The 42,571-nt window shown below is 67.6% G+C and carries 35 protein-coding genes and 1 tRNA gene; 20 read left to right on the top strand and 16 right to left on the bottom strand.

The genetic code is table 11. The features are described from left to right. Positions 1-64: 64 nt before the first annotated feature. Entirely contained in the window at positions 65-700 is a 636-nt protein-coding gene (locus ASC93_RS26265) for a DUF4136 domain-containing protein (RefSeq protein ID WP_056449891.1), read from the bottom strand. Between the two features lie 219 nt (positions 701-919). Here ASC93_RS26265 and pepN point away from each other — a divergent pair, with 219 nt between their 5' ends. The 3 genes from pepN (at position 920) to ASC93_RS26250 (ending at position 4,867) form a co-directional block, all read left to right on the top strand. Beyond that, entirely contained in the window at positions 920-3,583 is a 2,664-nt protein-coding gene (gene pepN / locus ASC93_RS26260) for an aminopeptidase N (RefSeq protein ID WP_056449757.1), read from the top strand. A 25-nt stretch (positions 3,584-3,608) separates the two neighbouring features. Continuing rightward, entirely contained in the window at positions 3,609-4,610 is a 1,002-nt protein-coding gene (locus tag ASC93_RS26255) for a class 1 fructose-bisphosphatase (RefSeq protein WP_056449755.1), read from the top strand. 181 nt (positions 4,611-4,791) lie between these two features. Further along, a tRNA-Thr gene (locus ASC93_RS26250) sits at positions 4,792-4,867 on the top strand. 56 nt (positions 4,868-4,923) lie between these two features. Here ASC93_RS26250 and ASC93_RS26245 read toward each other — a convergent pair. Then, positions 4,924-5,817 carry a LysR family transcriptional regulator gene (locus tag ASC93_RS26245; RefSeq protein WP_082548356.1) on the bottom strand — a complete coding sequence of 298 codons (894 nt, stop codon included), beginning with the start codon at positions 5,815-5,817 and terminating at the stop codon, positions 4,924-4,926. A gap of 100 nt (positions 5,818-5,917) precedes the next feature. On the opposite strand from ASC93_RS26245, the gene ASC93_RS26240 reads away from it, so the two are divergent. The 5 genes from ASC93_RS26240 to ASC93_RS26220 all read left to right on the top strand — a co-directional run bounded on the left by ASC93_RS26240 (position 5,918) and on the right by ASC93_RS26220 (position 10,745). After that, the gene (locus ASC93_RS26240; protein WP_056449751.1) at positions 5,918-6,895 is read left to right on the top strand and encodes an aldo/keto reductase; all 978 of its coding nucleotides are present in this window, start codon (positions 5,918-5,920) and stop codon (positions 6,893-6,895) included. Positions 6,896-6,930: 35 nt separating this feature from the next. Next, complete coding sequence (locus ASC93_RS26235) at positions 6,931-7,920, top strand: aldo/keto reductase (protein WP_056449889.1); 990 nt, start codon at positions 6,931-6,933, stop codon at positions 7,918-7,920. Positions 7,921-7,982: 62 nt separating this feature from the next. Further along, entirely contained in the window at positions 7,983-8,837 is an 855-nt protein-coding gene (locus ASC93_RS26230) for an aldo/keto reductase (RefSeq protein WP_056449749.1), read from the top strand. A 10-nt stretch (positions 8,838-8,847) separates the two neighbouring features. Then, complete coding sequence (locus ASC93_RS26225) at positions 8,848-9,690, top strand: SDR family oxidoreductase (RefSeq protein ID WP_056449747.1); 843 nt, start codon at positions 8,848-8,850, stop codon at positions 9,688-9,690. A gap of 287 nt (positions 9,691-9,977) precedes the next feature. Then, positions 9,978-10,745, top strand: a complete 768-nt coding sequence (locus tag ASC93_RS26220; protein ID WP_056449745.1) for a hypothetical protein — start codon at positions 9,978-9,980, stop codon at positions 10,743-10,745. Positions 10,746-10,797: 52 nt separating this feature from the next. On the opposite strand, the gene ASC93_RS26215 is transcribed toward ASC93_RS26220, so the two are convergent. Both ASC93_RS26215 and ASC93_RS26210 read right to left on the bottom strand, forming a co-directional pair. Then, entirely contained in the window at positions 10,798-11,376 is a 579-nt protein-coding gene (locus ASC93_RS26215) for a PEP-CTERM sorting domain-containing protein (RefSeq protein ID WP_056449743.1), read from the bottom strand. A gap of 158 nt (positions 11,377-11,534) precedes the next feature. Continuing rightward, positions 11,535-11,885: a DUF3147 family protein gene (locus tag ASC93_RS26210; protein WP_056449742.1), complete on the bottom strand. Its 351-nt coding sequence runs from the start codon at positions 11,883-11,885 to the stop codon at positions 11,535-11,537. 173 nt (positions 11,886-12,058) lie between these two features. Here ASC93_RS26210 and ASC93_RS26205 point away from each other — a divergent pair, with 173 nt between their 5' ends. Both ASC93_RS26205 and ASC93_RS26200 read left to right on the top strand, forming a co-directional pair. After that, positions 12,059-13,624, top strand: a complete 1,566-nt coding sequence (locus ASC93_RS26205; protein ID WP_056449740.1) for a DUF1800 domain-containing protein — start codon at positions 12,059-12,061, stop codon at positions 13,622-13,624. A gap of 19 nt (positions 13,625-13,643) precedes the next feature. Further along, entirely contained in the window at positions 13,644-14,894 is a 1,251-nt protein-coding gene (locus tag ASC93_RS26200) for a DUF1501 domain-containing protein (protein WP_056449738.1), read from the top strand. A 264-nt stretch (positions 14,895-15,158) separates the two neighbouring features. On the opposite strand, the gene ASC93_RS26195 is transcribed toward ASC93_RS26200, so the two are convergent. From ASC93_RS26195 to lplT, 5 genes are all read right to left on the bottom strand, one after another. Beyond that, positions 15,159-15,911, bottom strand: coding sequence for a 2OG-Fe dioxygenase family protein (locus ASC93_RS26195; RefSeq protein ID WP_056449736.1), 753 nt, complete (start codon positions 15,909-15,911; stop codon positions 15,159-15,161). A gap of 47 nt (positions 15,912-15,958) precedes the next feature. Continuing rightward, positions 15,959-17,995, bottom strand: a complete 2,037-nt coding sequence (locus tag ASC93_RS26190) for a TonB-dependent receptor (protein ID WP_056449734.1) — start codon at positions 17,993-17,995, stop codon at positions 15,959-15,961. Further along, entirely contained in the window at positions 17,995-18,480 is a 486-nt protein-coding gene (locus tag ASC93_RS26185; RefSeq protein ID WP_056449732.1) for a DUF6702 family protein, read from the bottom strand. Before ASC93_RS26185 ends, ASC93_RS26190 begins: the two co-directional genes overlap by 1 nt. A 40-nt stretch (positions 18,481-18,520) precedes the next feature. Continuing rightward, the gene (locus tag ASC93_RS26180; RefSeq protein ID WP_056449730.1) at positions 18,521-20,866 is read right to left on the bottom strand and encodes a M1 family metallopeptidase; all 2,346 of its coding nucleotides are present in this window, start codon (positions 20,864-20,866) and stop codon (positions 18,521-18,523) included. A gap of 174 nt (positions 20,867-21,040) precedes the next feature. Further along, positions 21,041-22,267 carry a lysophospholipid transporter LplT gene (gene lplT / locus ASC93_RS26175; protein WP_056449728.1) on the bottom strand — a complete coding sequence of 409 codons (1,227 nt, stop codon included), beginning with the start codon at positions 22,265-22,267 and terminating at the stop codon, positions 21,041-21,043. A gap of 156 nt (positions 22,268-22,423) precedes the next feature. Here lplT and ASC93_RS26170 point away from each other — a divergent pair, with 156 nt between their 5' ends. Further along, on the top strand, positions 22,424-23,629 hold the full coding sequence (locus ASC93_RS26170) for a diguanylate cyclase (protein ID WP_082548355.1): 1,206 nt from the start codon (positions 22,424-22,426) through the stop codon (positions 23,627-23,629). Between the two features lie 13 nt (positions 23,630-23,642). On the opposite strand, the gene ASC93_RS26165 is transcribed toward ASC93_RS26170, so the two are convergent. From ASC93_RS26165 to ASC93_RS26155, 3 genes are all read right to left on the bottom strand, one after another. After that, entirely contained in the window at positions 23,643-24,920 is a 1,278-nt protein-coding gene (locus ASC93_RS26165; RefSeq protein ID WP_056449724.1) for a glucan 1,4-alpha-maltotetraohydrolase domain-containing protein, read from the bottom strand. 208 nt (positions 24,921-25,128) lie between these two features. Further along, entirely contained in the window at positions 25,129-25,998 is an 870-nt protein-coding gene (locus ASC93_RS26160) for an NmrA family NAD(P)-binding protein (protein WP_056449887.1), read from the bottom strand. A gap of 142 nt (positions 25,999-26,140) precedes the next feature. Beyond that, complete coding sequence (locus tag ASC93_RS26155; RefSeq protein ID WP_056449722.1) at positions 26,141-26,650, bottom strand: GNAT family N-acetyltransferase; 510 nt, start codon at positions 26,648-26,650, stop codon at positions 26,141-26,143. A 171-nt stretch (positions 26,651-26,821) separates the two neighbouring features. Between ASC93_RS26155 and ASC93_RS26150 the strand changes: the two genes are divergently transcribed. After that, positions 26,822-27,712 (top strand): LysR substrate-binding domain-containing protein, encoded by an 891-nt coding sequence (locus tag ASC93_RS26150; RefSeq protein WP_056449720.1) that lies wholly within the window; start codon positions 26,822-26,824, stop codon positions 27,710-27,712. Positions 27,713-27,835: 123 nt separating this feature from the next. On the opposite strand, the gene ASC93_RS26145 is transcribed toward ASC93_RS26150, so the two are convergent. Together ASC93_RS26145 and ASC93_RS26140 are read right to left on the bottom strand one after the other, a co-directional pair. Continuing rightward, positions 27,836-28,675, bottom strand: a complete 840-nt coding sequence (locus ASC93_RS26145) for a phytanoyl-CoA dioxygenase family protein (RefSeq protein ID WP_056449718.1) — start codon at positions 28,673-28,675, stop codon at positions 27,836-27,838. Between the two features lie 58 nt (positions 28,676-28,733). After that, positions 28,734-29,771, bottom strand: coding sequence for a hypothetical protein (locus ASC93_RS26140; RefSeq protein ID WP_056449715.1), 1,038 nt, complete (start codon positions 29,769-29,771; stop codon positions 28,734-28,736). Positions 29,772-29,884: 113 nt separating this feature from the next. Between ASC93_RS26140 and ASC93_RS26135 the strand changes: the two genes are divergently transcribed. From ASC93_RS26135 to ASC93_RS26110, 6 genes are all read left to right on the top strand, one after another. Beyond that, positions 29,885-30,427, top strand: a complete 543-nt coding sequence (locus ASC93_RS26135; RefSeq protein WP_056449713.1) for a DUF3828 domain-containing protein — start codon at positions 29,885-29,887, stop codon at positions 30,425-30,427. 136 nt (positions 30,428-30,563) lie between these two features. Next, positions 30,564-32,060, top strand: a complete 1,497-nt coding sequence (locus ASC93_RS26130; protein ID WP_056449712.1) for a hypothetical protein — start codon at positions 30,564-30,566, stop codon at positions 32,058-32,060. Beyond that, the gene (locus ASC93_RS26125) at positions 32,057-33,538 is read left to right on the top strand and encodes a hypothetical protein (RefSeq protein WP_056449710.1); all 1,482 of its coding nucleotides are present in this window, start codon (positions 32,057-32,059) and stop codon (positions 33,536-33,538) included. The genes ASC93_RS26130 and ASC93_RS26125 overlap by 4 nt, the downstream gene beginning before the upstream one ends. 20 nt (positions 33,539-33,558) lie before the next feature. Further along, positions 33,559-34,041, top strand: coding sequence for a hypothetical protein (locus ASC93_RS26120; protein ID WP_056449707.1), 483 nt, complete (start codon positions 33,559-33,561; stop codon positions 34,039-34,041). 24 nt (positions 34,042-34,065) lie between these two features. Next, positions 34,066-37,788 carry a tubulin-like doman-containing protein gene (locus ASC93_RS26115; protein ID WP_056449705.1) on the top strand — a complete coding sequence of 1,241 codons (3,723 nt, stop codon included), beginning with the start codon at positions 34,066-34,068 and terminating at the stop codon, positions 37,786-37,788. Positions 37,789-37,797: 9 nt separating this feature from the next. Continuing rightward, positions 37,798-38,673 carry a hypothetical protein gene (locus ASC93_RS26110; protein WP_056449703.1) on the top strand — a complete coding sequence of 292 codons (876 nt, stop codon included), beginning with the start codon at positions 37,798-37,800 and terminating at the stop codon, positions 38,671-38,673. A gap of 6 nt (positions 38,674-38,679) precedes the next feature. Here the strand turns inward: ASC93_RS26110 and ASC93_RS26105 are convergent, their stop codons facing one another. Then, positions 38,680-40,494 (bottom strand): FAD-binding oxidoreductase, encoded by a 1,815-nt coding sequence (locus tag ASC93_RS26105; RefSeq protein ID WP_056449701.1) that lies wholly within the window; start codon positions 40,492-40,494, stop codon positions 38,680-38,682. 109 nt (positions 40,495-40,603) lie between these two features. After that, a complete protein-coding gene (locus ASC93_RS26100) occupies positions 40,604-41,041 on the bottom strand; it encodes a PACE efflux transporter (protein WP_056449885.1) in 438 nt (145 codons plus the stop codon). Positions 41,042-41,131: 90 nt separating this feature from the next. On the opposite strand from ASC93_RS26100, the gene ASC93_RS26095 reads away from it, so the two are divergent. Continuing rightward, positions 41,132-42,025: a LysR family transcriptional regulator gene (locus ASC93_RS26095; protein WP_056449699.1), complete on the top strand. Its 894-nt coding sequence runs from the start codon at positions 41,132-41,134 to the stop codon at positions 42,023-42,025. A gap of 87 nt (positions 42,026-42,112) precedes the next feature. Then, on the top strand, positions 42,113-42,466 hold the full coding sequence (locus ASC93_RS26090) for a hypothetical protein (protein WP_056449697.1): 354 nt from the start codon (positions 42,113-42,115) through the stop codon (positions 42,464-42,466). The last annotated feature ends 105 nt before the right edge of the window (positions 42,467-42,571 follow it).

Here is a 42,571-nt window from a genome sequence, read left to right as displayed (position 1 = left end):
GCTGGCGCTGTCGAGACACGTAAAAATTGGGCCCCTGCCTGCGCAGGGGCGACGGTGCGCGAATTCAACCGTTCTGCCGCGGGTCCTGTTTCAGCTCGATCACCCGCGACCCGCCATTCGGCCCAGGAAAGCCTTCGAACGCGCTCTGCACGAGGGCCGGCATCACGGCCGGGGTCGACATCTGCTTGCTGACGTTGCGGACCGTGACGTCGAACAGGCGCTTGCCGTCCGTCGCCGACGCGATCGACAATTGCAGCTGGCGGTGGTAGCGGTGTTCTTCCTGCACGTCATAGGCCGGGTACGGGCCCCACAGCGGGTCGTAGAACGGGCTGTACCAGCCGCCCCAGTAGCGCCGGCGCCACCCCATGTAGGCGAAGCGGGGCGAGTACATCGGCGTGAAGGCCGGGTAGATGACCTGCGTGGGCACGTCGATGGTCGTGAAGCGCATCGATACCTTCAGCGCCGGCGACTGCTGTGCCTCATGGAAACCGAGGCGGCTCATCTGGGCGCGCACGAGGTTTTCGTAGCTCTGCAGCTCGAGCGTGTTGTCCTGCGGCGGCGGCGTCTCGAACGCATAGCTCTTGTCGGGCAACTGGGCGGGCCACTGGTTGAAGGTGGTGACGTCACTGCGGATCGTCGTCGCGCAGCCGCCCAGCAACAGGCTCAGCGAGGCGACCGCCGTGATCATGGTACGTTTCATGATGCGCTCCATCTATTCGGTATTCCCTGTCTGTCGGATGTCAAATCCTGTAATCGGTCTTGTTCAGGTGACCATATTATTCCTGATGCGTGATGTTCGTCGATACATTTACGCACGGTTACTGCCTATACATGGCGATACAAAAGAAAGGTCAGACGGAGTGCGGCGTGAAGCTGTTGGTAAAATAAGCATCCCACCAACGGCTTTGCGGACCTGACCATGCGCACCGATACGCCCCAGACGATCTACCGGAAGGATTACACCGCCCCCAGTTATCTGGTCGATACCGTTGAACTCGGCTTCGATCTCGACCCCGCCCGCACCGTCGTCGCCAATCGCATGACGGTGCGCCGCAATCCCGCCAGTGCCCAGCGCGAAATCGAGCTGTACGGCGAAGACATCGAACTGGTGTCCCTGCGCCTGAACGGCAAGGCGCTGGCCGAAGGGGAGTACACCGTCGAGGGCACCCTGCTGCGCATCCCCAACGCGCCGGAAGAGGCGACGCTGGAAATCGAAACCGTTTGCATTCCCGAAAGCAATACTACCCTCAGCGGCCTGTACACGTCCAACGGCAGTTTTTATAGCCAGTGCGAGGCCGAAGGTTTTCGGCGCATCACCTATTTCCCGGACCGTCCGGACGTGATGGCCCGCTTTACCGTGATGCTGCGCGCCGACAAGGACAAGTATCCGGTGCTGCTGTCGAACGGCAACCTCGTCGAGGAAGGCGACCTGCCGGACGGCCGCCGCTACGCGCTGTGGGAAGACCCGTTCAAGAAGCCGTCGTACCTGTTCGCCCTCGTCGCCGCGCGCCTCGTGTGCCAGGAAGAGGACTTCGAACTGGCCGACGGCCGCACGGCCCTGCTGCAGGTGTGGGTGGAAGAGGGCAACCTCGACAAGACCGATTACGCGATGCAGTCGCTCAAGCACAGCATCCGCTGGGACGAGGAGCGCTGGGACCTGGAGCTCGACCTGGACCGCTTCATGATCGTCGCCGTGGGCGACTTCAACATGGGCGCGATGGAAAACAAGGGCCTGAACATCTTCAACACGAAGTTCGTGCTGGCCAATCCGCGCGTCGCGACCGACGTCGACTTCCAGGGCATCGAGGCCGTCGTCGGCCACGAATACTTCCACAACTGGACGGGCAACCGCGTGACCTGCCGCGACTGGTTCCAGCTGTCGCTGAAGGAAGGCCTGACCGTGTTCCGCGACCAGGAATTCTCGGCCGACATGATCGGCACGAACACGGGCCGGGCCGTCACCCGCATCGACCAGGTGCGCACCCTGCGCCAGGCCCAGTTCCCGGAAGACGCCGGCCCGATGGCGCACCCGGTCCGTCCCGACTCCTTCGTCGAGATCAATAATTTTTATACCGTCACCGTCTACGAAAAAGGTGCCGAAGTCGTGCGCATGTACCAGACCCTGCTGGGCCGCGAGGGCTTCCGCAAGGGCATGGACCTGTATTTCGAACGCCATGACGGCCAGGCCGTCACCTGCGACGACTTCCGCCTCGCCATGGCCGACGCCAACGGCCGCGACCTCACGCTGTTCGAGCGCTGGTACAGCCAGGCCGGCACGCCCGTCGTGCAGGCCGAGACCCGCTACGACGAGCAGGCGCAGACGTACACGCTGCGCCTCGTCCAGTCGTGTCCGGCGACGCCGGGCCAGCCGGAAAAGCTGCCGTTCCACATCCCGGTCGCCGTCGGCCTGCTGGGCAAGGGCGGCCGCGACCTGCCGCTCACCGTGGACGGAAAAGACCACGGCACGACGGCCGTGCTGGAGCTGACCGACGCCGACCAGACCTTCACCTTCACCGGCGTCACGGAACAGCCGACGCCGTCGATCCTGCGCGATTTTTCCGCGCCCGTGATCCTGAAATACGGCTACAACGACGCCGAGCTGGTGCACCTGTTCAGCCACGACAGCGACCCCGTCAACCGCTGGGAAGCGGGCCAGCGCCTCGCGATGAGCCGTTTGCTGAAGCTGGCCGGCCAGGTGGCCGCCGCCGGCAACGTCATCGAGAACGCCAGGCCGGACCTGGACGACGTGTTCGTCGACGCCATGCGCAAGATCCTCACCGACGATACGCTGGACCCGGCCTTCCGCGAGCAGGCGCTGCTGCTGCCGACGGAATCGATGATCGCCGACCAGCTGGACGTCGTCGACCCGCTCGCCATCCACCTGGCGCGCCAGTTCGTGCGCGCCGCCATCGGCACCCGCCTGCGCGCGGAATTGCGGGCGCAATACGACGCCAACCAGACGCCGGGCGAATACAGCCCGGACGCCGGATCGATCGGCAAGCGCGCACTGAAAAACCTGGCGCTGGCCTATCTGTGCGCCGCCCCGGACGACGACTGCCTGACGCTGGCCCAGCGCCAGTTCGCCGCTGCGACGAACATGACGGACCGCGTGGCGGCCCTGTCGGCCCTCGTGCATGCGCGCGCGCCCGCGGCCGGTGACGCCCTGCAGCGCTTCTACGACGAATTCCAGGGCGAGGCGCTGGTCGTGGATAAATGGTTCGCGATGCAGGCCGCGGCCCCGACGACCAACGTGAACCGCGTGCGCGAACTCATGACGCACACGGCCTTCACGCTGCGTAATCCGAACCGTGCGCGCAGCCTGGTGTCGACGTTCTGTGTCGGCAACGCGGTGGGCTTCCACGCGCCGGACGGCAGCGGCTACGCGTTCTGGGCCGAGCAGGTGATCGCGCTGGACGCGCTGAACCCGCAGGTGGCCAGCCGCCTGGCCCGCGTGATGGACCGCTGGCGCCGCTTCACGCCGGACCTGCAGGCCCAGATGAGGCGGGCGTTGCAGCTGGTGGCCGGACAGGCCAAGCTGTCGAACGATGTGCGCGAGGTAGTCAGCAAGGCCCTCGCCAACTAAACATTTTCACAAACGAAGGAAGTCCATGAAACGTGTCAGCCTGACGCAATACCTCGTCGAGGAACAGCGTCTCCACAGCAACATCCCCGCGTCGCTGCGCCTCCTGATCGAGGTGGTGGCGCGCGCCTGCAAGACCATCTCGCACTCGGTCGGCAAGGGCGCGCTCGGCGATATCCTCGGCAGCGCCAACACCGAGAACATCCAGGGCGAAGTGCAGAAGAAGCTCGACGTGATCTCCAACGAGATCTTGCTCGAGGCCAACGAGTGGGGTGGCCACCTGGCCGCGATGGCGTCGGAAGAAATGGAATCCATCCACCCGATCCCGAACCGCTACCCGATGGGCGAATACATGCTGCTGTTCGATCCGCTGGACGGCTCGTCGAACATCGACGTCAACGTGTCCATCGGCACCATCTTCTCCGTGCTGAAGGCGCCGGACGGCATGACGCACCCGACCGAAGCCGACTTCATGCAGGCCGGCAGCAAGCAGGTCGCGGCCGGCTATGCCGTGTACGGCCCGCAGACGATGCTCGTGCTCACCACCGGCAACGGCGTCAACTGCTTCACGCTGGACCGCGAGATGGGTTCCTGGGTCCTCACGCAGAAGGACATGCAGATCCCGGAAGAGACGAAGGAATTCGCCATCAACATGTCGAACCAGCGCCACTGGTATCCGCCCGTCACGCGCTATGTCGATGAAATGCTGGCCGGTAAGACGGGCGCACGCGGCAAGGATTTCAACATGCGCTGGATCGCCTCGATGGTGGCCGACGTGCACCGCATCCTGAACCGCGGCGGCATCTTCATGTACCCGGCCGACCAGCGCGACCCGTCGCAACCGGGCAAGCTGCGCCTGATGTACGAAGCGAACCCGATGGCGTTCATCGTCGAGCAGGCCGGCGGCGCCGCGACGGACGGCCGCGAGCGCATCCTCGACATCGTTCCGCAGAAGCTGCACCAGCGCGTGCCCGTGTTCCTCGGCTCGAAGAGCGAAGTGGAGCGCGTGACGAGCTACCATCAGGCATGATTTTCGACCGCTCCGCATAAAATTGCCGAGTCGGACTAGCAAGTTTGCGGAGTTGTTGTTAGAATGCGGGCTCCTTTGCGGTGCAGCTCATTCGGTTGAGCAACACCCATGATGGCCTCCGGGCCGCCAGCAGTCTGATGGCAAGGTAGTGCAGACACAGGTTAAACGGTTTTCCGGTTTAGCCGCTGTAGCTCAGTCGGTAGAGCAGCGCATTCGTAATGCGAAGGTCACCAGTTCGATTCCGGTCAGCGGCACCACAATTCGGCAGTAAGAATAAAGGGTTGCAAGCGAAAGCTTGTGACCCTTTGTTTTTTCATGGCCGCCTGTAGCGCAAGGCATCCACCACCAACGCGAATGCGGACGAGGGCTGCCGCCGGCTCGGATAGTAGAGGTGGTAGCCCGGAAAGACGCTGCACCAGTCGTCGAGTACGCGGACGAGCCTGCCGTCGGCGAGGTGGTGCTGCACGGTGTCTTCCAGCATGAACGCCAGCCCGGCACCCGCCAGCGCGGCCTGCAGGACCTGCGGAAAACCGTTCAGGATCAGCGGCCCCTCGACGCGCACGTTCAGCGCGCGTCCCTCCTTGCTGAAGTCCCACGGCAGCAATCCGCCATGCGTGGGCAGGCGCACATTGATGCAGTCGTGGCTCGTCAGGTCCTGGGGTTTTTCAGGGTGTGCGTGCGCGGCGAAATAGGACGGCGCCGCGACGACCGCCATCCTGACGTCGGGACCGATGCGCACGGCGATCATGTCCTTCGCCAAGTGTTCGCCGAGGCGCACGCCGGCGTCGAAGCGCTGCTCGACGATGTCGATCATCCGGTAGTCGGTGTTGATTTCGAGCTGGATGTCGGGATAGCGGGCCAGCAGCGGCAGCAGTTTCGGCAGCAGGATCGAGCTGGCGGCATGGTCCGAGGCCGTGATGCGGACCGGGCCGGCCGGCTTGTCGCGCAGCTCGCCCAGCGCCGCGAGGTCGCCTTCGATGCCATCCAGCCTCGGTCCGATGGCACCGAGCAGGCGCTCGCCGGCATCCGTCGGCGCCACCTTGCGGGTCGTACGCATCAAGAGGCGTATGCCCAGCCGTTCTTCCAGCCCCCGGATCGTCTGGCTCAAGGCCGACTGCGACACGCCGAGCCGGGCCGCCGCTTTCGTAAAACTGCCTTCGCGGGCGACGAGCACGAAAGCGCTCAGATCGTTGAGGTTCTCTTTCATGATTCATTAGCTCCGCTAATCAAGGCATGCGGATTGTACCGGCTTATCAAGCAATGGCGGCGCCGCTACAGTGTTCGTATTGGCTTACAGGGAGCAAACGATGGAACAGCGTGAACTCGGAAAAAGTGGACTGCGTGTCTCTGCGATCGGCCTCGGCTGCATGGGACTCAGCTATGGATATGGCCCGGCGGCCGAGCGTGGCGCGGCCATCGAACTGATCCGCACGGCGGTCGAACGCGGCGTGACCTTGTTCGATACCGCCGAGGCCTATGGCCCGAACGAAGAGCTGGTCGGCGAGGCGCTGGCGCCGTTCCGTGACCGGGTCGTGATCGCCACCAAGTTCGGTTTCCGCGACGGCGACGCTCGTGCCGGCCTGGACAGCCGGCCGGAGCGCATCCGCGAGGTGGCCGAGCAATCGCTCAAGCGCCTCGGGACCGATAGCATCGACCTGTTTTACCAGCATCGGCCCGACCCGAACGTGCCGATCGAAGACGTGGCCGGCACGGTGCGGGACTTGATCCGCGAGGGCAAGGTCAAGCATTTCGGCCTGTCGGAAGCCGGGGCGGCGACGATCCGCCGTGCGCATGCGGTACAGCCCGTGGCGGCGCTGCAAAGCGAGTATTCGATGTGGTGGCGCGAACCGGAAGCGGAGATCCTGCCGCTGCTGGAAGAGCTGGGCATCGGCTTCGTGCCGTTCAGTCCCCTCGGCAAGGGCTTCCTGACCGGCGCGATCGATGCGGCCACCCAGTTCGACCCGACCGACTTCCGCAACACCGTGCCGCGTTTCGCGCAGGAAGCGCGCGCGGCGAATCAGGTGCTGGTCGACCTGCTCGGCCGGATCGCCGCCGGCAAGGGCGCGACGCCCGCCCAGATCGCGCTGGCGTGGCTGCTGGCGCAAAAGCCCTGGATCGTACCGATTCCCGGCACCACGAAACCGCACAGGCTGGCCGAAAACCTCGGCGCCGCCACGCTGCGGTTGGCCCCCGACGAGCTGCGCGAACTTGCCGAGGCACTGTCCGGCATCGCCGTGCAGGGCGCGCGCTACGCCGCCGACCGGCAGAAGCTGGTCGGCAAGTGAAGGCGCGGCAGAGTGTAATGAATATGGAGAACAGCATGGAACAACGTAAACTCGGCGACAATCTGGAAGTCTCGGCAATCGGCCTGGGCTGCATGGGCCTGAGCTTCGGGCTTGGCCCGGCCGCCGACAAGGGCGAGGCCATCAAGGTGATCCGCGGCGCCGTCGAGCGGGGTGTGACGCTCTTCGACACGGCCGAAGGCTACGGCCCCTTCGTCAACGAAGCGCTGGTCGGGGAGGCTCTGCAGCCGGTGCGCGAGCGGGTCGCGATCGCCACCAAGTTCGGCTTCAGGATCGACGAAAACAGGCAACTGGTCGGTCTCGACAGCCGCCCGGCGCATATCCGCAATGTGGTCGACGCCTCGCTCAAACGCCTGCGTACGGACCGCATCGACCTGCTGTACCAGCACCGTGTCGATCCGGACGTGCCGATGGAGGACGTCGCCGGCACCGTCAAGGACCTGATCCGCGAAGGCAAGGTCAAGCACTTCGGCCTGTCCGAAGCCGGCATCGAGAACATCCGCCGCGCGCACGCGGTGCAGCCGGTCGCGGCCGTCCAGAACCATTACTCGCTGTGGCAGCGCGAGCCGGAACACGGCACGCTGGCCCTGTGCGAGGAACTCGGGATCGGTTTCGTTGCCTGGGGGCCGCTGGGGCAGGGCTTCCTGACCGGAAAGATCACGCGCGGCATGACATTCGATGACCCGTCAGACCTGCGCTCCACCTTCCCGCGCTTCACCAGGGAAGCGCTCGAAGCGAATTTCGCCGTCGTCGATTTCCTGAAGGACCTGGCCGCGCGCAAGGGGGCGACGCCCGCCCGGATCGCATTGGCCTGGCTGCTCGCACAGAAGCCTTACATCGTGCCGATCCCGGGCGGCACGCAGATGGCGCACCTGGACGATAATCTGCCGGCAGCGGAACTGCAACTGAGCGAGAGCGACCTGCGCGACATCGACAAGGCGTTCGCCACCATCGATATCAAGGGCGCGCCGCTGTCGGAAGCACTCGACGCGGCAATCGTGCGCTGATCGTGGCCTTCTCCAGCGGATGCGGGGCTTCTGCGCCTGATCGACCAACGACGGAGTCAACGATGCAATATGTAACGCTTAACAATGGCTTGCCGATGCCCATCCTCGGGTTCGGCGTTTTCCAGATTCCCGACCCCGGGGAGTGCGAGCGCGCCGTGATCGATGCCATCGAATCGGGCTACCGCCTCATCGACACGGCCGCTTCGTACATGAACGAAGCCGCGGTCGGGCAGGGCGTACGGAACAGCGGCGTGGACCGGAGCGAGCTGTTCATTACGAGCAAGCTCTGGGTCCGGGACACGGGCTACGACCGCACGAAGGCCGCGATCGACCGATCGCTGCAGCGCCTGCGCATGGACTATCTCGACCTGTTCCTCATCCACCAGCCGTTCGGCGACGTGCATGGGGCATGGCGCGCCATGGAAGAGGCCCATCGGGCGGGCAAGCTGCGGGCTATCGGCGTCAGCAATTTTCACCCGGACCGCCTGATGGACATCATCGCGTTCAACGAGATCGTGCCCGCCGTGAATCAGGTGGAAATCAATCCGTTTCACCAGCAACCCGAGGCGGCGGCTTTCATGCAGGCGCAGGGCGTCCGGGCCGAGGCGTGGGCGCCGTTTGCGGAGGGACGGAACAACCTGTTCGGGAATGGCGTGCTGACGGCAATCGCTGCCCGGCATGGCAAGACGGTGGGGCAGGTCGTCCTGCGGTGGCTGGTCCAGCGCAATATCGTTGCCCTGGCCAAGACGGTACGTCGCGAGCGGATGACCGAGAACCTGGCCATCTTCGACTTCGTGCTCGGCGACGACGATATGCACGCCATCGCAGGGCTGGAAACCGGCACCAGCAGTTTTTTCTCCCACCGCGATCCGGACATCGTGAAGTGGATGAGCGAACGCCAACTGAATATTGAATGAGGAGCAAACAATGCGTGACGTGATCGTTGTGATTGGGCCGGGATCGATCGGCCAGGCAATTGCCCGGCGCGTCAGCCTGGGCAAGCTCGTGCTGCTCGCCGACGTGCGCGCAGAGCATGCCGACGCGGCCGCCAGGACCTTGGGCGAAGCGGGCTTCGAGGTCAGGACGGCACAGGTCGACGTGTCGTCCCGCGAGTCGGTTCATGCGCTGGCCGAGCTGGCCGCCGCGCTCGGCCCCGTCAAGGGCGTGATCCATGCGGCCGGCGTCTCGCCGACGCAGGCGGCGCCGGAGACGATCCTGCGGGTCGACCTGTACGGCACTGCCGTCGTGCTGGAAGAATTCGGCGACGTGATCGCGCCGGGCGGCTCGGCGGTCGTCATCGCATCGCAGTCGGGGCATCGTCTGCCGGCGCTCACCGAGGCGCAGGACAAGGCGCTCGCCTTGACGCCGGCCGAGGACCTGCTGGCCCTGCCCATGCTGCAGCCGGACCAGGTCAGGGACCCGCTGCACGCCTATCAGGTGTCCAAGCGCGGCAATGCGCTGCGGGTGATGGCCGAGGCGGTTCGCTGGGGCAAGCGTGGCGCACGCGTGAATACCATCAGCCCCGGGATCATTTTCACGCCGCTGGCGAAGGATGAATTCGCCGGTCCGCGCGGTCCGGGTTACCGGCGCATGATCGAGGCGTCGGCGGCTGGGCGCGTCGGCACGCCCGACGAGGTGGCGAACGTCGCGGCTCTGCTGATGGGGCCGGAAGGGGGATTCATCAGCGGCAGCGATTTCCTGATCGATGGTGGCGTGACCGCCGCGTACTGGTACGGCGAGCTCGCACCGAAGCCGATTCAAGTCCTTTGACGCGACGGGCAACACCCGCGCTTTTCTGCTCGCCCCGATCGCCGGCGCATGCACTGCTGGATGACTCGTGAAGGCCCTTCCTCCGCCTTTGTTATGCAGCGCACAGTCGGGACCGACAAAAAGTTATATTTTTTTTATTGAGACACCGCATTCTGACGGTGTCGCACCGACATCGCGCATCGGCGCGACGCGAAAGGACCGCCTATCGGTCGAACTTTTGAACGGATGCACGGTCAAGAAGATCGGTCTACTCCGCGTTGGTCAAAATCTTACAAGAGGAATTCATCATGGATAATCAGAAGTCGAGCGAAGCAAAAGGCAGCACCACGGGGTCGGGCAACCTGGGCAAGGACAGCGCGAGCAACCTGCCGAACGCCAGCGGCGCGGGCAACCTGGGCAGCACGGCCGGTTCGGGCAGCCTGAACAAGAGCAGTCAGGAGAACCAGGGCAAGGACCAGCACAGCTCGACCGGCAGCAGCACCGGCGGCGCCACCGCTTCCAGCACGGGCGCCGTGGGCGGCACCAGCAATGCCGGCTCGTCGTCGTCGGGCATGGGCTCGATGGGCTCGATGAGCGCCTCCGGCTCCACCGCCTCCGGCACCAACAGCAGCATCGGCACCAGCAACAGCAGCTCGCTGGGTTCGGGCAGCCAGAACAGCCAGAGCGCCGGCGCCGCCACCGGTTCGGGCGTGGGCGGCGATTCGAAAGACATGGGTGCCCAGGTGAATGCGCGCGCACAAGGCCTGCACCAGTCGATCGACAAGGCCGCCGACGCCGCCCGTCCGATGGTCGACAAGGCTGCCGACGCGGCCCGTCCGGTGGTCGACCGCCTGGCCACCAGCGCCCACGCCGGCGTGGACAAGCTGCAGGGCATGCTGAGCGGCGCCACCGTCAACCTGGGCCAGCGCCAGCAACAGCTGACCGACGCCTACGGCCAGTGGCGCGAAGCCAGCTTCGAGTACGTGCGCCAGAAACCGGGTACCGCCATCGCCATCGCCGCCGCCGCCGGCTTCGTGCTGGCCAAGCTGCTGGGCGGCCGCAACCGCGATTATTGAGCGGTATTCCGTTCACACCTCCAGGCCGGCTTCGTGCCGGCTTTTTCTTTTTTCAAAGCCGAGGGCGCCGCCTCGCCGCGAGCGCAAGCAGGCCGCACCCCAGCATCATCCACGCCCCCGGTTCCGGGACCGGCGACAGCGGCGTGATCGTCAGCGTCGTCCCCGCGCCGAAAAAATAATAATCGTCCACCGGGTAATCGTGACCGTAACTCGACGTCGCCGAGTACTTCACGCCGCTCACGAACGCTTCCGTGTGGTACTCGAGTTGGGTCGCGTACACGTCGCGCCAGCTCGCGGCAATGTCGAGGGCGTCGCTGCCGCCGGTGCCGGGACGGAAGGAAAACGCGTCGAGCTGGCAATCGTGATCGACGGAACCGCCGCCGCACCGGGCGAAGTCGCCGGACCACAGCCGCATGTTCATCCACAGCGAGTCGAGCTCGGATGCGTCGATGACGCCGTCGCCGTCGACGTCGTCGCCGGCGATCCTGCCCGTGACGGCCACGTCGGTGCGCAAGACCGTGGGGTCGTGGTAGTCGTAAAAGCCGCGGTATTCGAACAGCCAGGCGGACGGTGCGGCGTGGACGGCGGTGCACAGCAGCAGGGCAGCGCCCAGGAGGCATGGATGCTTCATTGGATTCCTTGCAAGCGATGAATGGCCCGGCCGGCGATCGGCGGCCTCGTGCGAAGGATAGGCCGGGGCCATTGGCTGCGGCGCCAGCTTGCCGCTTTGCAGTGCGAGGCGGCAAACGGCCTGTGTCACGACGCTCCGTTCCCTGGAAGCATGAACGATCAGAGCAGCTGGATGCCGAAGCGTTTCAGCAGGACGGCGAACAGGAGTATGCTGCCCAGCGTGATCGCGACGCCGGCCGCGAGCGCCGGCCAGAAGCCGAAGCGGTCGAGCAGCCAGGGAAACACGGCGAACATGGGCAGCGTGGGCAGCACGTACCACAGCGTGTACCAGGCGTGGTTGGCGATTTTTTCCTGCGGCTGGCGCTCGACGTGCAGCCAGATCAGCGTCAGCACGGTGACGAGCGGCAGGGATGCGATCAGGCCGCCGAGGCGGTCGGAGCGCGCGGCGGCTTCCGACACGAGGACGACGACGGCGGCGGTGATCAGGTATTTGATGACGATCCAGGACATGGCAGGCGGGGAGGTGAAACTCCGGCAGTGTAGCAAAGCACGCTCCAGCGCGCCTGTTCCGCACGTGCGGCATTTACATGAGATCGGTTACAAATCCTTACCACTGAAACGTCGCATCGATATTCCCGCTCATCCATTCAAGGTTAAATGACGATCAACGAGGAGTGCTGACCATGACCTACCGCGCATCGCTTGCCCTGCTGACCTTTGCGCTGATCGCGACGGGCGCCGCATCGGCGGCCGCGCCCGCGCCGGATGCGCAGGCGCAGGCCCTGCACGTGCTGAACCGGCTCGCGTTCGGGCCGCGTCCCGGCGACGTCGAGCGCGTGGCGACCATGGGCGTGCAGCGCTGGATAGCCGAGCAGCTGCATCCCGAGACGATCCCGCTGCCGCCCGACCTGGACGCGCGCCTGGGCGCCCTGGACACGGTCAACCGCAGTACTGGCGAGTCGCTGGGCGAATTCCTGGCGCTGCGGCGCGACGTGCGCATGGACGACGAGGGCGCGAAGCAGCGCCGCCGTCAGGTGGAGATGCGCGTGTCGCGCCAGGCCGCCGAGGCCCGCCTGCTGCGCGCCGTCGAGAGTCCGCGCCAGCTGGAAGAAGTCATGGTCGACTTCTGGTACAACCATTTCAACGTCTTCGCCGGCAAGGGGATCGACCGCGCGCTGGTGACGGGTTACGAGCGCGACGCGATCCGCCCGTACGCGCTGGGTTCCTTCCGCGCGCTGCTGGGCGCGACGGCGAAGCATCCGGCGATGCTGTTCTACCTCGATAACGTCGTGTCGTCGGCGCCGCGTCCGGATGCGAAGGGAAAGGCGCGCGGCCTGAACGAGAACTACGCGCGCGAGCTGATGGAATTGCACACGCTGGGCGCGGACGGCGGCTACACGCAGCGCGACGTGACGGAACTGGCACGCATGCTGACCGGCTGGACGTTCGACCAGAAGCGCCTGGCGCGCACGGGCGAGACGTTCCGCTTCGACGCCGGCCGCCACGACCGCGGCATCAAGACGTGGCTCGGGCACGAGATCGCGCCCGCCGGCCAGCAGGAAGGCGAATACGCGCTGGACGTGCTGGCCATGCACCCGGCCACCGCGCACCACGTGAGCCGCGAGCTGGCCCAGTATTTCGTCAGCGACGATCCGCCGCCGGCCCTCGTCGACCGCATGGCGGCCACGTGGCTCGCATCGCAGGGCGATATCCGCGCCGTGCTGGCGACGCTGTTCGCGAGCCGCGAATTCATGGCCGCCGGCACCGTCGGCGCCAAGTTCAAGACGCCGTACCAGTTCGTGGTCTCGGCGGTCAGGGCCAGCGGCGCGCCGGTCGTGAACGTGATGCCGCTCGTGAATACGATGAACCAGTTGGGCATGCCGCTGTACGGCTGCCAGACGCCGGACGGGTACAAGAACACGCAGGACGCGTGGCTCAACCCGGACGCGCTGTCGCGGCGCATCGCCTTCGCCACCGCGCTTGCATCCGGCAGGCTGCCGCTGGCCGCGCTGCCGGTCGAGCCCCATCCCGTCGCGGCGATGGAACCGGATATGGCGGGCAGCGACGTCGTGCCGTTGCCGGTGCCGGCCGCGCCGGCCAATCCGAAGCCGGCGCCGCTCGATCCGGCGCGCCTGCAGGCGACGCTGGCCGGATCGATTTCACCGCGCACGCAGGCCATCGTCCAGCGCAATCCGGACAACCTGCGCGCGGCCATGCTGCTCGGCAGCCCCGATTTCATGCAGCGCTGATTCCGTCCGGGAGAACGACATGCAACGCAGGCACTTCCTCAACGCGCTGGCGCTGGGCGCCGGCATCCTGCTGCCCGTCGGGCGCAGCGCGTGGGCCGTCAGCGCGCCCGCCGCCAGCCCGACCGGCAAAAAACTCGTCGTCGTGATGCTGCGCGGCGCCGTCGACGGCCTGAACGTCGTCGCCCCTGTCGGCGACGAGAACTATCTGCGCCTGCGGCCGACGATCGGCCTGGCGGCGCCGGGCATGGACGGCGGAGCGCTCGCCCTGGACGGCTATTTCGGCCTGCATCCCGCACTGGCCAGCCTGCAGCCGCTGTGGCGCGCGAACCGGCTGGCCTTCGTGCACGCCAGCGGTTCGCCGGACGCGACGCGTTCCCACTTCGACGCGCAGGACTACATGGAATCCGCGACGCCCGGCCGCAAGAGCACGCCGGACGGCTGGATGAACCGCCTCGTGGCCGCGCTGCCCGGTCCGCAGTCGCCCAGCCGGCTGCTGGGCATCGGTCCGGTGCTGCCGCGCATCCTGTCCGGCCGCGCGGCCGCCGTGAACCTGCCGAACGTCGCGCGTGCAGCGCGCGCCGACCTGCTCGACCGGCCCGCGGTGAAGACCGCCTTCGACGAGCTGTACGCGAATCACCCGCGCTTCGGGCGCGCGTACGCGGACGGGCGCGCGGCGCACCGCGAAGTCATGGGCGCGCTGGAGCAGGGCGACATGAGCCGCGAAATGCAGGCCGCCGACCGCGGCGCGCCGCTGCCGAACGGCTTTCCCGACGATGCCGCGCGCCTGGCGGGCCTGATGCGCAACGACCCGAATATCCAGCTGGCGTTCGTCGCGCTGGGCGGCTGGGACACGCACGCGAACCAGGGCGCGGCCAGCGGCCAGCTGGCCAATCGTTTGGCACCGTTGGGGCAGGGCCTGGCCGTGCTGGCCGAGCGGCTCGGTCCGCTGTTCGACGACACGATCGTCGTCGTGATGTCGGAGTTCGGCCGCACGGCCCGCGAGAACGGCAACGGCGGCACGGATCACGGTCACGGCAATGTGATGTGGGTCATGGGCGGAAAAGTGCGTGGAGGTAAGGTTTACGGCGACTGGGAAGGCGTCAGCGACGCGAAACTGAACGAGGGCCGCGATTTGCCCGTCACGACCGATTTTCGTTCGGTGTTAGCGCAGATTTCTGAAGAACATTTAATGTTAGGCGATAAACGTCTGGAACAAGTCTTTCCCGCAATGCCGCAAAAACGTGCTGGATTTCGTATCGTCGGCGCATGAGCTCCTGCTCTAGAGGCAGTCCTCTACATATAGTAGTTCTACCGTATTGCAGTGCACAAAATATAGGACTATAGTTGCAACTGTCTCCTCCAGTTTTTCTCCGAAAATCTGGATTCAGCCCGCACCGACAAGGATGCGGGCTTTTTTTTGCCCGCAGTTGTCATGCGCTAACATTTCTTGCCGCATGCGGTGTCCCGGGACAGCGCATACCCGTCGGTGAGGTAAGAATGGAGGCGGCGGCCGGCGCGGCCGCGCGGAGGAGGCTCAGGCGCCCGTCGGCTCGGCGTCGTCGCCCTGGAAGGCGCCGGCGCGCCAGGTCAGCACCAGCGTGTCGCGGTGGCCGTTGTCGCCCACGGGCTGGATCGGCGTCGATTCGTGGATCACGGCGGCGTCGTCCAGCAGCAGCAGTGTCCACGGTTCCGTCATCGTGAAGCGTTGGCCCCGCGGGCCGTGCGCCTCGAACACGCGCGTTTCGCCGCCCTTGATGTGTTCGCGGCCGATCAGGATGACGGCGACGAAGTCGACGCCGTCGCGGTGCGCGCCCTCCGGCGTGGGGCGGCCGATGCCGTCCGCCGTGTCGATGCGGAACTGGTGCGCTTCGACGTACCAGGTCTGTGGGCCTTTCACTTGCGAGCACACGGCGCCCAGCGCGCGCAGCAGGCGGCTCCAGGCCGGCTGCCCGACCGTGGACGGTTCAATGGGTACGAACAGCCGGTGCATGCCGCCGTGCAGGGCGTTGTACTCGACCGGCTGCCAGTGCGCGCGATGCGGGCTTTGCGTGAGGTCGTCGCCGCTGTCGATGAAGCAGGAGTGCCGGCGGCGGCGATAGCGGCCGCCGTCCTTGAGGTGGTTATCCAGTTCCAGGCGTTGCCAGCTTGGCGCCAGTGCCATCAACTCGTCGAGCGTGCAGCCGGTCAGCAGCGCCACGTCGGCCGGGCGCAGCAAGGCATAGCCGTCGCCGCGCAGGGCGTCGGCGATGCGGGCCGGATCGGTGTAGGGTGGTTGCGGTGTTGTCATCCCGTTAGCCTAGCACTTTTTCCAGGCCCTCGTGCCGCCGCCGGTCATTACCAGTTCTTGACGAGCGTGAGCCGGAACGAGCGCGGTTCGACCGGATGAAAGTGCACGTCCGCGCGCGGCGCGGCTTCTCCCCGCAGCTGCGACGCGTAGTAGTAATCGATCGCCGAGGCGTGCCGGTTCGTCAGGTTGAAGCCTTCCAGTTCCAGGCGCACGGTGCGGTCGATGCGGTAGCCGAGGCGGCCGTTCAAGGTCGTGCTGGCGCGCGAACGCACGCTGTCGTCCGCGACGAGCGGCCGCGGGCCGAACCAGCGCAGCCGCAGTGCGCCTTCCCATGCGCCCATCTGGCTCACCGTCAGCGCGAGCTGGCTGACGCCCTCGATGGCTTCCGGGATGCGGTCCTGGCCGGGCGCGGCGCCGCGCGAGCGCGCGTGCGCGCAGGCGGCGTCGAAGTCGACGGACAACCATTTATACGGTTTATAGTAATTCGAGAATTCGATGCCGACGCGGCGGCTGGGCGGGCCGGCTTCGGTGGTGCCCTCGTCGCCGACATAGGTCAGCTCGGAATCGAAGTCCAGGCGGTACAGGGATACCGCCGTCTGCATTTTCGGAATCGCCTCGGTGCGCAGGCCCAGTTCCATGCCGCGCGAGCGCACGAGGCCCGGCGTCGTGCCGAGCGCTGCCAGCGTCTTCGGGTCGACCGTCGTGACGGTGCCGCGCGCATCGTTGCTGTGGAAGCCGGCGCCGTAGTTCACGTAGACCTCGGTCTGGCGCCATGGCCCGAACACGAGGTTGGCCGACGGGCTGGCCAGCGCATCGCGCGTCGTGCCCGAATTCGCCGCGAGGCTGCTGCGCACGCGGAACCGGTAGGCGTCGGCGCGCGCGCCCACCGTCGTGCGGAACCAGCCGTTCCAGCGCGTCGCGTTCTCGATGAAGGCGCCGGCACTCGTCTCGGCGACGTGGTCCGCGCGCGTGACGGACAGCAGGCGGCGTGCCTTCGTGCCATACAGGCCGTTGAAGATATTGTCGTTCTGCGCTTCGACGCCGACCGTGATGTCGGACGTCGCCGTCTCGCCGCGGTGCACGTGCCAGCTGTGCGTCGCATTGAAGCCGCTCGTCACGCGCCGGTCCGGCTGGGCGAACTGGTCGCCGTCGACCGGGTCGTTCATGAAGTAGCTGAAGTCGGACCACAGGTCGAGCCGGTTGCGGATGATGTAGCCGCTGACCTTCGACGCCGCATCCTGGCCCGTGCGGCGCCACACGCCCGAGAGGCTGAGGCGCTGCGCGTCTCCGCCGTCGGTCGGGTCGACGGCGTCGAAGCGGTCGAGCAGGCCGGCCGCCACGGCCCGCTGCGGGATCTGGTCCGTCGCAATCCAGCGGCCACGATAGGCCATCGCCGTCACGCTCCAGCCGTTGTTCGCGTAGCCGCGGCTGTAGCGCAGCACGCCGTTGAGTTTCTGGTAATCGTCCGGATGCGTGTACGGGCCGTCGTTGTGCACGGCTTCCAGCGCATACGTCAGCACGCCGTCGCCGGTCTCGCGCGATGCGGCCAGCGCCGTGCGCGCATAGCCGTCCTGGCCGGCGCTCACGGTGGCGACGTTGCGCGCGAGGCGGTTGGCGTAGGTGATGGCCGCGCTGCCGGCCGAGGCGAAATCGCCTTCGCGCGCCGAATACGGCCCCTTCTTGTAATCCAGGCGCGCCGTCAGCTCCGGGATCAGGAAGTTCAGATCGGTCCAGCCCTGGCCGTGTGCGTGGCTGCGCTGGTTGACGGGCATGTCGTCGAGCCAGGTGGCCAGGTCCGTGCCGTGGTCCAGGTTGAAGCCGCGCAGGAAGAACTGGTTGGCCTTGCCTTCGCCGCTGTGCTGGCTGACGATCAGGCCCGGCGCCGCCTCCAGCAATTCGCCGGGCCGGTAGACGGTGCGCATCGCCAGCTCCTTCTGGCCGACGGTGCCGGCGCTGGCGGAATCCGCGATGCCGAGCTGGCTCGCGCGCGCGCCCTCGACGAGCACGCGCTGGATCACCGGATCGTCGGCCCGCGCGCCGGCGTGCACGCACAGGGCGGCGAGCAGCAGCGGGATGGTACGCATCAGTCGACGGCGAGTTCCGTGCGGCCGCCGGTAAAACCGAACGTGCGCAGGCTGCCGTTCGCCGTCAGGTTCACGGTGTTCTGCTGGTCGGGCAGGAAGTCGCTCAGCACGGCGTCGTGGATGGTCTCGACGGTGACGACGGGCGTGCGCACGGCTTCCTGGAACACGACGACGCTGTCCGTGTCGACCGTCACGCCCACCCAGGCGAGGGGCAGGCGGCGGCCGTCCTTGTCGGCCAGCCAGAACTGTTTGTCGACGTACTTGCGCAGCACGGCCTGGTCGTCCGGATCGGACAGGTCGAACGGGCGCTGGTACAGTTCCGTCAACAGCGCTTCGACGTCGTGCACCATATACGTGTGCACGACTTCCGTGCTTCCCGTGCGCGCGTTGTAGCTGATGTCGGTGATACCGGCGTGGAAGCGGTGCGCGGAGGCGCCGATGCACACGAAGGCGCACAGCAGCATCGGGATAAGATTCTTCATCATATCGTGTCTTGTACGGCGGGCACGGGGTGCCCGCCCTACGTCACTTGGTCTTCAGTTTTTCGTTGAAGTCCTTCATCAGGTCCGGCTGGTCATGCTGGGTCTTGAACAGCTCCAGGCGCGACGGGGTCGCCTTGCGCGGCCAGCTGTTGTTGCCGGTATCCGTGTCCGCCGTCTCCCAGTACGGGTCCTGCGTCAGCGCGACCATGGGCTCGTCCGTGATGATCAGCTTCGTGATCTTCTTCGGCGTGTAGCGCCACACTTCGGCCGGGATGCGTTCGACGTATTTCTTCCCGCTCGCAAGCGTGATCTCCAGCACGAGCGGCGTCACGAGGCCGCCGAGGTTGCTGAAGTCGACGAGGTACAGGTGCTTGCCTTCCTTCAGCAGGTTCTTTTCCCAGTCGTCGAGGCCTTCGAGCGCTTCGTTGTACTTGTTGCGGTCGTGGTTCGTGACCGTGTACTCGTCATGCTCGTTATAGAAATCCTTCAGTTCCGGATGCGCGTCGACGCGGCGCGGCAAGGTGCCCTTGTTGCGCTGGTCCGTGATCGAGATCGGCGCGGCGTCGTGCTGCGCCTTCTTCCACGCCTTTTCGATCGCCGGGTCTTTCGTCCCGACCGTGTATTCGCTGATGCCGTCCACGCTCACGTCCACGTGGTCGGTCGTGTAGAACCAGCCGCGCCAGAACCAGTCGAGGTCCGTGCCGGACGCGTCTTCCATCGTGCGGAAGAAATCGGCCGGCGTGGGGCGCTTGAATTTCCAGCGCTGGGCGTATTCGCGGAAGGCGAAGTCGAACAGTTCGCGGCCCAGCACCGTCTCGCGCAGGACGATCAGCGCGGCCGTCGGTTTCGCATAGGCGTTGTAGCCGAGGGCGGCGATCGATTCCGAGTTCGTCATGATCGGCACCTGGTTGGTGCTCTTCATGTAGTCGCCGATGGCGCGCGGTTCGCCGCGCGACTGCGGGTAGTGCTCTTCCCAGGCCTGCTCCGCCAGGTATTGCAGGAAGCTGTTCAGGCCCTCGTCCATCCACGTCCACTGGCGTTCGTCGGAGTTGACGATCATCGGGAAGTAGTTGTGGCCCACCTCGTGGATCACGACGCTGATCAGGCCATACTTGATGCGGCTGGAGTATGTCAGCTCGCCCGTCTTCTTGTCCCTCGTCGGACGCGGGCCGTTGAAGCAGATCATCGGGTATTCCATGCCGCCCACCGGGCCGTTCACGGAAATCGCGACGGGGTACGGATAGTCGAACGAATACTTGTTGTATTCGGCGATCGTATGGATCACGGCGGCCGTCGAGTATTTTTCCCACAGCGGGTTGCCTTCCTTCGGGTAGAACGACTGCGCCAGCACATTGGTCGCGTCCTTCTTGAAACCCTGCGCGTCCCAGATGAACTTGCGGCTCGACGCCCACGCGAAATCGCGCACGTTCTTCGCGCGGAAATGCCACGTCTTCGTGCCGCTTGCACGCGTCTTTTCCTTCGCTTGCGCTTCCGCCTGCGTGACGATGACGACCGGCTTGGTCGCCGTGCGCGCCTGCTCCAGGCGCTGGCGCTGGGCGGACGTGAGCACGTCGCCCGGGTTCTGCAGTTCGCCGGTGCCGGCCACGATGTGGTCGGCCGGGACGGTCAGCTGCACGTCGTAGTCGCCGAATTCCAGCGTGAATTCGCCCGTGCCGAGGAATTGCTTGTGCTGCCAGCCCGTCACGTCGTAGTACGCGGCCATGCGCGGGAACCACTGGGCGATCTCGAACAGGTCGTTCTTGTCCTCGTCGAATTTTTCGTAGCCGGAGCGGCCGCCGAGCACCTTCTGCTCGTTGATGTTGTAGCTCCAGTCGATAGCGAACGCCAGCGTCGCGCCGGCCTTGAGCGGCTGCGGCAGGTCGACGCGCATCATCGTGCGGTTGATGACGACGTGCAGCGGATGGCCGCCCGCGTCCTTCACGCCGGCGATTTTAAAACCGCCGTCGAACGTGCGCTTTTCCAGCACCGAGCGCAGGGCGTCGAATTTATAGCCGTCTTCCGGCCCGCGCGCCTTGGCCCAGGCGTCGCGCGAGGGTACGGTCGCCGTCATGCGCGCGTCGGAATCGCGTTTGTAGATGTTCTGGTCGAGCTGGACCCACAGGTACGACAGGGTGTCGGGCGAATTGTTGTGATACGTGATCGTCTCGGTGCCGCTGATCGCGCGCTTGCCTTCGTCCAGCGTGGCGCGGATCGCATAGTCGGCCCGTTGCTGCCAGTATGCGTGTCCCGGGGCGCCGGAAGCGGTGCGGATGGAGGTGGGCGTCGGCAGCAATTCGTCGAGCTGGCGGAATTTGTCGTCGAAAGGTTCCGCCGCGATTGCCGACATGGTGAGGCATACGGCCGCCAGTCCGATCGGGAAACGTATCATATTTACCCTGCATTCATGGTTGAAAGAAGGAAAATATTCTAGTCTTGCCTTTCCGCCATTACCCCGTTTGATTTGTAACAAGACTGTTACAAAAGGCTGGGCGTGGCGCTTTCGACACGGTCGGACACGCGGACACATCCGCGGACACGCAGCGGACGCCGGCGCGGACACTGTTCAGCCGCGGCGCGGCGCCGCCAGTCCGCGCAGGCCGACCGTGACGAGCACGATCAGCATGCCCAGCAACACGAGCACGGTATCGAGCCGCAAGCGCGCCTGCAGGGCCAGCGCGTAGCTGGACGTCATCGCGAGGATGGCCAGGTTCTCGTTGAAGTTCTGCACGGCGATCGACTGGCCGGCACTCATCAGCCGGTGGCCGCGGTGCTGCAGGATGGCGTTCATCGGCACGACGAACAGGCCGGCCAGGACGCCGATCGCCAGCAGCAGCGGCAGCGCCGCCTGCACGGAATGCACCCAGACCATCGCGCACAAGCCGGCGCCCATCACGGCGCCGAGCGGCATGACGGCCAGCGAGCGCACGAGCGGCACGGCCTTGCCGGCGATGGCCGCGCCCAGCGCGACCCCGAGCGCGAACACGCCCTGCAGCGCGGCCGCGCGGTCGAGCGTGAGGCCGAGGACGTTCTGCGCCCACGTCAGCAGCAGCACTTGCAGGACCATGCCGCTGCCCCAGAACAGCGACGTCACGCCGAGCGAGATGCGGCCTTCGCGGTCGCGCCACAAGGTGCGGTTGCAGCGGTAGAAATCGGCCAGCAGTGCGGGCAGCGTGCGGCGCGCGTGAGGCGGACGCGCGCCGGCGTGCATCACGGGCAGGTTCAGGAGCGTCGCGAGCAGGTAGGTCATGACGATCACGGCGACCGCCATGCCGACCGGCGTGGCCTGCCAGGGCAAGGTGAGGGAAGCGCGCAGCTGCAGCAGCCACGCGATCGCCTGCGGATTGGCGGAGATGACACCGCCCAGCACCGTGCCGAGGATCATGGCCAGCACCGTCGTCCCCTCGATCCAGCCGTTCGCCGCCACGAGCCGGCGCGGCGGCAGCACCTCGGCCAGGATGCCGTACTTGGCCGGCGAGTAGGCGGACGCGCCGAGACCCACGATGCCGTAGGCGAGCAGGGGATTGGCCTTGGCCAGGATCAGCGCACAGCCGGCCATTTTGACCGTGTTCGTGAGCAGCATCACGCGGCCCTTGGGAAAGCGGTCGGCGAAGGCGCCGGCGAACGGCGCCAGCACGATGTACGACAGGACGAAGCCCATTTTGAGGAGCGGCGTCATCCACTGCGGAAAAGAGAGTGTGGCGATCAGCGACACGCACAGGATGAACAGGGCGCTGTCCGCCAGCGACGAAAAGAACTGGGCGCCGACGATTGCGAAGAAAGCGGCATTCATGGGGCCATTCTTATATCACAGCCATGGCGGGCGCCGGTTTCGCTTGGCTTAAAGGTTGTGATTGCAATAATTGGTTAGATTTACATATGGACAATAGTCTTATACTTCTGGAATTAAAGTTGGGGCGACGACATCATCGTTGACCAAGGGGAAAAGATGGATGCGTACACACTTACCGTGGCTGCCGCGCTCGCGGCGCTGACCATGGCGGCCAGCATGGGCCTGCTCTACCTCGCCAGTGCGCGCCAGACCTGCCTCGTCGACTGGACGCTGGCCGCCGTCCTCTTTGCCTTCAGCAATATGATGGGCGCAATCGGCCTGCACCTGCCGGCCAGCCCCATCATCGTCAGCGCCTGCGTCAACGCGTTCTACATCGGCGGCCATTTCGGCATGCTGGCCGGCATCCGGCGCCACCTGCACCTTGCGCCCGGATGGGGATGGGGCGCGGCCCTCGTGTCGGGCGTGCTGGCGGTGCACGCGCTGCCCGTCATGCAAGGCGCGCCGCTGGCCCGGCTGCTGCTGTTCACGCCCATCGTCTGCGCGATCGACCTGGCCGCCGCCCGGCTGCTGTGGCGCCGGGGCGAACACGAGGTGCGCGCGTCGTACCTGCCGCTCATCATGTTGCAGCTGTTGGCCGCGCTGCAGCAGGTCGTGCGGCTGGCGGTCATGGCCGCGGCCGCGAGCGACCCGTCGAACCCGACGTACGGCCAGTACGTCCGCACGTCGGGCGCGCTGGCGACGCTGCTGTACCTGTCGCTGGCGACGATGTGCTGCGCGCTGATCGTGACCCATCAGCAGACGCTGGCGCTGCGCCGCGCATCGCTGACGGACGTGCTGACCGGCTGGCTGAACCGGCGCGCCCTGCACGACATCGCCACGCGCGACTTCCGCCGCTGCCGGCGCACCGGCTCGGCCATGTTCTTCATCACGTTCGACATCGACCACTTCAAGGCCATCAACGACCGCTACGGCCACGACGTGGGCGACACGGCGATCCGCCACGTGACGGGGCTGTCGGCGCGCGTGCTGCGCGGCTACGATGCCCTGTTCCGCATCGGCGGCGAGGAGTTCGCGGTGCTGATCGCCGGCGAAAACCTGGGCGCGGTGTGCGGCATCGCCGAACGCCTGCGCGAGGCGGTGGCCGCGGCCACGCTGGCCGTCGACGGCCAGGAGGTCACGATGACCGTCAGCGTGGGCGTGGCCGCGCTGGACGGGCAGGATCACAAGTGGGAAGACATCCTGCGCCGCGCGGACGAGGCGCTGTACCACGCCAAGCAGCACGGCCGCGACCGCGTCAGCGTGCATGGCCGCGACCTCGCGGGCCGCGCCCAGGTGGTGCGGCTGCAGGCGGTGGTCGCCTGAGCCGCGGCGCCGCTCATTTCATCCAGACGGCGTAGTTGTTGCCGGAGGTCTGCAGCGTCCAGCCGCTGCCCGGGCTCCAGCTGTTCGGGCCGATCTTCATCGCCAGCTGGTGCGCCGTGCCGGTGACGATGGCCGCGTACAGGCCCTGCGTGGCCTGCTGGATGGCGACGGCCGACGTCGACGTCACGCCCGCATTCTTGCGGGCCGCCATCAGCGCCGCGATCTGCGTCTTGAGATTCCAGTTGTAGATGTGCGGATAGAACACGGTCGGGATGCCCGGATGGGTCAGGATGTAGGCATACCCTTCCAGCACCGAGCCGCACGGCACCGGCCACAGGTTCTGGCCCGTGCCGCAGCTCTCGGCGGGGCCGGTGTCGTGGTTGTCGACGAAGGTCACCGACATCGCCGGCCACCAGCCGATGGCGCCCTGCGGCTTGCCGTCGGCCGCTTTCAGGCGCCAGTAATTGCCGTTGGCGAGGGCGTCGTTGAGGATGCCCTTGGTCGTGAAGTCGAACGCGCCGCAGCTGTTGCTGGTGCCGTTAATCCAGTTCATGATGGCCTGGCGGTTGGCGTCCAGGTTGTTCAGGTCGAACGAGTCGGGCCACATCTCGCCGACGCAGAAATCGGGCGCGAACGCGTTCGCGTACTGGCCGACGTAGCTGGCGGAAAAGCCTTTCACGTAGTCGAAGCGCAGGCCCGAGAAGCCCACCGGCTTCAGCGTGTAATTCAGCCAGTTGATGATGCCGTTCTGGACTTCGCCCACATTCGTGTGCGCCAGGTCGCGCCCGCCGGAAAAGCCCTGTCCCGTATCGGCCGCGCCCAGGCCGCAATTGCACTCGTCGTTATTGACGATGGAATAAGTGGTCCAGTTCGGATTCGTGAAATCGGACCAGCCCGTGGTGCCCACGCGGTGGTTGACGACGACGTCGACGATCGATTTGACGCCCTTGTTCTTGAATGCGGAGACGACGTTCGTCAGTTCGGCCGCGCTGCCGTAACTGGAATCGAGCTTGTTCAGCTGGCGCGGCAGATAGCCTTGCTTGGCGGCGGAATCCGACGGCGGCGGGAACCACACGTGGGTGAATCCCATGCTGCTCAAGTCGCCGACATTGTTCAGCAGCGTGTTGTACCAGTCCGGGCCGGCATAATTGGCCGAGTTCCAGTGGAAACCCTGCAGGACGATGGCCGTGCTGCCGCCGGCCTGCTGGGTGGGGGTGGCCGCCTGGGTGGCGGCCGCCATGGACGTCATCATCCCTGCCGCGAGCAGGGCGACGATGGTGCTCTTCTTCATGCTTCTCCTCCGATGTGATACGGGTAAGGTCCTGGCGGCAGCGGAGGTCGTGCAAAAGTCCGTGTCAGCCAGGTACTTTTACTACGTATCGGGCGATCGTTCTGGTGTTTAATTGCGCCCGACGGAGAGGATTGTTAGCCACGCGTATTTTCATGTCAATGCAATTCGCATATGATGTGTAGTTTTAATACTTGCGACTTGTGCGGTCTCAATTGCCTTGGCGCCGATCGAGCACGCCGTGGATGAAGTCCTCGAGCGTCGTCGGGCCGCGCACGGGCGTGTCCGGCCAGCGGTCCTGCTCGTCCAGCACGGTGCCCGTCATGCAGGCATAGGAGCGCGCCGCTTCCGCGGAAAACCCGAGCTGCCGGAACGTCTGCTCCCACGCGTGGCGGGGGATCACCTCGACGTCGACCGGCCTGCCCAGCGCGTGCGCGAACGCGTCGGCGACGTCGCGCGGCGTGTACCGCCGCGGCCCCTCGATGTAGCGGATGTCGGCCTGGTCGGCCGGTTCCATCAATCTGCCGGCGGCGGCTTCGCCCAGGTCGCTTGGGGCGACCATCGGGATGGCGGCATCGGCCGGAAAGAAACTCGGCAGCTTGCCGCGGTGGCGCACGGTATCGAGCATCTCGGCCCAGTTGCTCATGTAATAGGCGCCGCGGTTGACCGCGACCGGAATCGCCTGTGCCCGCAGCTTCTCTTCGAATTCGAACAGCACGGTCAGGTCGCCGCACGGCTCGCCGGGACGCGCGCCGAACGTGGACACCGCAACGGCCTTGCGCAATCCCGAGCCCGTGACCGCGTCGACGATGGCCGCGGCATTCGCGCGCTCGACGGCATCCGTGTCGGTGAACGGGGCGGCGGGCGGATTCAGCAGCAGCGCGGTCGTGCCCGTGCGCAGGATCGCGCGCAGCGCCGGCACGTCGCGCACGTCCGCCACGGCGACTTTCGCCCCGGCATTCCTGAGGTCGGCCGCGTGGCCGGCGTTGCGCGTGACGACCGTGACGGGCTCGCCGCGACGCAACAGCGCGCGCGCCGTGGCCGAGCCGACGTGGCCGGTGCCTCCGATGATGATGTGCATGACGTTCTCCTTTCGTGTCCGGTGCGTGATCGCCTGCCGGGCGGCGCCGTCGCCGCGTTCCGGCGCGATCACGAGGCGACCATGTTAAGCGCGGCGCCTGACAGTTCTTGTCAGGAATGACCGCAGCGTTCGCCGGATGCGCTCATGCCTGGACGGCGTCCTGGAAGAGCCGCCGGTACATGATGTAGGCAGGCACATAGCCGAGCCGGTCATGCCTGAACGCATCGGGTATGCACCCGGCTTCGGTGAACCCGAGGCTCCTGTACAGCGAGAGCGCCGCGGTGTTGGTGCTCACCACCTGGTTGAATTGCATGGCCTGGTAACCCGCGGCCGTTGCCGCATCGATGCAATGCGCGACGAGCGCACGCCCGATCCCCTGGCCGCGCGCATGGCGGCTGACCACGAACGTGCCGGTGCAGATATGGGAACCGCGGCCAGGCATGGCCGTCCCGTAGCGGTACATCCCGAGCACGGCGCCCCCGCGGCAAGCCACTGCGCAACCGGTCGCCTGCAGCCACTGGGACGCGATGAAATCCGCGTCGAGCCCGTCGAGGAAGGGGAGCGTGTCGCCCTCCCGCGCGGCGGATTGCAGCAGGGCCAGCATGGCGGGTGCATCGTCGGGCGCCGCGGCGCGCAGCTCAATGCCATTCATGCGGCAGGCCTTTCCGCGAAATAAAGGGCGCCGGCGACGCGACGCTATCGTGTGAGGCATGCATTCGATTCTCCTTCGGTGGGAAATGGAGTCTATGGGCCGATCGGCGGGCAGGCAAACGAAAGCTTTTTTTCGTCGGATGAATAAAAATCACGCTGCTAGAATATTGGCATGAGACCAAGACGGAATCCGCCTCTGATCGCAGCCCGCAGTTTCGAGGCGGCGGCACGGCACGAGAACTTCCAGAAGGCGGCGCACGAACTCCATGTGACCCCGACGGCTGTCAGTCATCAAGTAAAACGCCTGGAACAGTACTTGGGTACGCAGCTGTTCGTCCGCAACAACCGGGCAGTCAGTTTGACGCCCGATGGGCAACGCCTGGCTGCCAGGCTGGACACCCTGTTCAGTGCCCTGGAAGACGTCCTTGACCCCGCCAGGTATGCCGAAGCGAAGCCGTTGCGGGTGACCGCGATGCCTTCCCTGGCTGCGAAATGGCTGGCGCATCGGGTTGCGGAGTATGCATTGCACGCGGCGTTCCCCGTCGAATTGACCGACGATGACCGGGTCGTCAGTTTCGAAAAAGGCGACTTCGACGTCGCATTACGCTACGGGGACGGCAATTATCCGGGCGTTACCGTCGAGGCGTGGATGAGTGCGGAGGTGATCGCGGTTTGCAGTCCGGCACTGCCCGGAGCGGCGTCGCTGGCGGCATCGTCCGACGTCCTGAATTACACCTTGATTCACGACAGTACTGTCCAGCTTTCCGGAAAACCGCCGGGCTGGATGGAATGGTGCGAGCTTGCGAACACATCGCTGCCGCCATCTCACCCATGCTTGCGGTACTCGAGCGTGTACGTGGCGCTCGAGGCGGCACGGGCCGGCAAGGGGTTTGCCCTGGCGCCTGAACCGCTCGTGCGCGACGATCTCCGGCAAGGGCACCTGGTGGCGCCGTTTCGGCGCAGGCTCGAAAATCCCTATGCGTTCTGGATCGTCTATCCCCATCATCTGCGGCGGGACTCGCGGGTGCAGGCTTTCGTCCACTGGATCAAGGGTTGCGATTGACTGGGCGAGCCGTGCTCGCACGAACGATGCCCGACGAGCGGCCACGCAACGCAGTCCGGCGATGAAGCGTTGCCCGATTTCGCAGGTGGCGCGACACCGGGCAATATCGCCGTTCCAGCAGGATCAAACGAACCCGCGCACCGGCAAGCTGTCGTCGCGCTGGATCCAGTTGCGCGGCGAATACGCGGTCCGCGCATCCGTCACGTGCAGGGTGAACGCATGGCGCGACACGCTCGAGCGGTTCGGCGCGCTGTAATGCGGCAGCAGGCCGTGAAAGCAGACGAGGTCCCCGGCCTTCGCTTCGAGCGGCACCGCCGTGCTGTCGTCCGGCCACGGCGTGCCGTCCAGCTTTTCCATCGTGACGGCGTCGCCGTCGCGCAGGAAGCGTTCGCGCAGCGGACCGCGGTGGCCGCCCGGTTCCACCCACAGGCAGCCGTTCTCGATCGTCGCGTCTTCCAGCGCGAACCAGAACGTCGTCACGCTGATCGGCGTGGAATCGAAGAACGTCGCGTCCTGGTGCCAGCGCACCTCGCCGCCGATGCCCGGCTGCTTGAAGATGTACATCGATTGCCATACCTGCGGCTGTTCCAGGCCCAGGTCGCGCGCGACGGCCGCCAGCGTCGCGTCGTGCGTGAAGGCGTCGAACACGGGGTCGAGGTCATGCATGGCGTGGCCGATCTTGTTGATCGACAGGGCCTTGGCCTGTTTCAGCCGGCCGTCCGGGCCGAAGGCTTCCTCCTCGAAGAAGCAGCGGATCGTGTTGTCCGAGCCGAGGAACCAGGCGTCGCTGGCGCGGGCCTGGTCGCGCGTCGTGAAGACGGCGCGCGATTCGGCAGGGTCGAACGCGGCGACGATCTCGCCGGCGCGTGCGCGCAGGCGCGCGATCTCGTCGCCGTTCTTGAAATTCGGGATGACGATGTAGCCGTCGTGCTGGTACTGCTCGCGTTGTGCGGTAGTGAGCATGGCATGGTCCGGTGAAGTGACCATGCCATTGTAGAGAAAGGCGGCGGCGATCGAAAGATCAACCGGCGACGGTCCACGCCCCATCCGCGTACACGCGCTCGCCGTCCAGGTACACGGCGTCCGTCACGACGAACACGTCGATGTGGTAGCGGGCGTCCTTGCGCTTGAAGCCCGGCTTGGCGTACACGCCGTGCTTGGCGCCCAGCGACAGGTGGATGCCGCACATGCGCTCGTACGTGCCGATGTCGTCCACGCGGCGCTCGCGCGTGAAGGCGCGGTTCATGCCGAAGCCCAGTTCGCGCACCCATACTTCGCCCTCGTCGCGGCGGATGATGTCGAGAACTTCCTGGAAGGCCGGCGTTGCGTTCTCCGTGCCGACGACGCGGCCCTTGTCGACGATGAGCGTGACCGGTGCCGCGGGCCGGTTGACGAGGTAGGATGTGTCGCCGAAGACGTGCACCTGCGCGCGGCCGCTGACGGCTTCCAGGTCCTGCGCTTCCGTGAACACCTCGCCGATCGGGAACTGGCCGCCGACGTTGTTCATCGCGCCGTAGTCGCCCACGTTCAGCTTCGCGCTTTCCAGCGGCGAGGCGAACGTGAGGACGTCGCCGCCGCCATGCACTTCGGCGCGGCGGGCGCGGTCGATGCGGGCCTTCAGCGCGTGGCCGACGCCGCGGAAGTAGGCGGGGTCGTAGGCCAGCGCCTCGATGTAGTGCTCGCCCTGCGTGCCCGGCATGCGCGACAGGTGCACGTGCTCGATCACTTTCAGTCCCAGCTTGAACAGTTCCACGCGCAGGCGGAAGCCGTCCAGGCGGAAGTTCGTCGACTGCACCAGCACGACGAGGTCGCGCGGCGCGAGCGTGCGGAAGGTCGCCAGCACCGCGTCGGGCGCGACGGTGTCGAAGTCGATGAACGTCGCGCCGGGCAGATTGCGGCGATAAGCCTCGACGAGGCCGCGGGCCAGTGCGGTGCGGGTGTCGTACACGACCAGCGCGCGCCGCTCGTGGGTGTGGTCGAGCGCGATCGCGAGCACGTCGCGCAGGTGCGCGGTGGCGGCGTCGATGGAAGCGGCGGGCAGGGTGTCGGTGGACGTCATGGTGTGGGCGGGCAGGGCGGACAACCCGGCATTATACGTCGCCCGTACGCTTGCGGCAGCTCACGAAGGACTTGGCCGGATTGCTGCACAGTCTGGCTGTCAGGAGCGCCATCATGTTGATTCATAAAGGAAATTTTCTCAAGCGCAAATCGGCCGGCCTGCTGCTGGCGGCCGCGCTGGCGGGTCTGGCGGGACCGCTGCCGGCGGCCCCGCGCGCCGCGCACGCGTCCGCCGCCACGGCGCGCGCGCCCGAGGCTGTGGCCGCGGAATTCTACGGCTGGTATCTGGAGACGCTGGACGCCGACCAGGATCCCCTCAGCGACCGTTACGAACGCTTGAATACGTACGTCGCGAAGCCGCTCGTCGAGCAACTGTTCAAGCGCCTGCAGGCGACCGGCGCCGGGCGCACGGCGGGCGACTACTTCCTGCAGTCGGCGCGCATCCGGGGCGCCTGGCTGCGCGGCCGCGTGCAGGCCGTCACCCTGCGCCGCCAGGCCAACGCCGCCGACGTCCTCGTCACGCTGGACGGCGACGGCGACGCGAAGCACGAACTGGTGCTGGCGATGGTGCTGGACAACGGCACATGGAAGATCCGCCAGGTGAACCGGGCGGCATTGGATCTGCCCGAAAGTTCCCCCGGCCGATCCATCATTTGATCCCGGAAGCACAGCCACACGCTACTCCGTGAACAGGGCGCCATGGGCTTGATCGCGGCGCTATGATTCCAAAACGATAACGGCCCCAGGTTTGCGCGGGCCGCGATCCCTTTTGACGAATCGACGGTGGGAGCGCATGGCATACCGATGGGAAACGCCGACCAGCATCTGGCTGGAGGATGAGCGCAGCGGGCAGTTCGAGCTGGCCTCCAGCGACGGCCTGGGCCGGATCGACTGGCAGGCCCAGGCACGCGGCCGCCTGGCCGATTGCGCGCACCTGCTCGGCGCGTCGCTGCCGCTGTCCTGCGATCACGCGGCCATCTATCCCGAGGGGTTCGCCTTCTGCCCCGAATGCGGCCGTCCGCTCGAACGGCTCGGCGCCGTGCCGGAGCGCCGGCCCGACTGGTGGGGGCCGTATGCGGACGCGCTGCTGCCCCGCCACGTGCCGCATGGCTTGCCCGTGACGTCGCTGGCGCTGGGCGACAGCCTCGAGGAGCGCCCGCCCGCGCCCAGCGTCGGACGCTTCGACGCCGCGATGCCGCCACCGCCGAATGCCCATTGCGTGTTCGCGGCCGCCACCTGCGGCTTTCCCGAACAGCGCCTGCTCGCGCTGGCCCCGGGGCGCGGCGTGCTGCAGTACTGGGACCCGCTGGCCGAAGTCTGGCACGTGCTGATGCCGGAAGAGGGCACGGCCGATCTCGCGTTCGGCGCGTCCGATTACGGCTGGCTGCCGATGTCGTACCTGCAGGTCCCGGCGCGCCGCGGCGACGTGGCGCTCGTGCCCACCGCGCACGGGCTGTACCGCCTCGGCATCAACCCGGTCAGCGAGACGTGCCGCACGCAAGCCCTGCTGGCCGCGCCCGTCGTCGCCGCGCCCGGCATGATGCGGCGCCAGCTGGGCGTCCTGGTGCGCAACCCGGGCGGCACGCTGGGCCTGTGCGCGCTCGGCGCCGACCTGGCGCCCGGCCCGCAATTCGATTGCGGCGCGCTGCCGCTGTCCGGCTGGACGCGGCCCATCGGCTACGACGGCCAGCTGTTCTGGCTGCACGGCGAGGGCCAGCTCGCGTGGCGTCCCGGCGCCGCGCCGCGCTGGCTCGCGTGGCCGGACACGTGGCTGCCCAGCCTCGACCTCGGCGGCCCCACGCTGAGCCGCGACGGCCGCATGTGGCTGATCGGGCACGACGGCCAGTCGTACTCCTTCCTCGAACTGGGCGCCGAACGTCCGCAGCGCGAACCGATCGACGGCGCGCGCCTCGGCTTCGCGAACCTGCTGTTCCGGCGCGGCCATCCGGTCGTCGACGAACCGTGGTCCGGCGAGCACGTCGAGGACCAGCACGAAGACGATTCCCTCGTCCTGCCGCTGCTGCGCGGCTTTAACAACAACCGCAGCCAGCCCAGCGGGCTCGTGCTGCGCTTCCACAAATACACGGGCCGCGCCGAAGACGCGCTGGCCAACCGCGTGATCGCCCGCACCACGGTGGAGTGGATCGGCCGGCGCAACGTGATCCTGGACGAAGTGGCGCGCCTCGCGCGGCCGCTCGAATGCGTGCCCTTCGTCTACGCCAACCGCCTGTGGCTGCACCACCCAGACTGGAACCGGATCCGCGGCTGGAATTTGGACGCGCCGACGTGAGGGCCGCCCGCCTCTTCGTCTGGCTCCTCGCGCTGCTCGGCACTGGCGCCGCATGGGCCGTGCCGCAAGTGGTGCTCGTGCAGAACTCGGGATGGATGGAGCCGTTCTACACCGACCCGCATTCGCCGTTCAAGCCGCTGGTGGCGGCCCTTGCGGGCAGCGTCGCGCAGCCGGGCGACGCGCTCGTGCTGGCCGCGTTCAACCAGTCGCTGCCCGGCGCGCCGTCGCCGCGCGCGCTGCTGTCCGAGCAGGTGACGAACGCCACGGCCGCGCACGTGCAGGCCGCGCTGGCCGGGCTCGAAACGGCGAAGAAGCCCGGCGGCGCGGCGCTGGCCGACACCGACCTGGGCGAGGCCGTCGAGACGACAGTCAGCCGCGTGCTGCAGGGGAAGCCGGGCCTCGTCTGGCTGGTGACGAACAACCGCAACAGCCCGAACAACGACCAGGCGACCGCCCGGCGCAACCGCGAATTCTATGCGCTGATCCACCGCGGCGCGGCGATCACGAAGGCGCTCGCCTTCCCGCTGCGCATGCCGGTCGCGGGCGAGCATTACCGCGCGAATGGCCTGATGGTCTATGTGTTCGCCGTCGGCCAGGACGGCGCGCGTGCCCTCGACGCCATGCTCGCGGCCGGGCGCGTGCGGCGCGTCATCACGGAACCGCCCGCGCGCCTGAAACCGCTGGACCGCGACACGGTGCGCCTCGTGCCGCGCAAGGTCGAGAACGCGCCCGGCGTCGAGTTCTCGATGGATGCGGCGGGCCGCCTGCGCGCGGACGTGGCGCCCGACGCGCGCACGCCCGGCGCGACGATCCTGTGGCAGCTGGAGAACACGATTTATCCGTACACGATCGCCGGCGCGGCCATCTCCGCGCGCTCCGTGCTCGGCGGCGAGAACCGTCCGATCGTGCTGCGCACGACCACCGTCGCGCGGCTGGCGCCCGGCCGCGCCGAACCGCTGGCGTCGACCATGCAGCTGCCGGTGGCGCAGTTGCCGGGCAAATGGTCGCTGGCGGCGCTGAAGTCGGCCGGGTCCGCGTACGTGCTGCCGGGCCGCATCGAGCTGCACCTGCAGGACCAGAAGCTGGAATTGTCGCAGGCGTTCCGCGAGCGCATGGCGGCGCTGTTCCCGGGCGATCCGCTGCCCGACATCTTCACGCCGCCGGCCGACATCCAGGCGTCGACGGCCGTGCTGCCCGTCGAGGTGCACGTGCATTACGGCGCGGGGCCGCTCGTGCTGCTCCTCGGCGGCGGCCTGGCGCTGCTGGCCGCCGCCGCGGGCGCCGCGTACGCCTACGGCCGGCCGCGCCGCGTGCAGCTCGTCGTGGAAGACGAACTGCGCACCGTGCACACGCGGGCGGGCGCCACGCAACCGATCTACGACAAGGCGGGCAATCAAGTGGCCCGCCTGAAGACGACCTTGTTCGGCCACCAGTTGCTCGACCTGCGCGAAGGCGCGCAGGTGCGGCTCGGCCGATGAACCCACCCAGGAAAGCGATCATGCAGAACGCCCAGACCAAACCGGGCCAGCCGGCACCGGACACCGCCGGCACCGACCCCGGCTTCAGGCTGCCCGGCCAGACGGCGACCACGCCGCAGGACGGCCTGCCCAAGACGACGCCCGACACGGCCACGCAGCCCGTCGAGATCGCGCCCGGCGGCGCCACCAACACGAGCGCGGCGCCGCTGCGCGACACGGCCGGACGCGACATGGCGATCGGCGCCGTGGCCTTCGTCGTGCTGCTGGTGATTTACTTTTTCGTGCGGAACGCGTACGTGCACCACCTCGTCGTCAAGCGCGTGGCGCCGTCGTCGGCCGGCAGCGCGGGCTGGCTGCTGTTCGTCGGCATGGGCTTCCTGTCCGCCGCCGTGGTGCTGGCCATCGTCAATGCGAGCAGATACCTGACCCCGGCGATCACCGGACCGCTGGTCGTCGTCGGCGTCGTCACGCTGGTCGCGGCCTTCTTCGTCGGCCGCCGCTGACGCCACGCTTTCAAAGAGAACACCATGGCAGATTTTCCCGATCCCGCATCGCTCGGCAACAAAGTGGAGCTCAAAGTCGACCTGCGCCCGACGCTGTTCATCGGCGCCGGCGGCACCGGCATGGAAGTCATGATGCGCATCCGCCGGCGCATCCTCGCGGCCGTGTGGAACCGCCGCCATCCGACCCGCGTCGACTCCATCGCCGACTTTCCGGTCGCGCGTTTTCTCCACTTCGACCTCGATGCGAACGCCGTCATCGACGAAGGCAAGTCGCAGCGCACCGACCCGTGGTTCGAACTCGTCAAACTGTCCGACGAAGAACGCCTCGTCGAACCGCTCGACCTGCCGCAGTACCACGAGTCCGACGACAGCCTCGCGCGCTTCCCGCTGATCGAAAACTGGATGCCGCTGCGGCCGAAGAAACTGCGCTCGCTGGGCATCGATCCATCGAAGGGCGCGGGCCAGATCCGGGCGCTCGCGCGGCTGTACCTGTTCGACAAATACCCCAAGCTGCGCGGCCGCATCAAGGGCGCGCTGAACTTCCTGAGCAGTAACGCGGGCATCGAGCGCAAGGAGAATTACCAGCGCCTCGGCCTGCAGGTCGACACGTCGAAATTCCGCATCGTCGTCATCGCGTCGAACGCGGGCGGCACGGGCGCGGGCAGCGCCATCGACCTGGGCTGGATCGCCAAGGCGGTCGCGCGCCAGGAAGTGTCGGACAGCCAGGTCGACCTCGTGATGTTCCTGCCGTCCGGTTACGCCAAGGCGAACAAGGAACGCACGGAGGCGAACGCGTACGCGACCATGATGGAGCTGGAGACGAGCATGCGCGACATGAACGCGCGCGTGCAGTGGATGGAGCCGGACAGCATCGTCGGCCGCGGCACGCCGTTCGACGACGTGTATTTCGTCGACACGGCGAATCTCGCGAACAAGGCCACGCAGGACGTGAAGGACGTGTACCAGATGGTGGCCGACACGCTGTTCGAGGATTTCGCATCGGCCGATTTCGCCAACCGCAAGCGCTCCGTCGCCGTCAACCAGCAGCAGCACAAGCTGGGGCCCTACAACCCGCGCGTGCCGGAACAGCGCTTCGGCGACATGCGCCTGTCGTATTCGAAAGTCTATTCCGCGTTCGGCCAGGCGGTGCTCGACACCCAGCAAAGCCTGCGCGAAGACATCCGCGCCTACGAGCTGGCGGCGCTGATGGTGAAGGCGTTCTTCGGCCTCGTCGCCAGCGACGGCACGGCCGCGCGGCGCGCCGCCGACCAGGAACGCGACGCCTTCATGCGCGAGCAGATGGGCATGGCCGAGCATCCGTTCACGGAATTCCCCGATTTTAAAAAAGGCACCGTCGACGTCACGCCGTTCCAGGAATACGCGCTGACCGACATGCTCCTGGAGGGCAAGGACCAGCGCTCGCTGCTGGAGCGCGTCGAGAGCAAGGTGCAGCTGGAGATGGACCGCATCATGGCGTCGTACGACCTCAAGCTGTGGCGCGAGAAGGTCGTCGAACTGCTGCCGGACCTGGAGCGCGACGCCATCCGCGAAGCCGGCGCCACGGCCGAGACGAGCGAGGACCGCATCAAGCGGCGTACCGGCGAACTGCTCGCGCAACTGCGCCTGAACGTGCGCGGCCGCCTGTACATGCTGCTCGACGACCGCAAGCAGGGCGGACTGGAATTCGTGCTGTCGCTGCTGGAACAGGTGAAAGCCCGCCTGGCGCAGCGCGACCTGGCGCACGTCCAGCGCAACGGCAAGCGTTACCGCGACGTGCGCGATGCGCTGCGCACGCGCCAGGTCGAGGAATCGCTGAACCACCTCACGCAGGCGGCCGGCCGCCTGTTCGGCAAGGATGCGCAGGCGCGCGAAATCATGAACCACCTCAAGCGCGATATCGCCGACTACCTGCGCTTCCACCTGCTGGCCGTCGCGGCGGGACAGGCGGTCGACGTGATGCAAAGCCTGTCCGGCTGGCTCGGCGAGCCGCAGGCGCCGGACGAACACGGCCAGGTGCGCTGGAGCGGCGTGGCCGGCGAATTCCAGGAAGGGCGGCGCAACGTCGCGTCGATGCTGGCCGCCGTCGACCAGCGCATCGGCCAACTGCGTGCCGACGCGCGCCAGGAACATGCCACCTACATCAAGCTCGCGAGCGACGTGCTGCCGGAACCCGTGCGCCTGACGGGCGACGTGAGCGCGTGGAGCGAGGAGGTGCTGCTGGAATTCGGCGGCTCCGCGCGCCTGTTCCCGCAGCTGGGTGACGAGCGCCTGCGCGCCGATCTCCTGCTCAAGCTGTTCCGGCGCGCGCAACTGCAGCTGTCCGGCGAACAGGCGGGCGCCGAACTGCCAGATCCGCTCGTCGAACGGCTCGGCGCGATGTCGCCGCAGGAACGGCACCGCGTGTTCAGCGAGTGGATCAAGAGCGCCATGCCGTGGATTAACGCGCGCTTCTCGGCCGAGTTCACGCCCAGCGCCGACCAGTTCAAGTGCTTCGTCGGCGTGGGCGACCCGGCCGCGTGGCGCAGGCTGGAGCCGGAGATCCGCGCCGCCGTGCCCACCGGTTTCTTCCACGGCGACCTCGTGTCCGTCGTGAACACGGGCGTGCCGGGACGGGCCGTGTGCTACATCGAACTGTCCGGCTACCCGATGACGATCCTGCGCGGCCTGCCGACGTGGCGCGCCAGCTACCAGATCGAGAACCCGAAGATCCCCACGCACCTGCACTTCGATTCGACGCGCTTCCGCCATCCGGTCTCGCCGTCGATGGACGAACTGAATCGGCTGGCCGACGACTACGAATTCTTCCTCGCCGCGATCGCGCTGGGCGTCCTGCGCCGCAAGCAGGACGCCGACGACCGCGAGGCGGCGTTCCAGCCGCGCGGGCAATACCTGTTCGAGGTCGAGCCGGGATCGGGCGAGTGGCTCCAGATCGGCAACGAGTATGCGATCCGCTCCAATGGCCTCCCCACCTACTACCGCGAACAGGTGATCGCGGCGACGCGCCAGCGCCTGGCCGCGATGGGCCCGCACCAGCTGGCGCTGCTGGCCGCGCTGATGCGCCACTATCAGCTGCGCGTGTACGAACCCAGGCTGGAAGTGGACGAGACGGGCGCCCAGCTGCCGTCGCCGTCGCTGCCGACCATCACGGCGCGGCGCCTGTACGACCAGTGGATGCGGCGCGCCGTGTCCATCGACCCGCAACTGTCGCCGGCCCAGGTGGAAGCGGCGCTGGCCCAGCTGGACACGTGGACCGAGACCGTGCCCGATTCCGCGTCCGACGCCTACGCGTGGGAAGTGGAGCGGCCGGTCGACAAGCGCGTGATCCGCTCCGAATTCCTCGGCGCCGACGCGCGCGCCGCGCAGGCGCTGGAGCGGCGCGCAGCCACGCCCGCCATGCCCGGCACGCAGTACGCGCCGGCCGCGCCGACCGTCGTCGCGCCGACGCCGGGTGCGCCGGATGCCGTGCCCGGGCCGAACCTGGGCCCGGCCGCGTACGTCGTCGGCGCCACGCCCGTCGCCGCGCGCTACAAGCTGTTCGTCGGCGGCGCGCAGCGCGGGCCGTTCGCGCTGGACGAAGTGGTGCAGCAGCTGACGCGCGGCGAGATCGATCCGGGCACGCGCATCTGGAACATGCAATGGAATCCGCGCGCGGACAAGTGGAAGCTCGTGGCCGACATCCCGGAAGTGATGGCGGCCGTCGACACGGCGATTCCCGATCCGGACGACGGCGTCCCGGACCCGGAATAAGGACGCGCCGTGCAGGACGAAGCGATCTACCGCTGTGTCAACGCCGCCTGCGCGCGCGGCATGCCGCGCCGCGTGAACTACTGTCCGTATTGCGGGACGGCCCAGCAGACAGGCACGCCCGCGCCGGCGCGGGACGACGGGCGCGCGCGCCGCGAGGCCGCCGCGGCTGCCGCCACGGTTGCCGCCGCCGGGGCGGAAGCGGCGGCCGGATTGTCCGGGTGGTCGGACGCGCCGGATGCGGGGTTCGCGGCGGAGCCGGTGCGCGGCGCCGCCGCCGCGCCGGCAAGGCCCACGGCTGCGCCGACGCCGTCCGCCACCGCCTTCGGCCACGGCGGCCGTCCCGTCGACGGCGGCAGCGCCGCGCCGGAGCGCGCCCGCGGCATCCCGTGGCCGCCGCCGCCCGCGTCCGCGGCCGCGAACAAGCCGCCGGGCCGCCAGCCGATCCGCCTGCGCTGGTGGATCGTCGCGCTGGCCGTGCTGTGGGGCGTGTGGCTGTGGGCGAAGCCGTCGGCCAGGAAGATCGACCGGCGCATCGATGCTGCCATCGTGCAGGCCCGGGATTGCCGCGGCAAGGAAGCGCAGGACGAGTTGATCGCGCTGCGCGCCGGCCGCGCCACGCCGCAGCAGCTGGAACGGTTGCAGCGCGCGCTGAACGAGGCGTCGAACGCGTGCACGCGCAAGCGCCAGCGCGCGGGTGCGTGGAGCGAGGCGCGCGGCGCCGTCGAATCCGCGCTGGCGGCCGGCAATGCCGAGCGGGCGCGCTCGCGCCTGCAGGCGTTCACGAAGCGCTGGGGCGAGGACGACGCCACGCGCGCGCTCAAGGTGCGGGTCGACGCCGCGCGCGGCGAGCACCCGCTGGCCGTGCCCGCGGACGGCGGGCAGTAGCCGCGGTCACGCGCCCAGCCGCGTGAATCCGTCCTCGCTCCACGCTTCGCTGCCCACGCCGTGGTGCACGAAGAACAGCCCGTCCGGATCGTATTTGCGCTTGACCTGCGCGAGGCGCGGGTAGTTGGCGCCCCAGAATGCATCCTGCCAGTCGCGCAGGAAGTAATCGCTTTCGGAGACGTACGACCCGGCGCGCGGCGCCACCTTCAGCAGCGCGTCCATCGCCCGGCCGATCGCCTGCGCGCGTTCGTGGCCGCGCGCGGCATCGACCGCGCCGCCCGGCATGCCGGGGAAGTGCGGATCGTCGCCGCCCGCGATGATCGCCAGCGCGAAGGCGTCCAGCACGGCGGGGTTGGTCGCGGTGGCGCGCGCGGCGTCGAGTTGCGCCGGCGGCGCGCCGGCCAGCCCCTTGTTGAAGTGCAGCGCCACGCTCCAGTGGCGGCTGGACTGGAACAGCGCATCGGCGAGGCCGGCCTGGCGGTGCGCATCGAGCAGCGCGGCCGGCAGCCACGCCGACTTGTAGCCGTGGATGAACCAGCCTTCCTGGTCGGTGTCGCCCTTCCAGATCACGTGGTGCGCGGGCGCGCCGGGACGCGGATCGGCGACCATGAAGCCCGGCGCATGCTCGCGGTAGAACGCGGCATCCCAGAAGTGCCGCGCCGGCAGGGCCAGCACCTTGAACGGCTTCTCGAACGTGTACTCGTCGTGCCCGCGCAGCCAGTCGAGCAGCGGCGCCCATGTCCGCGCGGCGGCGGCTTCGTCGAGGTCCTGGAACACCATCGAGACGTCGACGGTGTTGTCGCCGTTGAACACGATCTGTTCGCCCCAGTGCGGGTTGAACAGGCTGTCCGCGTAGAACCCGACGACCTTGCCGACCAGCGCACGGAATGCGGCGTCGTTGGCGGCGCGGACCTTGCCGAACACGGCGCCGAACGTGGCCGGCAGCGCGTGCGTACGTAGGGTCAGCCGGGTGATGATGCCGACGCTGCCGCCACCGCCGCCCTTGAGCGCCCAGAACAGGTCGGCGTTGGTGCAAGCGTTGGCGATGCGGACTTCGCCGTCGGCCGTCACGACCTCCGCCTCCAGCAGGCCGGCCGCCGCCGTGCCCCAGCGTTTCGAGAAGCTGCCGAAGCCGCCGCTCTGGACGAGGCCTGCGACGCCGACGGTCGTGCAGCCGCCGCCTTGCACGTAGCGGCCGGCGTGCGTCGTCACGGCATCGTAGGCATCGATCCACATGGCACCCGCGCCCAGCGTGACGGCCGGTTGCGGCGCGCCGCCGCAGTTGTGCGCGACGAAATCCGGTTCCACACGCACGTCGTTCATGTGCCGGGTCCAGACCAGCAGCGAGTCCGGCGCGTCGGACGTGCCCTGGTAACTGTGGCCGCCGCCCTTGACGACGAGGCGCAGGTCGTGGGTGCGCGCAAAATCGACGGCGGCGGCGACGTCCGCCGCCGTGCGCGCCGCGACCGCGTACGCACTCGGCTGCGACGACCAGGCGTCGAGCCAGCCGCTCGTGTGTGTGAAATTCGGCTGGTCGCCCATGTCGAAACCGTTCTTGAGGCGGGCGAGGGCGGCGGTGCAGGCCGGTGCATCGGGGCCGGCGGCGCAGCCAGCAAAGGGCGCGTCGAGCTTGACGAGGCGGCCGCCCACGCTGCGGTCCAGGCCATCCCACGCGCCGGCGGACGGCCAGCCGGCGTCGCCCGGACGCACGCGCCGGCGCAGCGGTGCCGCGCTCGCCGCGCCGCTGGGCGTGAACGGCAGCGCGACCGGCAGCGCGAACGGCAGCGCCGCCGCGGCCTTGAGAAGGAATCGTCGTTTCACGGTGTCTCCTGAAGAATCGATGCGTGTCAGGCTACGCCGGCCGGACGACCCGGGCCAGTGGAATGTGGCGAACCGGGAGGCGGGCGGGGCGAACCGGATGCGCGCGATCTCAGGCGGCGCCGGCCCTGCCCAGCGCCGCCGTCGGCAGCCCGAACACGAGGTCGAACGCCCAGTTGAACGCGAAGCTGTAGAGGGTGAAGAACACGACCAGCCCGATGTCGAGCATGAAGGCGTCGATGAGCGACGTCCCCAGCGTCCACGCGAACATCGGCACGATGGCGAGCACGAGGCCGCCCTCGAAGCCGACGGCGTGGACGAGGCGGCGCGCGAGGCTCCGTCCGCCCCTGGCCTGCTTCGCTTCCCAGGCTTCGAACAGCGTGTTGTAGATGACGTTCCAGGCGATGGCCGTGGCCGACGCGAGGACGGCGGCGAGGCCGGCGTCGCCGGCGTCGTGGTGCGCGAGGCCGGCCAGGCCGGCCGTCGTGCAGGCGACGGCGATGGCTTCGTACAGTGCGACGTAGACGATCTTGCGTTTGATGCCTTGCATGTCCAACTTCCCGAAAAAATCCGATGGCGTGACGATATATCGATGCGCTTGATGTATAAAGTGAGGACCTTTCAACTTTATTGACAAGTCATGGCGTTTTCCAGCGACAGCGTGCGCATCTTCCTGGCCGTGCTCGACCACGGTTCGTTTTCCGCCGCGGCGCGCGCGCTGGGGCGGGTGCCGTCGGCCGTCAGCATGGCCATCGCCCAGCTCGAGGCGGAGCTCGACCTGGCGCTGTTCGACCGGTCCGGACGCGATCCGCGCCCGACCGACGCCGCGCGGGCGCTGGAGCCGCGCGCGCGCCACGTCGCCAGCGAGTTGCGGCGGCTGCAGGCGGACGCGCTCGCGCTGCACGGCGGCCTGGAACGCCGGTTGTCGCTGGCCGTGGTGCCGGAGCTGATCGCGGGCCGCTGGAGCGCGCCGCTGGCCGTGCTGGCGCGCGAATTCCCGTCGCTCGAAGTGGAGGTCCTGTCGGCGCCGCAGGCGGACGCACTGCGCCTGCTGCACGACGGCGGTGTGGACCTGGCCCTCGTGTTCGAACGCGAACGCCTGGACGACCGCGAGGCGTTCCAGGAGGTCGGCAGCGAACTGCTCGTCGCCGTGCTGGCGCCGGGGCACGCGCTGCTGGCGGGCGGCGCGCCGCGGCTGGAAGACCTGATCGACGCGCGCCAGATCGTGGTCGCGGGACGCGACAGCCCGGGCCGCGATCCGCGCTTCGTGCACGCGCGCGACGTGTGGCGCGTCGACAGCCATCTCGCCACGCTGAACCTCGTGCAGGCGGGCCTCGGCTGGGCCTATCTGCCGCGCGCGCTGGTGCAGCCGCTGGTGGCGGCGGGCAGCCTCGTCGAGATCCCGTTCGATAACATCAGCAACCAGCTGCGCCTGTGGGTCGACGTCGTGTGGTCGCGCGAGCGCCCGCTGGGCCTCGGGGCGCGGCGTTACGTCGAACTGATGCGCGCGGAGTGGCGGATGCCGCAGGATTGACGGCAGGTCGTTGCCGTTCCCCGCGCGCCGCCGCCGGCATCACAGGTGTATATTCGGCAATAAAGGCGACGACAAGGAGGACGCAGCATGAATCGCACATTCATTTCGGTGACGCTGCTGGCGGCCCTGCTGCTGGCCGGCTGCAACCGCGGCGGCGACGGTATCGGCCCCGCCCAGCAGGCCGGCAAGGCCATCGACGACGCGGGCGCGCGCGCGCAGGCGAAGGTCGACGCGGCCGGCGCCCGGGTCCAGGAAAAGCTCGACCACGTCAACGACAAGATCGACAAGATCAACGACCGGGTGACGGACAAGGTGCAGGCGCAGGTCGACAAGGCCGATGCCGCCGTGCGCGAGGCGCGCGAGGGCGCGAAGGAAGCGACCGAGAAGGTCGGCAGGAAGGTGGAAGAGACCGGCGAGAAGATGCAGCAGGCGGCGAAGTAGGCTGTGAGACCGTCGTTCCCGCGAAGGCGGGAACCTAAGGTGTCGAGGGTGTAAATAATATTGTGTAAACGGTCATTTGGCAGGACACTGCCGCCACTAGGAGAA

The organism is Massilia sp. Root335 (assembly GCF_001425685.1).
GTDB lineage: Bacteria > Pseudomonadota > Gammaproteobacteria > Burkholderiales > Burkholderiaceae_D > Telluria > Telluria luteola.
The sequence above is the reverse complement of the archived record's forward strand: the minus strand, read 5'-3'. Positions and strand labels throughout refer to the sequence as shown.

Excerpts from the sequence above, each read along its gene's own strand:
- ASC93_RS26145 (WP_056449718.1), bottom strand. The coding sequence starts at position 28,675 with ATGCTCACTACCGCACAACGCGAGCAGTACCAGCACGACGGCTACATC.
- ASC93_RS26130 (WP_056449712.1), top strand. The coding sequence starts at position 30,564 with ATGGCATACCGATGGGAAACGCCGACCAGCATCTGGCTGGAGGATGAG.
- ASC93_RS26155 (WP_056449722.1), bottom strand. The coding sequence starts at position 26,650 with ATGAATGGCATTGAGCTGCGCGCCGCGGCGCCCGACGATGCACCCGCC.
- ASC93_RS26210 (WP_056449742.1), bottom strand. The coding sequence starts at position 11,885 with ATGTCCTGGATCGTCATCAAATACCTGATCACCGCCGCCGTCGTCGTC.
- ASC93_RS26240 (WP_056449751.1), top strand. The coding sequence starts at position 5,918 with ATGGAACAGCGTGAACTCGGAAAAAGTGGACTGCGTGTCTCTGCGATC.
- ASC93_RS26160 (WP_056449887.1), bottom strand. The coding sequence starts at position 25,998 with ATGCACATCATCATCGGAGGCACCGGCCACGTCGGCTCGGCCACGGCG.
- ASC93_RS26215 (WP_056449743.1), bottom strand. The coding sequence starts at position 11,376 with ATGAAGCATCCATGCCTCCTGGGCGCTGCCCTGCTGCTGTGCACCGCC.
- ASC93_RS26135 (WP_056449713.1), top strand. The coding sequence starts at position 29,885 with ATGTTGATTCATAAAGGAAATTTTCTCAAGCGCAAATCGGCCGGCCTG.
- lplT (WP_056449728.1), bottom strand. The coding sequence starts at position 22,267 with ATGAATGCCGCTTTCTTCGCAATCGTCGGCGCCCAGTTCTTTTCGTCG.
- ASC93_RS26185 (WP_056449732.1), bottom strand. The coding sequence starts at position 18,480 with ATGATGAAGAATCTTATCCCGATGCTGCTGTGCGCCTTCGTGTGCATC.
- ASC93_RS26170 (WP_082548355.1), top strand. The coding sequence starts at position 22,424 with ATGGATGCGTACACACTTACCGTGGCTGCCGCGCTCGCGGCGCTGACC.
- ASC93_RS26230 (WP_056449749.1), top strand. The coding sequence starts at position 7,983 with ATGCAATATGTAACGCTTAACAATGGCTTGCCGATGCCCATCCTCGGG.
- ASC93_RS26220 (WP_056449745.1), top strand. The coding sequence starts at position 9,978 with ATGGATAATCAGAAGTCGAGCGAAGCAAAAGGCAGCACCACGGGGTCG.
- ASC93_RS26265 (WP_056449891.1), bottom strand. The coding sequence starts at position 700 with ATGAAACGTACCATGATCACGGCGGTCGCCTCGCTGAGCCTGTTGCTG.
- pepN (WP_056449757.1), top strand. The coding sequence starts at position 920 with ATGCGCACCGATACGCCCCAGACGATCTACCGGAAGGATTACACCGCC.
- ASC93_RS26200 (WP_056449738.1), top strand. The coding sequence starts at position 13,644 with ATGCAACGCAGGCACTTCCTCAACGCGCTGGCGCTGGGCGCCGGCATC.
- ASC93_RS26205 (WP_056449740.1), top strand. The coding sequence starts at position 12,059 with ATGACCTACCGCGCATCGCTTGCCCTGCTGACCTTTGCGCTGATCGCG.
- ASC93_RS26115 (WP_056449705.1), top strand. The coding sequence starts at position 34,066 with ATGGCAGATTTTCCCGATCCCGCATCGCTCGGCAACAAAGTGGAGCTC.
- ASC93_RS26225 (WP_056449747.1), top strand. The coding sequence starts at position 8,848 with ATGCGTGACGTGATCGTTGTGATTGGGCCGGGATCGATCGGCCAGGCA.
- ASC93_RS26195 (WP_056449736.1), bottom strand. The coding sequence starts at position 15,911 with ATGACAACACCGCAACCACCCTACACCGATCCGGCCCGCATCGCCGAC.
- ASC93_RS26180 (WP_056449730.1), bottom strand. The coding sequence starts at position 20,866 with ATGATACGTTTCCCGATCGGACTGGCGGCCGTATGCCTCACCATGTCG.
- ASC93_RS26235 (WP_056449889.1), top strand. The coding sequence starts at position 6,931 with ATGGAACAACGTAAACTCGGCGACAATCTGGAAGTCTCGGCAATCGGC.
- ASC93_RS26140 (WP_056449715.1), bottom strand. The coding sequence starts at position 29,771 with ATGACGTCCACCGACACCCTGCCCGCCGCTTCCATCGACGCCGCCACC.
- ASC93_RS26090 (WP_056449697.1), top strand. The coding sequence starts at position 42,113 with ATGAATCGCACATTCATTTCGGTGACGCTGCTGGCGGCCCTGCTGCTG.
- ASC93_RS26120 (WP_056449707.1), top strand. The coding sequence starts at position 33,559 with ATGCAGAACGCCCAGACCAAACCGGGCCAGCCGGCACCGGACACCGCC.
- ASC93_RS26095 (WP_056449699.1), top strand. The coding sequence starts at position 41,132 with ATGGCGTTTTCCAGCGACAGCGTGCGCATCTTCCTGGCCGTGCTCGAC.
- ASC93_RS26255 (WP_056449755.1), top strand. The coding sequence starts at position 3,609 with ATGAAACGTGTCAGCCTGACGCAATACCTCGTCGAGGAACAGCGTCTC.
- ASC93_RS26100 (WP_056449885.1), bottom strand. The coding sequence starts at position 41,041 with ATGCAAGGCATCAAACGCAAGATCGTCTACGTCGCACTGTACGAAGCC.
- ASC93_RS26245 (WP_082548356.1), bottom strand. The coding sequence starts at position 5,817 with ATGAAAGAGAACCTCAACGATCTGAGCGCTTTCGTGCTCGTCGCCCGC.
- ASC93_RS26150 (WP_056449720.1), top strand. The coding sequence starts at position 26,822 with ATGAGACCAAGACGGAATCCGCCTCTGATCGCAGCCCGCAGTTTCGAG.
- ASC93_RS26165 (WP_056449724.1), bottom strand. The coding sequence starts at position 24,920 with ATGAAGAAGAGCACCATCGTCGCCCTGCTCGCGGCAGGGATGATGACG.
- ASC93_RS26190 (WP_056449734.1), bottom strand. The coding sequence starts at position 17,995 with ATGCGTACCATCCCGCTGCTGCTCGCCGCCCTGTGCGTGCACGCCGGC.